Origin of the sequence: Ferrimonas sediminicola, assembly GCF_005116715.1 — a bacterium.
In the GTDB taxonomy this organism is placed as follows: Bacteria; Pseudomonadota; Gammaproteobacteria; order Enterobacterales; family Shewanellaceae; genus Ferrimonas; species Ferrimonas sediminicola.
Genome location: NZ_SWCI01000019.1, coordinates 1 through 47,605 on the forward strand (window position 1 = coordinate 1; position 47,605 = coordinate 47,605).

At 56.5% G+C, this 47,605-nt stretch carries 57 protein-coding genes, 4 tRNA genes and 2 rRNA genes; 56 read left to right on the forward strand and 7 right to left on the reverse strand.

The genetic code is table 11. The features are described from left to right. Positions 1 to 144: 144 nt before the first annotated feature. The 4 genes from rrf (FCL40_RS17355) (at position 145) to birA (ending at position 2,711) form a co-directional block, all read left to right on the forward strand. Positions 145 to 259, forward strand: a 5S ribosomal RNA gene (gene rrf, locus FCL40_RS17355). Between the two features lie 55 nt (positions 260 to 314). Then, positions 315 to 429: ribosomal RNA gene (gene rrf / locus FCL40_RS17360) — 5S ribosomal RNA — on the forward strand. A gap of 289 nt (positions 430 to 718) precedes the next feature. Then, on the forward strand, positions 719 to 1,762 hold the full coding sequence (gene murB, locus FCL40_RS17365) for a UDP-N-acetylmuramate dehydrogenase (protein ID WP_229360370.1): 1,044 nt from the start codon (positions 719 to 721) through the stop codon (positions 1,760 to 1,762). Further along, positions 1,749 to 2,711 carry a bifunctional biotin--[acetyl-CoA-carboxylase] ligase/biotin operon repressor BirA gene (gene birA / locus FCL40_RS17370; RefSeq protein WP_136854554.1) on the forward strand — a complete coding sequence of 321 codons (963 nt, stop codon included), beginning with the start codon at positions 1,749 to 1,751 and terminating at the stop codon, positions 2,709 to 2,711. Before murB ends, birA begins: the two co-directional genes overlap by 14 nt. Here the strand turns inward: birA and coaA are convergent. Further along, complete coding sequence (gene coaA, locus FCL40_RS17375; protein ID WP_136854555.1) at positions 2,708 to 3,658, reverse strand: type I pantothenate kinase; 951 nt, start codon at positions 3,656 to 3,658, stop codon at positions 2,708 to 2,710. The genes birA and coaA overlap by 4 nt on opposite strands. 200 nt (positions 3,659 to 3,858) lie before the next feature. Between coaA and FCL40_RS17380 the strand changes: the two genes are divergently transcribed. From FCL40_RS17380 to FCL40_RS17610, 47 genes are all read left to right on the forward strand, one after another. After that, a tRNA-Thr gene (locus FCL40_RS17380) sits at positions 3,859 to 3,934 on the forward strand. 11 nt (positions 3,935 to 3,945) lie between these two features. Beyond that, positions 3,946 to 4,030 (forward strand) — tRNA-Tyr (locus FCL40_RS17385). Between the two features lie 36 nt (positions 4,031 to 4,066). Beyond that, positions 4,067 to 4,141 (forward strand) — tRNA-Gly (locus FCL40_RS17390). Positions 4,142 to 4,149: 8 nt separating this feature from the next. Next, a tRNA-Thr gene (locus tag FCL40_RS17395) sits at positions 4,150 to 4,225 on the forward strand. Positions 4,226 to 4,329: 104 nt separating this feature from the next. Next, the gene (gene tuf / locus FCL40_RS17400) at positions 4,330 to 5,514 is read left to right on the forward strand and encodes an elongation factor Tu (RefSeq protein WP_136854556.1); all 1,185 of its coding nucleotides are present in this window, start codon (positions 4,330 to 4,332) and stop codon (positions 5,512 to 5,514) included. Positions 5,515 to 5,743: 229 nt separating this feature from the next. Next, positions 5,744 to 6,115 carry a preprotein translocase subunit SecE gene (gene secE / locus FCL40_RS17405; protein ID WP_136854557.1) on the forward strand — a complete coding sequence of 124 codons (372 nt, stop codon included), beginning with the start codon at positions 5,744 to 5,746 and terminating at the stop codon, positions 6,113 to 6,115. Between the two features lie 3 nt (positions 6,116 to 6,118). Continuing rightward, complete coding sequence (nusG, locus tag FCL40_RS17410) at positions 6,119 to 6,664, forward strand: transcription termination/antitermination protein NusG (RefSeq protein WP_136854558.1); 546 nt, start codon at positions 6,119 to 6,121, stop codon at positions 6,662 to 6,664. A gap of 117 nt (positions 6,665 to 6,781) precedes the next feature. Beyond that, the gene (gene rplK / locus FCL40_RS17415; protein WP_136854559.1) at positions 6,782 to 7,210 is read left to right on the forward strand and encodes a 50S ribosomal protein L11; all 429 of its coding nucleotides are present in this window, start codon (positions 6,782 to 6,784) and stop codon (positions 7,208 to 7,210) included. A 4-nt stretch (positions 7,211 to 7,214) separates the two neighbouring features. Beyond that, positions 7,215 to 7,919 carry a 50S ribosomal protein L1 gene (rplA, locus tag FCL40_RS17420; RefSeq protein ID WP_136854560.1) on the forward strand — a complete coding sequence of 235 codons (705 nt, stop codon included), beginning with the start codon at positions 7,215 to 7,217 and terminating at the stop codon, positions 7,917 to 7,919. A 238-nt stretch (positions 7,920 to 8,157) separates the two neighbouring features. Then, on the forward strand, positions 8,158 to 8,661 hold the full coding sequence (gene rplJ, locus FCL40_RS17425; protein WP_136854561.1) for a 50S ribosomal protein L10: 504 nt from the start codon (positions 8,158 to 8,160) through the stop codon (positions 8,659 to 8,661). 47 nt (positions 8,662 to 8,708) lie between these two features. Next, entirely contained in the window at positions 8,709 to 9,077 is a 369-nt protein-coding gene (rplL, locus tag FCL40_RS17430) for a 50S ribosomal protein L7/L12 (RefSeq protein WP_136854562.1), read from the forward strand. Between the two features lie 228 nt (positions 9,078 to 9,305). Further along, positions 9,306 to 13,334, forward strand: a complete 4,029-nt coding sequence (gene rpoB / locus FCL40_RS17435) for a DNA-directed RNA polymerase subunit beta (protein ID WP_136854563.1) — start codon at positions 9,306 to 9,308, stop codon at positions 13,332 to 13,334. Positions 13,335 to 13,414: 80 nt separating this feature from the next. Next, on the forward strand, positions 13,415 to 17,614 hold the full coding sequence (gene rpoC, locus FCL40_RS17440) for a DNA-directed RNA polymerase subunit beta' (protein WP_136854564.1): 4,200 nt from the start codon (positions 13,415 to 13,417) through the stop codon (positions 17,612 to 17,614). Positions 17,615 to 17,846: 232 nt separating this feature from the next. Continuing rightward, the gene (gene rpsL, locus FCL40_RS17445) at positions 17,847 to 18,221 is read left to right on the forward strand and encodes a 30S ribosomal protein S12 (RefSeq protein ID WP_136854565.1); all 375 of its coding nucleotides are present in this window, start codon (positions 17,847 to 17,849) and stop codon (positions 18,219 to 18,221) included. A gap of 84 nt (positions 18,222 to 18,305) precedes the next feature. Beyond that, positions 18,306 to 18,776 (forward strand): 30S ribosomal protein S7, encoded by a 471-nt coding sequence (rpsG, locus tag FCL40_RS17450; protein ID WP_136854566.1) that lies wholly within the window; start codon positions 18,306 to 18,308, stop codon positions 18,774 to 18,776. An 80-nt stretch (positions 18,777 to 18,856) separates the two neighbouring features. Then, the gene (gene fusA / locus FCL40_RS17455) at positions 18,857 to 20,956 is read left to right on the forward strand and encodes an elongation factor G (protein WP_136854567.1); all 2,100 of its coding nucleotides are present in this window, start codon (positions 18,857 to 18,859) and stop codon (positions 20,954 to 20,956) included. 57 nt (positions 20,957 to 21,013) lie between these two features. Further along, positions 21,014 to 22,198 (forward strand): elongation factor Tu, encoded by a 1,185-nt coding sequence (tuf, locus tag FCL40_RS17460; protein WP_136854568.1) that lies wholly within the window; start codon positions 21,014 to 21,016, stop codon positions 22,196 to 22,198. 298 nt (positions 22,199 to 22,496) lie between these two features. Continuing rightward, positions 22,497 to 22,808, forward strand: coding sequence for a 30S ribosomal protein S10 (gene rpsJ, locus FCL40_RS17465; RefSeq protein ID WP_028110655.1), 312 nt, complete (start codon positions 22,497 to 22,499; stop codon positions 22,806 to 22,808). Positions 22,809 to 22,836: 28 nt separating this feature from the next. Next, complete coding sequence (gene rplC, locus FCL40_RS17470; protein WP_136854569.1) at positions 22,837 to 23,475, forward strand: 50S ribosomal protein L3; 639 nt, start codon at positions 22,837 to 22,839, stop codon at positions 23,473 to 23,475. Between the two features lie 17 nt (positions 23,476 to 23,492). Further along, positions 23,493 to 24,098 carry a 50S ribosomal protein L4 gene (gene rplD / locus FCL40_RS17475; RefSeq protein WP_136854570.1) on the forward strand — a complete coding sequence of 202 codons (606 nt, stop codon included), beginning with the start codon at positions 23,493 to 23,495 and terminating at the stop codon, positions 24,096 to 24,098. Then, positions 24,095 to 24,397: a 50S ribosomal protein L23 gene (gene rplW / locus FCL40_RS17480; RefSeq protein WP_028110658.1), complete on the forward strand. Its 303-nt coding sequence runs from the start codon at positions 24,095 to 24,097 to the stop codon at positions 24,395 to 24,397. Before rplD ends, rplW begins: the two co-directional genes overlap by 4 nt. A gap of 18 nt (positions 24,398 to 24,415) precedes the next feature. Then, positions 24,416 to 25,240, forward strand: coding sequence for a 50S ribosomal protein L2 (gene rplB, locus FCL40_RS17485; protein WP_136854571.1), 825 nt, complete (start codon positions 24,416 to 24,418; stop codon positions 25,238 to 25,240). A gap of 18 nt (positions 25,241 to 25,258) precedes the next feature. After that, positions 25,259 to 25,540, forward strand: coding sequence for a 30S ribosomal protein S19 (gene rpsS / locus FCL40_RS17490; RefSeq protein WP_028110660.1), 282 nt, complete (start codon positions 25,259 to 25,261; stop codon positions 25,538 to 25,540). Positions 25,541 to 25,550: 10 nt separating this feature from the next. Continuing rightward, entirely contained in the window at positions 25,551 to 25,883 is a 333-nt protein-coding gene (gene rplV, locus FCL40_RS17495; RefSeq protein ID WP_136854598.1) for a 50S ribosomal protein L22, read from the forward strand. A 10-nt stretch (positions 25,884 to 25,893) separates the two neighbouring features. Next, positions 25,894 to 26,580 carry a 30S ribosomal protein S3 gene (gene rpsC, locus FCL40_RS17500; protein WP_028110662.1) on the forward strand — a complete coding sequence of 229 codons (687 nt, stop codon included), beginning with the start codon at positions 25,894 to 25,896 and terminating at the stop codon, positions 26,578 to 26,580. 11 nt (positions 26,581 to 26,591) lie between these two features. After that, a complete protein-coding gene (gene rplP, locus FCL40_RS17505) occupies positions 26,592 to 27,005 on the forward strand; it encodes a 50S ribosomal protein L16 (protein WP_136854572.1) in 414 nt (137 codons plus the stop codon). Further along, a complete protein-coding gene (rpmC, locus tag FCL40_RS17510) occupies positions 27,005 to 27,196 on the forward strand; it encodes a 50S ribosomal protein L29 (RefSeq protein ID WP_028110664.1) in 192 nt (63 codons plus the stop codon). Before rplP ends, rpmC begins: the two co-directional genes overlap by 1 nt. Further along, the gene (gene rpsQ / locus FCL40_RS17515) at positions 27,196 to 27,447 is read left to right on the forward strand and encodes a 30S ribosomal protein S17 (protein ID WP_136854573.1); all 252 of its coding nucleotides are present in this window, start codon (positions 27,196 to 27,198) and stop codon (positions 27,445 to 27,447) included. Before rpmC ends, rpsQ begins: the two co-directional genes overlap by 1 nt. Positions 27,448 to 27,609: 162 nt before the next feature. Further along, positions 27,610 to 27,978: a 50S ribosomal protein L14 gene (rplN, locus tag FCL40_RS17520; protein ID WP_028110666.1), complete on the forward strand. Its 369-nt coding sequence runs from the start codon at positions 27,610 to 27,612 to the stop codon at positions 27,976 to 27,978. A gap of 11 nt (positions 27,979 to 27,989) precedes the next feature. Beyond that, positions 27,990 to 28,301: a 50S ribosomal protein L24 gene (gene rplX, locus FCL40_RS17525; RefSeq protein ID WP_136854574.1), complete on the forward strand. Its 312-nt coding sequence runs from the start codon at positions 27,990 to 27,992 to the stop codon at positions 28,299 to 28,301. A 16-nt stretch (positions 28,302 to 28,317) separates the two neighbouring features. Continuing rightward, positions 28,318 to 28,857 (forward strand): 50S ribosomal protein L5, encoded by a 540-nt coding sequence (rplE, locus tag FCL40_RS17530; RefSeq protein ID WP_028110668.1) that lies wholly within the window; start codon positions 28,318 to 28,320, stop codon positions 28,855 to 28,857. A gap of 11 nt (positions 28,858 to 28,868) precedes the next feature. Continuing rightward, a complete protein-coding gene (gene rpsN / locus FCL40_RS17535; RefSeq protein WP_136854575.1) occupies positions 28,869 to 29,174 on the forward strand; it encodes a 30S ribosomal protein S14 in 306 nt (101 codons plus the stop codon). Between the two features lie 20 nt (positions 29,175 to 29,194). Beyond that, complete coding sequence (gene rpsH / locus FCL40_RS17540; RefSeq protein ID WP_136854576.1) at positions 29,195 to 29,587, forward strand: 30S ribosomal protein S8; 393 nt, start codon at positions 29,195 to 29,197, stop codon at positions 29,585 to 29,587. Between the two features lie 11 nt (positions 29,588 to 29,598). Continuing rightward, entirely contained in the window at positions 29,599 to 30,132 is a 534-nt protein-coding gene (rplF, locus tag FCL40_RS17545) for a 50S ribosomal protein L6 (protein WP_136854577.1), read from the forward strand. A 9-nt stretch (positions 30,133 to 30,141) separates the two neighbouring features. Next, positions 30,142 to 30,492: a 50S ribosomal protein L18 gene (rplR, locus tag FCL40_RS17550; RefSeq protein ID WP_136854578.1), complete on the forward strand. Its 351-nt coding sequence runs from the start codon at positions 30,142 to 30,144 to the stop codon at positions 30,490 to 30,492. A 15-nt stretch (positions 30,493 to 30,507) separates the two neighbouring features. Beyond that, positions 30,508 to 31,008 (forward strand): 30S ribosomal protein S5, encoded by a 501-nt coding sequence (gene rpsE / locus FCL40_RS17555; protein ID WP_136854579.1) that lies wholly within the window; start codon positions 30,508 to 30,510, stop codon positions 31,006 to 31,008. Positions 31,009 to 31,014: 6 nt separating this feature from the next. Beyond that, a complete protein-coding gene (gene rpmD / locus FCL40_RS17560; RefSeq protein WP_028110674.1) occupies positions 31,015 to 31,194 on the forward strand; it encodes a 50S ribosomal protein L30 in 180 nt (59 codons plus the stop codon). Position 31,195: 1 nt separating this feature from the next. Then, positions 31,196 to 31,630: a 50S ribosomal protein L15 gene (gene rplO / locus FCL40_RS17565; protein WP_028110675.1), complete on the forward strand. Its 435-nt coding sequence runs from the start codon at positions 31,196 to 31,198 to the stop codon at positions 31,628 to 31,630. Positions 31,631 to 31,644: 14 nt separating this feature from the next. Then, positions 31,645 to 32,967 (forward strand): preprotein translocase subunit SecY, encoded by a 1,323-nt coding sequence (secY, locus tag FCL40_RS17570; RefSeq protein WP_136854580.1) that lies wholly within the window; start codon positions 31,645 to 31,647, stop codon positions 32,965 to 32,967. Between the two features lie 23 nt (positions 32,968 to 32,990). Then, a complete protein-coding gene (rpmJ, locus tag FCL40_RS17575) occupies positions 32,991 to 33,104 on the forward strand; it encodes a 50S ribosomal protein L36 (protein ID WP_083938388.1) in 114 nt (37 codons plus the stop codon). A gap of 140 nt (positions 33,105 to 33,244) precedes the next feature. Beyond that, positions 33,245 to 33,601 carry a 30S ribosomal protein S13 gene (gene rpsM, locus FCL40_RS17580; protein ID WP_136854581.1) on the forward strand — a complete coding sequence of 119 codons (357 nt, stop codon included), beginning with the start codon at positions 33,245 to 33,247 and terminating at the stop codon, positions 33,599 to 33,601. 13 nt (positions 33,602 to 33,614) lie between these two features. Further along, on the forward strand, positions 33,615 to 34,004 hold the full coding sequence (rpsK, locus tag FCL40_RS17585) for a 30S ribosomal protein S11 (protein ID WP_028110678.1): 390 nt from the start codon (positions 33,615 to 33,617) through the stop codon (positions 34,002 to 34,004). 30 nt (positions 34,005 to 34,034) lie between these two features. After that, entirely contained in the window at positions 34,035 to 34,655 is a 621-nt protein-coding gene (gene rpsD, locus FCL40_RS17590) for a 30S ribosomal protein S4 (protein WP_136854582.1), read from the forward strand. 25 nt (positions 34,656 to 34,680) lie between these two features. Continuing rightward, on the forward strand, positions 34,681 to 35,673 hold the full coding sequence (locus FCL40_RS17595; RefSeq protein ID WP_136854583.1) for a DNA-directed RNA polymerase subunit alpha: 993 nt from the start codon (positions 34,681 to 34,683) through the stop codon (positions 35,671 to 35,673). A gap of 38 nt (positions 35,674 to 35,711) precedes the next feature. Further along, positions 35,712 to 36,110, forward strand: coding sequence for a 50S ribosomal protein L17 (gene rplQ, locus FCL40_RS17600; protein ID WP_136854584.1), 399 nt, complete (start codon positions 35,712 to 35,714; stop codon positions 36,108 to 36,110). A 102-nt stretch (positions 36,111 to 36,212) separates the two neighbouring features. Further along, positions 36,213 to 37,547, forward strand: a complete 1,335-nt coding sequence (locus tag FCL40_RS17605; RefSeq protein ID WP_136854585.1) for an NfeD family protein — start codon at positions 36,213 to 36,215, stop codon at positions 37,545 to 37,547. Then, on the forward strand, positions 37,537 to 38,310 hold the full coding sequence (locus FCL40_RS17610) for a slipin family protein (RefSeq protein WP_136854586.1): 774 nt from the start codon (positions 37,537 to 37,539) through the stop codon (positions 38,308 to 38,310). The genes FCL40_RS17605 and FCL40_RS17610 overlap by 11 nt, the downstream gene beginning before the upstream one ends. A 27-nt stretch (positions 38,311 to 38,337) precedes the next feature. On the opposite strand, the gene ccmE is transcribed toward FCL40_RS17610, so the two are convergent. From ccmE to ccmA, 5 genes are read right to left on the reverse strand one after another with little or no spacing between them, the layout of a single operon-like run. After that, positions 38,338 to 38,826, reverse strand: a complete 489-nt coding sequence (gene ccmE, locus FCL40_RS17615) for a cytochrome c maturation protein CcmE (RefSeq protein WP_136854587.1) — start codon at positions 38,824 to 38,826, stop codon at positions 38,338 to 38,340. After that, complete coding sequence (gene ccmD / locus FCL40_RS17620; protein WP_136854588.1) at positions 38,823 to 39,035, reverse strand: heme exporter protein CcmD; 213 nt, start codon at positions 39,033 to 39,035, stop codon at positions 38,823 to 38,825. The genes ccmE and ccmD overlap by 4 nt, the downstream gene beginning before the upstream one ends. Further along, the gene (locus FCL40_RS17625) at positions 39,035 to 39,781 is read right to left on the reverse strand and encodes a heme ABC transporter permease (RefSeq protein ID WP_136854589.1); all 747 of its coding nucleotides are present in this window, start codon (positions 39,779 to 39,781) and stop codon (positions 39,035 to 39,037) included. Before FCL40_RS17625 ends, ccmD begins: the two co-directional genes overlap by 1 nt. 1 nt (position 39,782) lies before the next feature. Further along, positions 39,783 to 40,469 (reverse strand): heme exporter protein CcmB, encoded by a 687-nt coding sequence (gene ccmB / locus FCL40_RS17630; protein ID WP_136854590.1) that lies wholly within the window; start codon positions 40,467 to 40,469, stop codon positions 39,783 to 39,785. A 10-nt stretch (positions 40,470 to 40,479) separates the two neighbouring features. Then, the gene (ccmA, locus tag FCL40_RS17635) at positions 40,480 to 41,121 is read right to left on the reverse strand and encodes a cytochrome c biogenesis heme-transporting ATPase CcmA (RefSeq protein WP_136854591.1); all 642 of its coding nucleotides are present in this window, start codon (positions 41,119 to 41,121) and stop codon (positions 40,480 to 40,482) included. A gap of 337 nt (positions 41,122 to 41,458) precedes the next feature. On the opposite strand from ccmA, the gene FCL40_RS17640 reads away from it, so the two are divergent. Beyond that, a complete protein-coding gene (locus tag FCL40_RS17640; RefSeq protein WP_136854592.1) occupies positions 41,459 to 41,758 on the forward strand; it encodes a c-type cytochrome in 300 nt (99 codons plus the stop codon). Between the two features lie 139 nt (positions 41,759 to 41,897). Here the strand turns inward: FCL40_RS17640 and ccmI are convergent, their stop codons facing one another. Continuing rightward, on the reverse strand, positions 41,898 to 43,145 hold the full coding sequence (gene ccmI / locus FCL40_RS17645; protein ID WP_136854593.1) for a c-type cytochrome biogenesis protein CcmI: 1,248 nt from the start codon (positions 43,143 to 43,145) through the stop codon (positions 41,898 to 41,900). A gap of 403 nt (positions 43,146 to 43,548) precedes the next feature. On the opposite strand from ccmI, the gene FCL40_RS17650 reads away from it, so the two are divergent. From FCL40_RS17650 to FCL40_RS17665, 4 genes are read left to right on the forward strand one after another with little or no spacing between them, the layout of a single operon-like run. Next, positions 43,549 to 45,513 (forward strand): heme lyase CcmF/NrfE family subunit, encoded by a 1,965-nt coding sequence (locus tag FCL40_RS17650; protein ID WP_136854594.1) that lies wholly within the window; start codon positions 43,549 to 43,551, stop codon positions 45,511 to 45,513. Between the two features lie 15 nt (positions 45,514 to 45,528). Then, positions 45,529 to 46,086, forward strand: a complete 558-nt coding sequence (locus tag FCL40_RS17655) for a DsbE family thiol:disulfide interchange protein (RefSeq protein ID WP_136854595.1) — start codon at positions 45,529 to 45,531, stop codon at positions 46,084 to 46,086. Beyond that, positions 46,086 to 46,571, forward strand: coding sequence for a heme lyase NrfEFG subunit NrfF (nrfF, locus tag FCL40_RS17660; protein ID WP_407644159.1), 486 nt, complete (start codon positions 46,086 to 46,088; stop codon positions 46,569 to 46,571). Before FCL40_RS17655 ends, nrfF begins: the two co-directional genes overlap by 1 nt. Beyond that, the gene (locus FCL40_RS17665) at positions 46,568 to 47,104 is read left to right on the forward strand and encodes a TlpA family protein disulfide reductase (protein ID WP_136854596.1); all 537 of its coding nucleotides are present in this window, start codon (positions 46,568 to 46,570) and stop codon (positions 47,102 to 47,104) included. Before nrfF ends, FCL40_RS17665 begins: the two co-directional genes overlap by 4 nt. Positions 47,105 to 47,605: the final 501 nt, after the last annotated feature.

The window sequence follows — 47,605 nt, forward strand, 5'->3', positions numbered from 1 at the left end:
AAGCGTTGTGAGGCGTTGAGCTAACCTGTACTAATGACCCGTGAGGCTTAACCATACAACACCCAATGGGTTTTGAAATCCCAGATAGAAAGCGCTTGCGAGAATGCAAACGAGAAACAGCTTGTGCGAATTGTAACGATTTTGCTTGGCGGCAATAGCGTTGTGGTCCCACCTGATCCCATGCCGAACTCAGCAGTGAAACACAGTAGCGCCGATGGTAGTGTGGGAGTTCCCATGTGAGAGTAGGTCACTGCCAAGCACCCATTTCCGATTATGGTTGGTCAACAGAGACTGACGGTAATCCACAAAATTCGTCTGACGACCATAGCGCTGTGGTCCCACCTGATCCCATGCCGAACTCAGCAGTGAAACACAGTAGCGCCGATGGTAGTGTGGGAGTTCCCATGTGAGAGTAGGTCATCGTCAGGCTCTTATTCAGAGAGAAGCCCAACCGAAAGGTTGGGCTTTTTTCGTTTGTGCGTTTGGCTAAGCCACCATATACCGCGAGTTCGCGGACAGGAGTTTGTCCGGAAACGCGGCCTAGGTCCCGGGTTGGGTGGTGGTCGATGCGGTCCTACTCCCCTCCTCTGCCATGACTGGATAGGGGCTTCGACTTCAGGTTGACCTCTGGTTGAAATCCCACCGCCGGCATCGATTTTTGCTTCATTCTGCTATATTATCGCCGCCTTGCACTGGCCCACTAAACTCCGGAGAGATCGTGTCGCTGAACATACGCACCGAGTGTTGTCTTATCCCCTATCATAGCTTCGGTCTGCCCAGTACCGCAGAGGCACTGGTTGAGGTCACCTCTGCGGAGGAGATGGCGGAGGCGTGGAACCTGGAGGCATATCGGGGCGGGCCTCGAATGGTATTGGGGGGGGGCAGCAACACGGTCTTCGTCGAGCGCTACCAGGGGCTGGTGATCGTCAATCGCATCAAGGGGCGTGAGGTCATTGATGAAGGGGGCAGCTGGCTGCTGCGCGTCGGGGCGGGGGAAGATTGGCATGACCTGGTGATGTGGAGCCTGTCGCAACGGATATATGGCCTGGAGAACCTGAGCCTGATCCCCGGCACCGCAGGCGCCGCGCCAGTTCAGAACATCGGTGCCTATGGAATGGAGTTCGCCTCGGTGTGTGCCCATGTGCAGGTGCTGGATCTGGAGACGGGACACTTGCGCCTGCTCACCGCCGAGCAGTGCCAGTTTGGCTATCGGGACTCCATCTTCAAGCGGGAGCTGAAGGACCGGGCCGTGATCCTTGGTGTGGGGATACGCCTGCCGAAACGCTGGTGTCCTCGTCTCAGCTATGGGCCGCTGCGTGAGCTGGACACCCCAACTGCGGAGATGATTGCCGACAAGGTGATGACGGTGCGCAGGCAGAAGCTGCCCGACCCGCGGAATCTGGGCAATGCCGGCAGCTTCTTCAAGAACCCCATTGTCCCCGACGCGGTGGGGCGTGACCTGTTGAGCCGCTATCCACAGATGCCTGCCTACCCTGCCGGTGAAGGTCAGATGAAACTCGCCGCCGGTTGGCTGATTGAGCAGAGCGGCCTCAAGGGGGTGACCCTGGAGGGAGTGGGGGTCCATGCCCAACAGGCACTGGTTTTGGTCAATCACGGCACGGGGACGGCGGCGCAGCTGCTTCGGTTGGCTCGCGAGGTGGTCGCCAGGGTTTCGGACCGCTTTGGGGTGGTGCTAGAACCGGAAGTTCGGCTGCTGGACAGTCGAGGGGAACAGCACTGGAGCCATTATGCCGAGCAATGAGAATCGGCAGCGGGTCCTGGAAGCCCTGCTGGACGGCGAGTTTCATTCTGGGGCGCACCTGGCGGGGCAGCTGGGCCTGAGTCGCACCGCGGTGAATAACCACATCCAGGCCCTGGAATCGCTGGGCCTGGATATCTACAGCGTCAAGGGCAAGGGGTACCGCCTGGCCTGCCCGATGACGCTGTTGAACAGAGAGGCGATCGCCTCTGGGCTCTCCTCTTCTGTGTACCTGTTTGATGAGGTGGAATCCACCAACAGCTTCCTGTTGCAGAATCTTGGCCAACTTGCGTCGGGTGACTGCTGCCTGGCCGAGCGCCAGAGCCAGGGCCGGGGCCGCAGAGGCAGGCAGTGGATCTCGCCCTATGCAGGTTCTCTCTACCTCTCTCTCTATTGGCGGCTGCCTGGGGGGGTTGCCCAGGCCGGCGGCCTCAGCCTGGTGGTTGGCGTGCTGTTGGTCGATGCGCTGGAGTCCCTCGGCATCACCGGGGTCAGCGTTAAGTGGCCCAATGATCTCTATTATGGTGAGGCGAAGCTGGCTGGCATCTTGGTGGAGATGCGCGGTCAGTATGGTGAGCCCGCCGATATGGTTATTGGCTGTGGCATCAACGTCAACCTGGGTGTTGACGCCGCGGCAGAGATCGATCGGGCCTGGACCGATCTGCGACTGGTCACCGGTGAGCCGGTGGACCGAAACCGGCTGGCAAACGCGGTGATCCGGCATCTTCAACAGGGGCTGACCCTGTTTGAGGCTCAGGGATTGGCGCCCTTTATCGAACGCTGGCGCAGGCACGATCGCTACCTGGGCAAGCCGGTGCGGATTCTGCTGGGAGAGTCAGAGGTGCTGGGGGTCGCTGCGGGCATCGACGCCAACGGTGCCCTGTTGCTGGAGACCGAGGACGGGATTCGGGCATTTAACAGTGGCGAAGTGAGCCTGAGGCCCCTGACTTAACGCCTCAGCCAGACACGATTGACCTTGTGGTCATCGCCCTTGCTGAGGATGAGGTTGGCACGGCTCCTGGTGGGCTGGATGTTGGCCTTCAGGTTCGGGCCGTTAATCTCATCCCAGATTTTACTCGCGGTTTTTCGGGCTTCCCCTTCGGTCAATTTCGAGTAGTGGTGGAAGTAGGAGTTGGGATCGGTGAAGGCACCCTGTCGGAACTTGTCGAAGCGGTCTATGTACCAGCGTTTGAGAAGGTCATATTTAGCGTCGACATAGATGGAGAAATCCACAAAATCGGATACGAACAGCCGGTTGCCGGCCTCGGGGTAGTCGTGGGCGGTCTGCAGTACGTTTAATCCTTCAAGAATCAGGATGTCCGGTTTACGGATAGCGTGGTGCCTGTCGGTCAGCCGGTCGTACTCCAGATGAGAGTAGATGGGGGCGTGGACTTCACTTTTTCCCGACTTCACGTCCTTGAGGAAGTCCAGCAGCATTTTTCCATCATAGCTCTGTGGAAACCCCTTTTTGCTCAGCAGTTGCTTCTCTTTCAATTCCTTCAAGGGATAGAGGAAGCCGTCTGTGGTGATCAACTCCACCTTGGGGTGCTCAGGCCAGCGCTGCAGCAGCGCCTGGAGCAGGCGGGCGGTGGTGCTTTTGCCGACGGCTACGGAGCCGGCCACGCTGATGATATAGGGGCCGTCTTCCGGTCTTTCGCCGAGAAACTCCTCCACCACCTGGCTGCGGCGCTGATTGGCATGCACATAGAGGTTGAGCAACCTCGATAGGGGCAGGTACACCGCCTCCACCTCGCTCAACGAGATATCCTCGTTGATGCCCCGCAGCCGTTCGAGTTCCCCTTGACTCAGTGGCAGCGGCACGGCGTCGCGCAGCACAGACCACTGCTCTCGGTTGAACTCCAGGTAGGCGTTACGGGATGTAGATGGGACTGGCGCCATATTAACTCCTTAGATGCGATGGCAAAACTACACCATCAACCCCTAAAGGTACAGCCTGCCGTGGCGGTTGCACCGATTTTGCCCCCAATTTCTGTATAAGACTAAAACTCAGTCAATTGAGGCGATTGACGGGATCTTTTTTGAAATTTGGCTTGCACTGGTTGGTTCAATTTCCTATTATGCGCTCCGCACAAAGCGAAGCCGACTTAGCTCAGTAGGTAGAGCAACTGACTTGTAATCAGTAGGTCGCCAGTTCGATTCCGGCAGTCGGCACCATTTGTAGCAGTGGAGGGGTTCCCGAGTGGCCAAAGGGATCAGACTGTAAATCTGACGGCTCCGCCTTCGAAGGTTCGAATCCTTCCCCCTCCACCATTTTTCTCGGTTCGAGGTAGCCTGAAGATTGTTTTTGCGGGCATCGTATAATGGCTATTACCTCAGCCTTCCAAGCTGATGATGCGGGTTCGATTCCCGCTGCCCGCTCCAAGAAATTTGCTGATATAGCTCAGTTGGTAGAGCGCACCCTTGGTAAGGGTGAGGTCCCCAGTTCAAATCTGGGTATCAGCACCATTTCTTCCCTTCTTCACGCTGCTTCAATCCTTGTTTATACTCATGCGAGTATTACTACGTCAAACGTGGAAAACCACCACCTTAGTTTGGATTGAGGCACTATCATGTCTAAAGAAAAATTTGAGCGTTCGAAGCCGCACGTAAACGTTGGTACCATTGGCCACGTTGACCACGGTAAAACCACTCTGACCGCTGCTATCACCAACGTACTGGCTAAAGTATACGGTGGTGAGGCCAAGGACTTCGCTTCCATCGACAACGCTCCTGAAGAGCGTGAGCGTGGTATCACCATCTCTACCTCTCACGTAGAGTACGATACTCCTACCCGTCACTACGCCCACGTAGACTGCCCCGGACACGCTGACTACGTTAAGAACATGATCACCGGTGCTGCCCAGATGGACGGCGCGATTCTGGTAGTAGCTGCCACCGACGGCCCAATGCCTCAGACCCGTGAGCACATCCTGCTGTCTCGTCAGGTAGGCGTACCTTTCATCATCGTATTCATGAACAAGTGCGACATGGTAGACGATGAAGAGCTGCTGGAACTGGTAGAGATGGAAGTTCGTGAACTGCTGTCCGAGTACGAATTCCCCGGTGACGACCTGCCTGTAATTCAGGGTTCCGCCCTGAAAGCCCTGGAAGGTGAAGAGGAGTGGGAGAAGAAGATCGTTGAGCTGGCTGAAGCCCTGGATACCTACATCCCTGAGCCTGAGCGTGCCATCGACGGTGACTTCATCCTGCCTATCGAAGACGTATTCTCCATCTCCGGCCGTGGTACCGTAGTAACCGGTCGTGTAGAGCGCGGTATCGTTAAAGTTGGTGACGAAGTAGAGATTGTTGGTATCAAAGAGACCACCAAGACTACCTGTACCGGCGTAGAGATGTTCCGCAAGCTGCTGGACGAAGGTCGTGCCGGTGAGAACTGTGGTGTTCTGCTGCGTGGTACCAAGCGTGACGAAGTTCAGCGTGGTCAAGTACTGGCTAAGCCTGGTTCCATCAACCCGCACACCAAGTTCGAGTCTGAAGTGTACGTTCTGTCCAAAGATGAAGGCGGCCGTCACACTCCATTCTTCAAAGGCTACCGTCCTCAGTTCTACTTCCGTACTACTGACGTAACCGGTACCATCGAGCTGCCAGAAGGCGTAGAGATGGTAATGCCTGGTGACAACATCAAGATGGTTGTTACCCTGATCTGCCCCATCGCGATGGACGAAGGCCTGCGCTTCGCTATCCGTGAAGGTGGCCGCACCGTAGGTGCTGGTGTTGTAGCTAAGATCATCGAGTAATCGACAGTCTCGCTATGATAAAAGGGCGCCTGAGGGCGCCCTTTTGCCATTTGTATGCCTGTGCGGCTTGTAAGCAGATACCAGAATGAATAGAATCTAGGGCTGCTTTTTTTACGGTGGTAGCCGGGGGGGGGCCTTCTCCCGGAGAGTCGGTGGATCCCGACCCTGGCATGGCTGTCATCGCAACAGCAGTGGGTGATTCTATCCACTGGTTAACAGGATTGTTGTAATGAGTACCAATATTGAAAATCAAGGTAGTGCGCTGGATACCCTGAAATGGGGCCTGGCTGTGCTGGTTCTGCTGGCTGCCGTCGTGGGCAACTACTATTTTGATACTGTATCTGTTCTGATTCGCGCCCTGGGCGTGGTGATCGCCATCGCTGCGGGTCTTGGCATTGCCGCCACCACAGTGAAGGGCAAAGAGGCTTGGGCGTTTGCCCAGGAAGCCCGTCTGGAAGTGCGTAAAGTTGTCTGGCCCACTCGCCAGGAAACCATGCAGACCACGCTGATCGTTTTTGCCGTGACTGCCATCCTAGCTTTTGTCCTGTGGTTGCTGGATATGGCTCTGGTTAACATCGTTAGCTTGATTACTGGGGTTTAATAGATGTCTGAAGAACAAAATATGCGCTGGTATGTGGTGCAGGCTTTTTCCGGTTTTGAGTCTCGTGTAGCCAAGACCCTGAAAGAGCATATTAAGATGCACGGTATGGAAGACCAGTTCGGTGAGGTTCTGGTGCCTACCGAAGAGGTCGTTGAGATGCGTGCCGGCCAGCGCCGTAAGAGCGAGCGCAAGTTCTTCCCCGGATACGTGCTGGTGCAGATGGTGATGAACGATGCCACCTGGCACCTGGTGCGTAACACCCCGCGCGTGATGGGCTTTATCGGAGGAACCTCCGATCGTCCAGCGCCCATCAGCGAGAAGGAGGCCAACGCCATCCTGAATCGCCTGCAGGAGTCCACCGAGTCTCCCAAGCCTCGCACCCTGTTCGAACCCGGCGAAGTGGTTCGGGTCAACGACGGTCCCTTTGCCGACTTCAACGGTACCGTGGAAGAGGTGGATTACGAAAAGAGCCGCCTGAAGGTCTCGGTACTGATCTTCGGTCGGTCCACTCCGGTGGAGCTGGATTTCTCCCAAGTAGAGAAGTCCTGATCATTAATTGGTCAAAAAAATTTGTTGAGGGGCAGAAGATTTGTATATAATCCGCTGCCCCTTTATTCACGGGGAGTCAGTAGCCCTGACGCTTGAACCCAAATGAGGTATTAAACAATGGCTAAGAAAGTCCAAGCATACATCAAGCTGCAAGTTGCAGCTGGTGCCGCTAACCCTTCACCACCAGTTGGTCCCGCTCTGGGTCAGCACGGTGTTAACATCATGGAATTCTGTAAGGCGTTCAACGCCCGTACCGACAAGATCGAAAAAGGTCTGCCGATTCCTGTAGTGATCACCGTATACGCCGACCGTTCCTTCACCTTCATCACCAAGACTCCTCCAGCGTCTGTACTGCTGAAGAAGGCTGCCGGCATCAAGTCCGGTTCCGGTCGTCCTAACACCGAGAAGGTTGGCACGGTAACCGACGCTCAGCTGCAAGAGATTGCTGAGACCAAGGCTGCCGACATGACTGGTGCTGACATTGAAGCGATGAAGCGCTCCATTGCCGGTACTGCTCGTTCCATGGGCCTGGTAGTTGAGGGATAAGACGATGGCTAAACTGTCTAAGCGCATGCGCGTTATCCGCGAGAAAGTTGACGCTACTCGCGAGTACGAAATCAATGAAGCCGTTGCTCTGCTGAAAGAACTGGCCACTGCCAAGTTCGTAGAGAGCGTTGACGTTGCCGTTAACCTGGGTGTTGATCCCCGTAAATCCGATCAGAACGTTCGCGGCGCCACCGTACTGCCTCACGGCACCGGTCGCGACGTACGCGTAGCGGTATTTACTCAGGGCGCCAACGCCGAAGCCGCCAAAGAAGCCGGTGCCGACCTGGTTGGTATGGAAGATCTGGCTGAACAGGTTAAGAAAGGCGAGATGAACTTCGACGTTGTGGTTGCCTCTCCCGATGCAATGCGCGTTGTAGGTCAGCTGGGTCAGATCCTGGGTCCCCGTGGCCTGATGCCTAACCCTAAGACCGGCACTGTAACTCCTAACGTTGCCGAAGCGGTTAAGAACGCCAAGGCCGGTCAGGTTCGTTACCGCACCGACAAGAACGGCATCATCCACAGCACCATCGGTAAGGTTTCTTTCGACGCTGCACAGCTGAAAGAGAACCTGGAGTCCCTGCTGATCGCCCTGAAGAAGGCCAAGCCTGCTTCTGCCAAGGGTCAGTACATCCAGAAGGTGGCCATCTCCACCACTATGGGTGCCGGTGTAGCCGTGGACCAGGCGACTCTGGAAACCCAGACCGCTTAAAGTTTACAGGGCGCTAAGTTATCGAGTATAATTTTGCGCCCTTAAGGTCGAGGCCAGTCCGCTGGCCCTCGTCCGAGACCGCAGGAGCCGCAAGGCTTAATTTCCTGCGTAGACGGTGAAACAGGACCTTGGAAGATTTCTGATCTTCTGGAACCTTACCACCGTGTCGTTCCCCAGAGATGGGGATTGTTAAGTTTCTAGGTGTTAAAACCTAGGTGGAATCCAGGAGTAAAAGCCAATGGCATTAAGACTCGAAGACAAGAAAGCAATTGTCGCTGAGGTCAACGAAGCTGCCAAAGGTGCTCTGTCTGCTGTAGTTGCCGATTCTCGCGGCGTTACTGTAGGCAGCATGACTGCTCTGCGTAAAAGCGCTCGTGAAGCTGGTGTTGTTATGCGCGTTGTGCGTAACACCCTGGCCAAGCGTGCCGTTGAAGGTACTCCTTACGAGTGCCTGACCGACGCATTCAGTGGTCCTACCCTGATCGCCTTCTCCAACGAGCACCCTGGTGCTGCGGCGCGTCTGTTCAAAGACTTCGCCAAGGAAGAAGCGGCGTTCGAGGTAAAAGCCCTTGCCTACGAAGGGGAACTGATCCCCGCCGAGCAGATTGACCGTCTGGCCAAGCTGCCAACCTACGACGAAGCGATCGCACAGCTGATGATGACCATGAAGGAAGCATCTGCTGGCAAGCTGGTTCGTACTCTGGCTGCTCTGCGCGACCAAAAAGAAGAGCAAGCTGCCTAAGGCTCGCTGCTTAAACTTTTTAAACTAATTTTTTAGGATTGTTAGTAATGTCTATCACTAAAGACCAAATCATCGAAGCCGTAGCTGAAATGTCCGTAATGGACGTTGTTGAGCTGATCGAAGCTATGGAAGAGAAGTTCGGCGTATCCGCCGCTGCCGCTGTTGTTGCTGGTGGCGCTGGCGCTGGCGAAGCTGCTGAAGAGCAGACCGAATTTGACGTAATGCTGACCGGCGCTGGTTCCAACAAGGTTGGTGCCATTAAGGCCGTTCGCGGCGCCACCGGTCTGGGTCTGAAGGAAGCTAAGGCTCTGGTAGAGTCTGCTCCTGCAGCCGTTAAAGAAGGTATCTCTAAAGAAGAAGCCGAAGCTCTGAAGAAAGATCTGGAAGAAGCTGGCTGTCAAGTTGAGATCAAGTAAGCTAACCTATAGCTTACGAGCCTAGGCTACGGCTTAGGTAAGGCTGGTGGTTATTTAACCACCGGCCTTTTTGCGCTGTATAGCGCTGACAAACTTCCCACCGTTTGTCGCCGATCATAGGATCGCGGACCTGGCAGAGATTATTGGTTGGGTTCTTGCACCCCGAGAATGGCGTGTTGCAAGTGCGTGGGCTCAGATGGGTCACCAAAGAGCGAGCAGAGGAACCAAATGGTTTACTCCGATTTTCAAAAAAAACGCATCCGTAAGGACTTTGGTAAGCGTCCAAAAGTTCTGGACATCCCTTACCTGCTGTCGATCCAGCTGGACTCGTTCCAAAACTTCCTGGAGCAGGACGTAGACGGCGAGCGTGGTCTGGAAGCTGCATTCCGCAGTGTATTCCCGATCAAGAGCTTCTCCGGTTACGCCGAGCTGCAGTATGTGAGTTACAAGCTGGGCGAGCCCGTATTTGACGTAAAAGAGTGCCAGATCCGAGGCATTACCTATTCCGCTCCCCTGCGGGTGAAATTGCGCCTTGTCCTGATGGACAAGGAAGCCGGCGGTGCCGTTAAGGACATCAAAGAGCAGGAAGTGTACATGGGTGACATTCCTCTGATGACCGAGAATGGTACCTTCGTGATAAACGGCACCGAGCGTGTGATCGTTTCTCAGCTGCACCGTAGCCCAGGTGTGTTCTTCGACCACGACCGTGGTAAGACTCACTCCTCCGGTAAGGTGCTGTATAACGCCCGTGTTATTCCCTATCGTGGCTCCTGGCTGGACTTCGAGTTCGATCCCAAGGACAACCTGTTTGTCCGTATCGACCGTCGTCGTAAGCTGCCTGCCACCATCATGCTGCGCGCCCTGGGTTTCAGCACCGATGAGATGCTGGAGATGTTCTTCGACAAGTTGGAGTTCTCCATCAAGAAGGACAAGCTGGTCATGGCCCTGGTGCCTGAGCGCCTGCGTGGTGAAACCGCCGTCTTCGACATCAAAGATGCCGACGGTAATGTGCTGGTTGAAACCGGCCGCCGCGTGACCGCCCGTCACATCCGCGCCATGGAGAAAGCCGGCCAGACCGAACTGGAAGTGCCCGTAGAGTACCTGGTTGGCAAAGTGGCCGACAAAGACTACGTGGACGAAGCCACCGGTGAACTGCTGGTCGCCGCCAACCAGGAACTGAGCCTGGAGGACGTGGCCAAGCTGTCCCAGTCCGGTATCAAGGCGTTCAGCACCCTGTACACCAACGACCTGGACTCCGGCCCCTACATCTCCACCACGCTGGCCATCGACTCCTGTCAGGAGCGCATGGAAGCCCTGGTTGAGATCTACCGCATGATGCGCCCCGGCGAGCCGCCAACCCGCGAAGCGGCCGAAGCCCTGTTCGAGAACCTGTTCTTCTCCGAAGAGCGCTACGATCTGTCCACCGTTGGCCGGATGAAGTTCAACCGTCGCCTGGGCCGCAGTGAATCCACAGGTTCCGGTGTCCTGGACAAGGCCGATATCGTCGATGTCATGAAGAAGATCATCGAGATCCGCAACGGCAACGACGAGGTGGACGATATCGACCACCTGGGTAACCGTCGTATCCGCTCCGTCGGTGAGATGGCCGAGAACCAGTTCCGTGTAGGCCTGGTGCGTGTTGAGCGTGCCGTGCGTGAACGTCTGTCCCTGGGTGACCTGGACAGCCTGATGCCTCAGGACCTGATCAATGCCAAGCCCATCTCTGCGGCAGTGAAGGAGTTCTTCGGTTCTTCCCAGCTGTCCCAGTTTATGGATCAGAACAACCCGCTGTCCGAGGTGACTCACAAGCGTCGTATCTCGGCACTGGGTCCCGGCGGCCTGACCCGTGAGCGTGCCGGCTTCGAGGTTCGAGACGTACACCCGACCCACTATGGTCGACTGTGCCCCATCGAAACGCCCGAAGGTCCAAACATTGGTCTGATCAACTCCCTGGCGAGCTACTCTCGTACCAACGAGTACGGCTTCCTGGAGACCCCCTACCGTCGCGTTATCGATGGCGTGGTGACCGAAGAGATCGATTACCTCTCTGCCATCGAAGAGGGCAACTTCGTTATCGCCCAGGCCAACACCAACCTGGATGAGAACAACCGCCTGCCGGAAGATGAGCTGATCGCCAGCCGCCATAAGGGCGAGCCTGGCTTCATGACCGCGGATCAGATCCAGTACATGGACATCTCCCCGTCTCAGATCGTGTCTGTGGCGGCGTCCCTGATTCCGTTCCTGGAGCACGACGATGCCAACCGGGCCCTGATGGGTGCGAACATGCAGCGTCAGGCCGTACCTACCCTGAAGGCGGACAAGCCTCTGGTCGGTACCGGCATGGAGCGTAACGTTGCGGTTGACTCCGGTGTAACCGCCGTAGCCAAGCGTGGTGGTGTGATCGATTACGTCGATGCGTCCCGCATCGTCGTCAAGGTGAATGAAGATGAGCTGGTACCTGGCGAGGCCGGTATCGACATCTACAACCTGACCAAGTACACCCGTTCCAACCAGAACACCTGCATCAACCAGCGTCCCGTCTGTAACGTTGGTGAGCCGGTAACCCGTGGTGACGTACTGGCCGATGGTCCTTCCACCGACCTGGGTGAGCTGGCGCTGGGCCAGAACCTGCGCGTCGCCTTCATGACCTGGAACGGTTACAACTTTGAGGATTCCATCCTGCTGTCGGAGCGTGTGGTTCAGGAAGATCGCCTGACTACCATCCACATTCAGGAACTTTCCTGCATTGCGCGTGACACCAAGCTGGGCAGCGAAGAGATCACTGCTGACATCCCCAACGTGGGTGAGTCCGCCCTGTCCAAACTGGACGAGTCCGGCATCGTGTACGTTGGTGCCGAGATGAAGCCCGGTGACATCCTGGTGGGTAAGGTAACGCCTAAGGGTGAGACCCAGCTGACTCCCGAGGAGAAGCTGTTGCGTGCCATCTTCGGTGAGAAGGCGTCCGACGTGAAGGACTCCTCCCTGCGTGTGCCGAACTCCGTATACGGCACCGTGATCGATGTACAGGTCTTTACCCGCGATGGCGTGGAGAAGGACAAGCGTGCCATCGAGATCGAGGAGATGCAGCTGAAGGAAGCGAAGAAGGATCTGACCGAAGAGTTCAGCATCCTGGAGAACGGCGTCTACGACCGTGCCCGCTCCCTGCTGCTGGCTTCCGGCATGTCCGAAGCTCAGCTGGACAAGATGGATCGTGCCAAGTGGCTGGAACTGCCTCTGGATGACGAAGGCAAGCAGACCGAACTGGAACAGCTGGCCGAGCAGCACGAAGAGCTGCGCGCCGAGTTCGACAAGAAGTTCGAGATCAAGCGCCGCAAGATCATCCAGGGCGATGACCTGGCTCCCGGTGTACTGAAGATCGTCAAGGTGTACCTGGCCGTGAAGCGTCGCATTCAGCCTGGTGACAAGATGGCCGGTCGTCACGGTAACAAGGGTGTAATCTCCACCATCGTTCCTGTCGAGGATATGCCTTACGACGAGACCGGTACTCCGGTGGACATCGTACTGAACCCCCTGGGTGTACCGTCCCGTATGAACATCGGTCAGATCCTGGAGGTGCACCTGGGTGCTGCCGCCCGTGGCATCGGCACCAAGATCACCGCCATGCTGGAACAGCAGAAGGCGATCGCCGAACTGCGCGACTACATCCAGCAGGCGTACGATCTGGGTGAAGCCCAGCAGAAGGTAGAGCTGAACACCTTCACCGACGAGGAGGTGATTCGCCTGGCGAAGAACCTGCAAGGCGGTATGCCTGTGGCTACCCCGGTATTCGACGGTGCCCGTGAAGCCGAGGTGAAGGAGCTGCTGACCCTGGCGGGTCTGCCTACCTCAGGTCAGATCACCCTGTATGACGGTCGTACCGGTGACGCCTTCGAACGTCCTGTAACCGTGGGTTACATGTACATGCTGAAGCTGAACCACCTGGTTGATGACAAGATGCACGCCCGTTCCACCGGTTCCTACAGCCTGGTTACCCAGCAGCCGCTGGGTGGTAAGGCACAGTTCGGTGGACAGCGCTTCGGTGAGATGGAGGTGTGGGCACTCGAGGCGTATGGCGCCGCCTACACCCTGCAGGAGATGCTGACCGTGAAGTCTGATGATGTGAACGGTCGTACCCAGATGTACAAGAACATCGTCGACGGTAACCACTCCATGCAGCCTGGTATGCCTGAGTCCTTCAACGTACTGTTGAAGGAGATCAAGTCCCTCGGTATCAACATCGAGCTGGACCAGGAATAAGCCACCCGCTGAGCGGTATATGACGCGGTGTCCCGCCCTGAGGCGGGACACCGAGGTTAAACCTCCACTAGGAGATGAACGTGAAAGACTTACTCCAGTTTCTGAAGAAGCAGAACAAGTCTGAAGAGTTTAACGGTATCAAGATCGGTCTGGCCTCCCCAGACATGATCCGCTCTTGGTCTTTCGGTGAAGTTAAGAAGCCGGAAACCATCAACTACCGTACCTTCAAGCCAGAGCGTGACGGCCTGTTTTGTGCGCGTATCTTTGGTCCGGTAAAAGACTACGAGTGCCTGTGCGGCAAATACAAGCGCCTGAAGCATCGCGGTGTTATCTGCGAAAAGTGCGGCGTTGAAGTTACCCAGACCAAGGTGCGCCGTGAGCGCATGGGTCACATCGAGCTGGCCAGCCCGGTTGCCCACATCTGGTTCCTGAAGTCCCTGCCATCCCGCATCGGTCTGCTGCTGGACATGACCCTGCGTGACATTGAGCGTGTGCTGTATTTCGAAAGCTATGTGGTGATCGAAACCGGCATGACCTCTCTGGAGAAGGGCCAGATGCTCACCGAAGAGGAGTACCTGGACGCCCTGGAGGAGCACGGTGACGAGTTCGACGCCCGCATGGGTGCCGAGGCGATCCTGGAGCTGCTGAAAGCCATCGATCTCGAGAGCGAGATCAACGAGATGCGCGAAGAGCTGCCCCAGACCAACTCCGAGACCCGCCGCAAGAAGCTGACCAAACGCCTGAAGCTGATGGAAGCCTTCTACCAGTCCGGTAACAAGCCAGAGTGGATGATCATGGCGGTACTGCCGGTGCTGCCACCGGACCTGCGTCCCCTGGTACCCCTGGATGGCGGCCGGTTCGCGACCTCTGATCTGAACGATCTCTACCGTCGCGTGATCAACCGCAACAACCGTCTGAAGCGCCTGCTGGACCTGGCGGCCCCTGACATTATCGTACGCAACGAAAAGCGTATGCTGCAGGAGTCCGTGGATGCCCTGCTGGACAACGGCCGCCGCGGTCGTGCCATCACCGGTTCCAACAAGCGTCCTCTGAAGTCCCTGGCTGACATGATCAAGGGTAAACAGGGCCGCTTCCGTCAGAACCTGCTGGGTAAGCGGGTGGACTACTCCGGTCGTTCGGTCATTACCGTGGGTCCGACCCTGCGTCTGCACCAGTGCGGTCTGCCCAAGAAGATGGCGCTGGAACTGTTCAAGCCCTTCATCTACGGCAAGCTGGAAGGTCGTGGCCTGGCCACCACCATCAAGGCTGCCAAGAAGATGGTGGAGCGCGAGGTCCCCGAGGTTTGGGACGTACTGGACGAAGTGATTCGTGAGCACCCGGTGCTGCTTAACCGTGCACCGACTCTGCACCGTCTGGGTATCCAGGCGTTTGAGCCGGTGCTGATCGAAGGTAAAGCGATTCAGCTGCATCCCCTGGTGTGTGCGGCCTACAACGCCGACTTCGACGGTGACCAGATGGCGGTACACGTCCCCCTGACCCTGGAAGCCCAGCTGGAAGCCCGTGCGCTGATGATGTCCACCAACAACATCCTGTCGCCCGCATCCGGTGATCCCATCATCGTTCCTTCGCAGGACGTGGTGCTGGGTCTGTACTACATGACCCGTGAGAAGGTGAACGACCTGGGTGAAGGCATGGTGTTTACCTCCGTGGCCGAAGCCGAGAAGGCCTACCGCACCAAGACCGCCAACCTGCACGCTCGCGTCAAGGTTCGCATCACCGACACCTTCCTGGGTGAAGATGGTGAGGTGCAGGAGGAGCGTAAGATCGTCGACACCACCGTGGGTCGTGCCATCCTGTCGATGATCCTGCCCAAGGGCATGTCCTTCGACCACATCAACCGGGATATGGGCAAGAAGGCGATCTCCGGGGTACTGAACAGCTGCTACCGGATCCTGGGCCTCAAGCACACGGTGATCTTCGCTGACCAGCTGATGTACACCGGCTTCCACTACGCCACCCGCTCCGGCACCTCCGTAGGTATCGACGACATGGTGGTGCCCGAGGCCAAGAAGACCATCATCGATGCCGCCGAAGAGGAGGTCACCGAGATTCAGGAGCAGTTCCAGGCCGGTCTGGTGACCGCCGGTGAGCGCTACAACAAGGTGATCGACATCTGGGCCAGCGCCAACGAGAAGGTCTCCAAGGCGATGATGGAGAACCTGAAGACCGAAACCGTCATCAACCGTGATGGCGAAGAGGAAGAGCAGGGCTCCTTCAACAGCATCTACATGATGGCCGACTCCGGTGCTCGTGGTAGTGCTGCCCAGATTCGTCAGCTGGCCGGTATGCGTGGCCTGATGGCCAAGCCAGACGGCTCCATTATCGAAACCCCCATTAAGGTGAACTTTAAAGAGGGTCTGTCGGTAGCGGATTACTTTATCTCCTCTCACGGTGCTCGTAAGGGTCTGGCGGATACCGCACTGAAGACCGCGAACTCCGGTTACCTGACTCGTCGTCTGGTGGATGTGGCCCAGGATCTGGTGATCATCGAGAACGACTGTGGCACCGAAGAGGGTCTGTCCGTGAAACCGCTGATCGAAGGCGGTGACGTGGTTGAGCCGCTGCGTGAGCGCGTACTGGGCCGTGTGGTGGCCAAGGACGTGATCAAGCCCGGTACCGAAGACGAGGTGCTGCTGCCCCGCAACACCCTGCTGGACGAGAAGATGTGTGACATCCTCGAAGAGCACTCGGTGGACGAGGTACTGGTTCGCTCGGTGATTACCTGTCACACCGACTTCGGTGTGTGTGCCCACTGCTACGGCCGTGACCTGGCCCGTGGCCACATCGTCGGTAAGGGTGAGGCCATTGGTGTGGTTGCCGCCCAGTCCATCGGTGAGCCCGGCACCCAGCTGACCATGCGTACCTTCCACATCGGTGGTGCGGCATCCCGTGCGTCGGCCGAGTCCAACGTACAGGTGAAGAACGCCGGTAGCCTGAAGCTGCACAACGCCAAGTTCGTCACCAACTCCGACAACAAGATCGTGATCACCTCTCGCTCTACCGAGCTGGCGATCATCGATGATCTGGGTCGTGAGAAGGAGCGCTACAAGCTGCCCTACGGTGCGGTGCTGGAGAAGGCCGAGGAAGATGCGGTTGTCGCCGGCGACATCGTAGCCAACTGGGACCCGCACACTCACCCAATCATCACCGAAGTAGAGGGTGTGATTAAGTTCGTTGACATGATCGACGGCGTCACCATGAAGCGTGAAACCGACGAGCTGACCGGTCTGTCCAGCATCGTGGTTCTGGATCCCAACCAGCGCACCAGCGCCGGTAAAGAGATGCGTCCTGCGGTGAAACTGGTGGATGCGTCCGGTAACGAACTGATGATCCCCGGCACCGAAGTGCCTGCCCAGTACTTCCTGTCCGGTAACGCCATTGTCAGCATCGACGACGGCGCCACCGTGAACGTGGGTGATGCACTGGCCCGTATTCCTCAGGAATCCGGCGGTACCAAGGATATTACCGGTGGTCTGCCCCGAGTGGCCGACCTGTTCGAAGCCCGCAAGCCGAAAGAGCCTGCGATCCTGGCTGAAATCACCGGCACCATCTCCTTCGGTAAGGAGACCAAGGGTAAGCGTCGTCTGGTGATCACTCCTCACGATGGCGGCAAGCCGTACGAAGAGATGATTCCCAAGTGGCGTAACCTGAACGTGTTCGAGGGTGAGAAGGTTGAGCGTGGCGAAGTGATCGCCGACGGTCCAGAGGCCCCGCATGACATCCTGCGTCTGCGTGGCATCCACGCCGTGGCCAACTACATCGTCAACGAGGTTCAGGAAGTGTACCGTCTGCAGGGTGTGAAGATTAACGATAAGCACATCGAGGTGATCATTCGCCAGATGCTGCGTAAGTGCATCATCACCAGCGCCGGCGATTCCGATCTGCTGGAGGGTGAACAGGCTGAAGTGGCACGGGTGAACATCATCAACCGTAACCTCATCGCCGAGGGCAAGCAGCCCGCCACCTACGAGCTGGAGCTGCTGGGTATCACCAAGGCGTCCCTGGCCACCGAATCCTTCATCTCCGCGGCCTCCTTCCAGGAGACCACCCGCGTGCTGACCGAAGCGGCAGTGAGCGGCAAGCAGGACGACCTGCGCGGCCTGAAGGAGAACGTGATCGTGGGTCGACTGATCCCTGCCGGTACCGGCTACGCTTACCACGAGCAGCGTAACGCCAAGGAGGAGTCGGTGACTCCCGTGGTCAGCGCCTCGGAAGCGGAGCAGAACCTGGCGGATCTGCTGAACGCCGCCGACGACTAAGCCTCTGGCATCGGCAACATGAAAAAGGGGCGCCTAGGCGCCCCTTTCTAGTTTGGACCCGGAATGTGGAATCCCGGTGGGGCAGGTGGCAAGGAATCTTGCCTACAGCGCCTGATCCCGCTGGCTATTTCTTGACACCCGGTCTGCGGGTGCTTAAAATTCCGCGTCCCCCTTTTTGGGGGTCGATTTTTCGCACCTGAAAATGAGTAGTAAACATCAATTGGAGTAATCAATGGCTACTGTAAACCAGTTGGTACGTAAGCCTCGCCAATCGAAGGTCATCAAGACTAACGTTCCGGCTCTGGAAGCGTGCCCTCAAAAGCGTGGCGTGTGCACCCGTGTATACACCACCACCCCTAAGAAGCCGAACTCTGCACTGCGTAAAGTGTGCCGTGTTCGTCTGACCAACGGTTTTGAAGTGACCTCCTACATCGGTGGTGAGGGTCACAACCTGCAGGAGCACTCCGTGGTCCTGATCCGTGGCGGTCGTGTGAAGGACTTGCCTGGTGTGCGTTACCACACCGTTCGTGGTGCCCTGGATACTGCCGGCGTGAGCGATCGTCGCCAAGGCCGTTCCAAGTACGGTGCCAAGCGTCCTAAGTCTTAATGGTTCTCCGTTAAGTAAGGCCAAGCAACTTTAAATTTTTGTACATCCTGTTTTGGATATACCTGAAGAAATCGGAGAGATCCCATGCCAAGACGTCGCGTCGTAGGTCAACGTAAAATTCTGCCGGATCCTAAGTTCGGATCTGAGCTTCTGGCCAAGTTTGTAAACGTGGTTATGCTGGACGGTAAGAAGTCCACTGCCGAGCGCATCGTATACGGTGCCCTGGAAGCCGCCGCTTCCAAGTCCGGTAAAGACCACCTGGAAATTTTTGAAACTGCTCTGGAGAACATCCGTCCTGCCGTCGAGGTTAAATCTCGTCGTGTAGGTGGTTCAACCTATCAGGTGCCGGTTGAAGTTCGCCCAGTTCGTCGTAACACCCTGGCCATGCGCTGGTTGGTGGAAGCTGCTCGTAAGCGTGGCGAAAAATCGATGGCTCTGCGTATGGCAGGTGAGCTGCTGGACGCTGCCGACAACAAAGGTTCTGCGGTTAAGAAGCGTGAAGACGTTCACCGTATGGCCGAAGCCAACAAGGCGTTTGCCCACTACCGTTGGTAAGCGCGACGGCGCAGCACGCTCCGTGCTGCGCCTGTTTTGCATGATCTCCCGGGCAATTACCGGGATAAGAGGAAGAAATCGTGGCTCGTACTACTCCACTAGAGCGCTACCGCAATATCGGTATCTGTGCTCACGTTGACGCCGGTAAAACTACCACCACTGAGCGGGTGCTGTTCTACACCGGTTTGTCACACAAGATCGGTGAAGTGCACGATGGCGCCGCAACTATGGATTGGATGGAGCAGGAGCAGGAGCGTGGTATCACCATTACCTCTGCTGCGACCACCACCTTCTGGCGTGGTATGGAGGGTCAGTACCCCGAGCACCGCATCAACATCATCGACACCCCCGGACACGTGGACTTTACCATCGAGGTAGAGCGTTCCCTGCGTGTGCTGGATGGCGCTGTGGTGGTGTTCTGTGGTTCCTCTGGTGTTGAGCCTCAGTCTGAAACCGTATGGCGTCAGGCTGACAAGTACCAGGTTCCGCGCATGGTGTTCGTCAACAAGATGGACCGCGCTGGCGCTGACTTCGAACGCGTTATCGAGCAGATCCGTGATCGTCTGGGGGCCAACTGTGTGCCGATCCAGCTGAACATCGGTGCCGAGGATGAGTTCAAGGGCGTCATCGACCTGCTGAAGATGAAGGCGATCAACTGGAACGAAGCGGACCAGGGGATGACCTTCAGCTACGATGAGATCCCTGCCGAGCTGGCCGATACGGCCACCGAATGGCGGGAGTTCATGGTAGAGTCAGCCGCCGAAGCATCCGAAGAGCTGATGGACAAGTACCTGGAAGAGGGTGACCTGTCCGAAGCAGAGATTCGCCAGGGGCTGCGTACCCGCACCCTGAACAACGAGATCGTTCTGGCTACCTGTGGCTCCGCCTTTAAGAATAAGGGCGTACAGGCGGTTTTGGACGCGGTTGTCGAATACCTGCCGGCTCCGATTGACGTGCCTGCCATTAAAGGTGTGGATGAGCGCGAGAACGAAGTTGAGCGTCACTCCGACGACAACGAGCCCTTCTCTGCGCTGGCGTTCAAGATCGCCACCGACCCCTTTGTTGGCACCCTGACTTTCTTCCGGGTTTACTCTGGTGTAGTGAGCACCGGCGACACCGTCTACAACTCCGTCAAGGAGAAGCGTGAGCGCTTTGGTCGGATCGTGCAGATGCACTCCAACGACCGTAAAGAGCTCAAAGAGGTGCGTGCCGGCGACATCGCTGCTGCCATCGGTCTGAAAGACGTCACCACAGGCGACACCCTGTGCGACATGAACCACAAGGTGGTTCTCGAGCGCATGGAGTTCCCTGAGCCGGTGATTCAGATCGCGGTAGAGCCTCGTACCAAGGCCGACCAGGAGAAGATGGGCATTGCCCTGGGCAAGTTGGCGGCGGAGGATCCCTCCTTCCGCGTGGAGACCGATGAGGAATCCGGCCAGACCCTGATCTCCGGCATGGGCGAGCTGCACCTGGATATTATCGTTGACCGAATGAAGCGTGAGTTCAGCGTTGACTGCAACGTTGGTAAACCTCAGGTGGCTTACCGTGAGACCATCCGCTCCAAGGTGGAAGTTGAAGGTAAGTTCGTTCGTCAGTCCGGCGGTCGTGGCCAGTATGGTCACGTATGGCTCAAGATGGAGCCCAAAGAGGCTGGCGAAGGTTTCGAATTCGTCAACGACATCGTAGGTGGTGTGGTTCCCAAGGAATACATTCCTGCGGTAGAAAAAGGCTGTAAAGAGCAGATGGACATGGGCGTACTGGCTGGCTTCCCTATGCTGGATGTCAAAGTCACCCTGTTCGACGGTTCCTTCCACGATGTTGACTCCAATGAAATGGCGTTTAAGATCGCGGGTTCCATGGGCTTTAAGAAAGGCGCCATGGAAGCGGATCCGGTCCTGCTTGAGCCGATGATGAAGGTTGAGGTCACCACTCCGGAAGACTGGATGGGTGACGTCGTTGGCGACATCAACCGTCGCCGCGGAATGATCGACGGTATGGATGATGGCCCTGCCGGGCTGAAAATTATCCGCGCTAAGGTGCCATTAGCCGAAATGTTTGGTTATGCTACCGATCTGCGCTCTGCTACCCAAGGTCGCGCTTCCTACTCCATGGAGTTCCTGGAGTACAACGAAGCACCGCAAAACGTAGCTCAAGCTGTAATCGATGGCCGATTTGGCTAAATCCCTTTAATACCCGGGTCGCGCCCGGGTACTTATGTAAATTGAAAGGAACACGACGTGTCTAAAGAAAAATTTGAACGTTCAAAACCGCACGTTAACGTTGGTACTATCGGCCACGTTGACCACGGTAAAACCACTCTGACCGCTGCTATCACCAACGTACTGGCTAAAGTATACGGTGGTGAGGCCAAGGACTTCGCTTCCATCGACAACGCTCCTGAAGAGCGTGAGCGTGGTATCACCATCTCTACCTCTCACGTAGAGTACGATACTCCTACCCGTCACTACGCCCACGTAGACTGCCCCGGACACGCTGACTACGTTAAGAACATGATCACCGGTGCTGCCCAGATGGACGGCGCGATCCTGGTAGTAGCTGCCACCGACGGCCCAATGCCTCAGACCCGTGAGCACATCCTGCTGTCTCGTCAGGTAGGCGTACCTTTCATCATCGTATTCATGAACAAGTGCGACATGGTAGACGATGAAGAGCTGCTGGAACTGGTAGAGATGGAAGTTCGTGAACTGCTGTCCGAGTACGAATTCCCCGGTGACGACCTGCCTGTAATTCAGGGTTCCGCCCTGAAAGCCCTGGAAGGTGAAGAGGAGTGGGAGAAGAAGATCGTTGAGCTGGCTGAAGCCCTGGATACCTACATCCCTGAGCCTGAGCGTGCCATCGACGGTGACTTCATCCTGCCTATCGAAGACGTATTCTCCATCTCCGGCCGTGGTACCGTAGTAACCGGTCGTGTAGAGCGCGGTATCGTTAAAGTTGGTGACGAAGTAGAGATTGTTGGTATCAAAGAGACCACCAAGACTACCTGTACCGGCGTAGAGATGTTCCGCAAGCTGCTGGACGAAGGTCGTGCCGGTGAGAACTGTGGTGTTCTGTTGCGTGGTACCAAGCGTGACGAAGTTCAGCGTGGTCAGGTACTGGCTAAGCCTGGTTCCATCAACCCGCACACCAAGTTCGAGTCTGAAGTGTACGTTCTGTCCAAAGATGAAGGCGGCCGTCACACTCCATTCTTCAAAGGCTACCGTCCTCAGTTCTACTTCCGTACTACTGACGTAACCGGTACCATCGAGCTGCCAGAAGGCGTAGAGATGGTAATGCCTGGTGACAACATCAAGATGGTTGTTACCCTGATCTGCCCCATCGCGATGGACGAAGGCCTGCGCTTCGCTATCCGTGAAGGTGGCCGCACCGTAGGTGCTGGTGTTGTAGCTAAGATCGTCGAGTAATCGACAGTCTCGCTATGGAAAGAGGGCGCCACCGGCGCCCTTTTTTTGTGCCTCTGTGGCAGGCTTGGGGAAGATCTCGGAAAAGCTTGCATTACCGCCAAAGCCGAGTATAATTTCCCCGGTTCGCTATTAGGGCGAACGCGTAAAATACGCGGTGGTGCAATAGGCATCACCTTTAACAGCGACTCCGATCTGGAGTCGAATGGTTGCGATAATCGCCATCTTTGACCCAATTTTAAGTTAAGGGGTTCAAGGGTGGACGTTTTTTTGCGTAATTATTGGTTGGAGCTCTGGTCAAATGCAGAACCAAAGAATCCGTATCCGCCTGAAGGCTTTCGATCACCGCCTGATCGATCAGTCTACCGCGGAAATCGTTGAGACTGCGAAGCGTACAGGGGCTCAAGTACGGGGTCCAATCCCTCTGCCCACCCGCAAAGAGCGCTACACAGTGCTGATTTCTCCTCACGTGAACAAAGATGCACGTGACCAGTATGAAATCCGTACTCACAAGCGCATGGTGGACATCGTTGAGCCTACCGATAAGACTGTTGACGCGCTGATGCGTCTGGATCTGGCTGCCGGCGTAGACGTGCAGATCAGTCTGGGCTAATCCCAGTTTCGGAATAGAGGTTAGATAGATGGCAATCGGTCTTGTAGGTCGTAAAGTTGGAATGACCCGCATCTTCGCTGAAGATGGCGCGTCAATCCCAGTTACCGTTATCGAAGTAGAACCGAACCGCGTAACTCAGATTAAGACTCTGGAAAGCGATGGCTACGCAGCCCTGCAGGTCACTGTAGGCGCTAAGAAAGCCAACCGCGTTACCAAGCCTGAAGCAGGTCACTTTGCTAAAGCCGGTGTAGAAGCTGGTCGTGGTCTGTTTGAGTTCCGTCTGGGTGAAGGCGAAGGCGAAGGCATCGAGCTGGGTGCTGAGCTGAAGGTTGATACTTTCGAAAACGGCCAAATCGTAGACGTTACTGGTCGCTCCAAGGGTAAGGGTTTCCAAGGCGCTGTTAAGCGTTGGAACTTCCGCACTCAGGACATGACTCACGGTAACTCCCTGAGCCACCGTGCTCCTGGTTCTATCGGTCAGAACCAGAGCCCCGGTAAGGTATTCAAGGGCAAGAAGATGGCTGGTCACATGGGTGACGAGCGCGTAACTACCCAGAACCTGGAAGTAGTTCGCGTTGATGCCGAGCGCAACCTGCTCCTGATCAAGGGTGCAGTACCTGGCGCCAACGGCGGTAACGTTATCGTTAAACCCGCCGTTAAAGCGTAACGTCTGAGGAGATAGTAATGGAATTGGTAATGAAAGACGCCCAGAGCGCTCTTGAAGTTTCCGAAACTACCTTCGGACGTGAGTTCAATGAAGCTCTGGTACACCAGGTGGTGACTGCTTACGCAGCCAACGCCCGTCAAGGTACCGTGTCTCAGAAGACCCGCGCTGAAGTAGCTGGCACCGGCAAAAAGCCATGGCGCCAGAAAGGTACTGGCCGTGCTCGTGCCGGTACTGTTAAGAGCCCCATCTGGCGCTCCGGTGGCGTAGCGTTTGCCGCTAAGCCCCAAGATCACTCTCAGAAAGTGAACAAGAAGATGTACCGCGCCGCTCTGCAGAGCATTCTGTCTGAGCTGGTACGTCAGGACCGTCTGATTGTGGTTGAGAAGTTTGGCGTTGAAGCTCCTAAGACTAAGGAGCTGGTCGCCAAGCTGAAAGAGCTGTCCGTAGATGACGTGCTGATCGTAACTGGCGAAGTAGACGAGAACCTGTTCCTGGCTTCTCGCAACCTGTACAAGGTTGACGCCCGTGACGTTGCTGCCATCGACCCGGTTAGCCTGATCGCATTCGACAAGGTGCTGATGACTGCTGACGCAGTTAAGCAGATTGAGGAGATGCTGGCATGATCCGTGAAGAACGTTTGCTGAAAGTGCTGCGTGCTCCGCACATCTCTGAAAAGAGCACCATGGCTGCTGAACTGAACAACACTATCGTGTTCAAGGTTGCCACCGACGCCACCAAGGCGGAAGTGAAAGCGGCTGTTGAAAAGCTGTTCGAAGTTGAAGTCACCGGCGTTCGCACTGTGAACGTTAAAGGCAAGACTAAGCGTACCGGCGCCCGTTTCGGCCGTCGTTCCGACTGGAAAAAAGCGTACGTTACTCTGGCCGAAGGTTCTGACATCGACTTCGTCGGCGGCGCAGAATAAGGACGAGGAGTTAAATAGATGGCTATTGTAAAATGTAAGCCTACCTCCGCGGGCCGTCGCCACGTCGTTAAGGTGGTTAACAAGGATCTGCACAAGGGTAAGCCCTTTGCAGCCCTGTTGGACAAGAAGTCCAAGTCCGGTGGTCGTAACAACGCTGGTCGTATTACTACCCGTCACATCGGTGGTGGTCACAAGCAGCACTACCGTATCGTAGACTTCAAGCGCAACAAAGATGGCATCCCTGCCACCGTTGAGCGCCTGGAATACGATCCGAACCGCAGCGCCAACATCGCTCTGGTTCTGTACGCAGACGGTGAGCGTCGCTACATCCTGGCTCCTAAGGGCCTGAAGGCTGGCGACAAGATCATGTCCGGTCTGGAAGCTGACATCAAAGTGGGTAACACGCTGCCTATGCGTAACATCCCCGTCGGTTCCACCGTACACAACGTAGAGATGAAGCCTGGTAAAGGCGGTCAGATCGCCCGCTCCGCCGGCGCCTACGTTCAGATCGTTGCTCGCGACGGTGCCTACGTAACCGTTCGTCTGCGTTCCGGCGAAATGCGTAAGCTGCCTGTCGATGGCCGCGCTACCCTGGGTGAAGTTGGCAATGCCGAGCATATGCTGCGCTCTCTGGGTAAAGCTGGCGCCAGCCGTTGGCGTGGTGTTCGTCCTACCGTTCGTGGTGTTGCCATGAACCCGGTTGATCACCCACACGGTGGTGGTGAAGGTCGTACCTCTGGTGGCCGTCACCCCGTTACTCCATGGGGTGTTCCGACCAAAGGTAAGAAGACCCGCAGCAACAAGCGTACCGACAAGTACATCGTACGTCGTCGTACCAAGTAACTTTATTGAGGATTCACCATGCCACGTTCTCTCAAGAAAGGTCCATTTATTGACCTGCACTTGCTGAAGAAGGTAGAGAAAGCGGTGGAAAGCGGGGATAAAAAGCCAGTTAAGACCTGGTCCCGTCGTTCTATGATCATTCCAGATATGATTGGTCTGACCATCGCTGTCCATAATGGTCGTCAGCACGTTCCAGTTTTCGTAACCGAAGATATGATCGGTCACAAGCTGGGTGAGTTCGCGCCTACTCGTACTTATCGCGGTCACATCGCTGATAAGAAAGCGAAGAAGAAGCGTTAAGGGGTAGATGATGGAAGTTTTAGCTAAACACCGCTTCGCCCGCACTTCTCCTCAGAAGGCGCGCCTGGTAGCTGATCAAATCCGTGGTCTTCCGGTTGATCGCGCTCTGGAAATTCTGACCTACAGCCCCAAGAAAGCGGCTGCTCTGGTTAAGAAAGTCCTGGAGTCTGCCATTGCCAACGCGGAGCACAACGAAGGTCTGGACATCGACGACCTGAAAGTTGCCAAAGTCTTCGTTGACGAAGGCCCGACCATGAAGCGCATCATGCCTCGCGCCAAGGGTCGTGCTGACCGCATCCTGAAACGTTCCAGCCACATCTCTGTGGTTGTGGCTGACAAGTAAGGGGACTGCAATGGGACAGAAAGTACATCCTAATGGTATCCGCCTGGGTATTACCAAGCCTTGGAATTCTACCTGGTACGCGGATAAGAAAGAATTTGCCGGTAACCTGCTGGGCGATCACGAAGTGCGTGAGTTCCTGAAAAAGGAACTGAAGAGCGCTTCCGTGTCCAAGATTACCATCGAGCGTCCTGCCAAGAGCATCCGTGTGACCATTCACACCGCTCGTCCAGGCGTTGTAATCGGCAAAAAAGGTGAAGATGTTGAGAAGCTGCGCAAGAAGGTGGCCAAGCTGGCTGGCGTTCCTGCTCAGATCAACATCTCTGAAGTTCGTAAGCCAGAACTGGATGCTCAACTGGTAGGCGACTCCGTTGCCTCTCAGCTGGAGCGTCGCGTAATGTTCCGTCGCGCTATGAAGCGTGCCGTACAGAACGCCATGCGTCTGGGTGCCAAGGGCATCAAGATCGAGGTTTCTGGTCGTCTGGGTGGCGCTGAGATCGCACGTACCGAATGGTACCGTGAAGGTCGTGTGCCTCTGCATACTTTGCGTGCTGACATCGACTACGCTACTTCCTCTGCTCACACCACTTACGGTGTAATCGGTATCAAAGTTTGGATCTTCAAAGGTGAAGTTCTGGGCGGTATGCCGGTAGAGCAGGAGCAGCCTAAGCCGGCTAAGCGCAAAGGTCGTGGTAAGTAAGGGGAACCGAGATGCTGCAACCGAAACGTACCAAGTTCCGTAAGGTTCACAAAGGTCGTAACCGTGGTGTCGCCACCACTGGTGATAAGGTTAGCTTCGGTTCCTACGGACTGAAAGCTACCACTCGTGGCCGTATCACTGCTCGCCAGATCGAAGCGGCCCGTCGTGCCATGACCCGTCACATCAAGCGTCAGGGTAAAATCTGGATCCGTGTGTTCCCAGACAAGCCCATCACTGAAAAGCCGCTTGAAGTGCGTATGGGTAAAGGTAAGGGTAACGTTGAATACTGGGTCGCCCAGATTCAGCCTGGCCGTGTACTGTACGAAATGGAAGGCGTCGCCGAGGAGCTGGCCCGTGAAGCCTTTGCTCTGGCTGCTGCTAAGCTGCCCGTACAGACCACCTTTGTAACTCGGACGGTGATGTAATGAAAGCTACTGAACTGCGTGAAAAGAGCGTTGAAGAGCTGAACGCGGAGCTGCTGAGCCTGCTGCGTGAGCAGTTCAACCTGCGTATGCAGAACGCGACTGGTCAGCTGAAGCAGACCCACGAGCTGAAGAAGGTACGCCGCAACATCGCGCGCGTTAAGACCATTCTGACTCAGAAGGCAGGTGCGTAATGAGCGAGACTATCCGTACTCTTCAAGGTCGTGTGATCAGCGACAAGATGGATAAGTCCATCACCGTAGCCATCGAGCGCAAAGTTAAGCACCCGATCTACGGTAAGTATGTGAAGCGTACCACCAAGGTACACGCTCACGATGAGAACAACCAGTGTGGTATCGGCGACGTGGTAGAGATCCGCGAATGTCGTCCCCTGTCCAAGACTAAGTCTTGGACTCTGGTCAACATCGTAGAGAAAGCTCTGTAAAACAGAGTCTTACATACCAGACAAATGGCCGGACCAGGTTTTTTCCTGGACCGGCTATTTTTTATCTACCTTTAGGTGTCGAGTGGTGTTATAATTTCGCGCCTTTTAAAGGTAGCCAGTGCCCCATTTCGGGGCGATTGTTGTAAAACATCGGAGCACAAAATGATCCAAATGCAATCTGTGCTGGACGTTGCCGATAACTCCGGCGCTCGCAGCGTGCAGTGTATTAAGGTCTTGGGTGGCTCTCACCGTCGTTACGCCGGTATCGGCGACATCATCAAGGTTTCTGTTAAGGAAGCCATTCCTCGCGGCAAAGCGAAGAAGGGTGATGTATTCAACGCGGTGGTAGTACGTACCAAGAAGGGCGTTCGTCGTCCTGACGGTTCTGTTATTCGCTTTGACCGCAATGCGGCTGTACTGCTGAACGCCAGCAACCAGCCGATTGGTACTCGTATCTTCGGCCCTGTGACCCGTGAACTGCGTACTGAGCAGTTCATGAAAATCGTGTCTCTGGCCCCAGAAGTACTGTAAGGAGCTAAGAGATGGCAGCAAAAATCCGTCGTAATGACGAAGTTGTTGTACTGGCCGGTAAGGACAAGGGTAAGCGCGGTAAGGTTACCCAGGTACTGTCCAGCGGCAAAGTAATCGTAGAAGGCGTTAACCTGGTGAAGAAGCACCAGAAGCCTAACCCTCACCTGGGTATGGCTGGTGGCATCATTGAAAAAGAAGCCGCCATTGACGCATCTAACATCGCGATCTTCAACCCTGCTACCAGCAAGGCTGATCGCGTAGGCTTTAGACTGGAAGACGGCAAGAAGGTCCGTTTCTTCAAGTCTAATGGTGAACTTGTTTAAGTAATTGGAGTAAACGATGGCGAAACTGCATGATTACTACAAAGATACTGTAGTAGCAGAACTGACCAAACAGTTCGATTACAAAAGTATCATGCAAGTCCCTCGGGTCGAAAAGATCACCCTGAACATGGGTGTTGGTGAAGCCGTGGCTGACAAGAAGGTACTGGAAGCAGCAGTTGCAGATATGACTGCTATCTCCGGCCAGAAGCCGCTGGTAACCAAAGCTCGCAAGTCTGTTGCTGGCTTCAAGATTCGTGAGGGCTATCCGATCGGCTGTAAAGTAACCCTGCGCGGCGAGCGTATGTGGGAGTTCCTGGAGCGCCTGATTTCTATCGCTGTTCCACGTGTACGTGACTTCCGTGGCTTGAACCCCAAGTCTTTCGACGGTCGCGGTAACTACAGCATGGGCGTTCGTGAGCAAATCATCTTCCCTGAGATCGACTACGACAAAGTAGACAAGATTCGTGGTATGGACATCACCATCACCACCTCTGCGAACTCTGATGAAGAAGGTCGTGCTCTGCTGGCTGCCTTTAACTTCCCATTCCGCAAGTAAGGTGTAGGGTTATGGCTAAAGTATCGATGAAGCAGCGCGAAATTAAGCGCGCTAAGCTGGTTGCTAAGTACGCCGAGAAGCGTGCTGCTCTTAAAGCAATCATCAATGACGTCAACTCAACCGATGAACAGCGTTGGGAAGCCGTACTGAAACTGCAACAACTTCCTCGTGACTCCAGTGCAAGTCGTCAGCGTAACCGCTGTAACATCACTGGTCGTCCGCACGGTGTACTGCGCAAGTTCGGCCTGAGCCGTATCAAACTGCGTGAAGCCGCCATGCGTGGTGAAGTTCCTGGCCTTAAAAAGGCCTCTTGGTAAGCCAACGGGAGTAAGCCAATATGAGCATGCAAGATCCGATCGCGGATATGCTGACGCGCATCCGTAACGGCCAGGCTGCCAACAAAGTTGCAGTTAAAATGCCGTCCTCAAAGCTGAAAGTAGCTATCGCCGATGTCCTGAAGAAAGAAGGTTACATCGCCGATTACGCTGTTTCCAGCGACGTCAAGTCTGAACTGGAAGTTACCCTGAAGTATTTCGAAGGTAAGCCAGTTGTAGAAAAAATCGAGCGAATCAGCCGTCCTGGCCTGCGCATCTACAAAAAGAAAGATGAGCTTCCAAAGGTTATGGGTGGTCTGGGTGTCGCTATCGTGTCCACTTCTCAAGGCGTGATGACCGACCGTGCTGCCCGTAAACTGGGCATGGGCGGCGAGATCGTCTGCTACGTGGCATAAGGAGAGTAACAATGTCTCGAGTAGCTAAGGCTCCCGTTACTATCCCTGCGGGCGTAGAGGTGACTCTGAACGGTCAAGAGATCGTTGTTAAAGGTGGCAAGGGTACTCTGACTCGCGTTCTGAACGAAGCCGTTGAGATCGTGAAAGAGGAGAACGAGGTTAAGTTCGCTCCTCGCGAAGGCTTTGCGAAAGCCAACGCGCAGGCTGGTACTGCCCGTGCTCTGGTCAACAACATGGTTATCGGCGTTAGCCAAGGCTTCACCAAGAAGCTGCAGCTGAACGGCGTAGGTTACCGTGCTGCCATCAAGGGCAACGCAGTAGCTCTGACCCTGGGCTTTTCTCACCCCGTAGAGCACGCTCTGCCTGAAGGTGTGAAGGCCGAATGCCCAAGCCAAACTGAAATCGTTCTTACTGGCGCAGATAAGCAGGCCGTTGGTCAAGTGGCCGCTGACATCCGTGCATACCGTGCTCCCGAGCCTTACAAGGGCAAGGGTGTGCGTTACGCGGATGAGAACGTGCGTCGTAAAGAAGCCAAGAAGAAGTAAGGTAACACGATGGACAAGAAAGCAGCTCGTCTTCGTCGCGCGACTCGCGCACGCAAGCAAATGCAAGAACTGGGCGCGACTCGTCTGGTTGTGCACCGTACTCCACGTCACATTTACGCTCAGGTTATCAACGCCGAATCTCAGGTACTGGCTGCTGCCTCTACCACCGAGAAAGCCGTTGCTGCTGATCTGAAGGGCACCGGTAACATCGACGCCGCCAAGCTGGTTGGCAAGGTGATCGCCGAGCGTGCTCAGGAGAAGGGCGTTAAGAATGTGTCTTTCGACCGCAGCGGATTCAAGTATCACGGCCGTGTTGCTGCACTGGCTGATGCTGCCCGTGAAGCTGGTCTCCAGTTCTAAGGTTGGGAGTGGAAAATGGCTAATATTGAAAAGCAAGCCGGTGACCTGCAAGAGAAATTGATTGCAGTAAACCGTGTTTCTAAAGTAGTTAAGGGTGGTCGCATCTTCAGCTTCACCGCCCTGACTGTAGTTGGTGACGGCAACGGCCGCGTTGGCTTTGGTTACGGTAAGGCCCGTGAAGTGCCTGCCGCCATCCAGAAGGCAATGGAAAAGGCTCGCCGCAACCTGGTTACCGTTCGTCTGCACAACGGCACCCTGCAGCACCCTGTTAAGGGCCGTCACTCCGGCTCCAAGGTGTACATGCAGCCCGCTTCCGAAGGTACCGGTATTATCGCCGGCGGTGCAATGCGCGCCGTTCTGGAAGTTGTAGGTGTACATAACGTACTGTCTAAGGCATACGGCTCTACCAACCCGATCAACATCGTTCGTGCAACTATCGACGCTTTGACCTCGATGCACGCGCCTGATCAGGTAGCAGCTAAGCGTGGCCTGAGCGTCGACGAGATCCTGGGGTAAGCTGACATGGCTAAAACTATCAAGGTTACTCAGACCAAGAGCTCTATCGGTCGTCTGCCTAAGCACAAGGCGACTCTGGTAGGCCTGGGTCTGCGCAAAATCGGTCACACCGTTGAGCTGGAAGATACTCCTTCCGTTCGCGGCATGATCAACAAGGTTTCCTACATGGTTAAGGTGGAGGGCTAAGATGCGTCTGAATACTTTGTCTCCAGCCGCTGGTGCTAAGACTTCCGCCAAGCGTGTAGGCCGTGGTATCGGTTCCGGTCTGGGTAAGACCGGTGGCCGTGGTCACAAGGGTCAAAAGTCCCGTTCCGGCGGTGGCGTACGTCCAGGTTTCGAAGGCGGTCAGATGCCTATGAAGCAACGCCTGCCGAAGTTCGGCTTTACCTCCCGCAAGGCGATGGTAACTGCCGAAGTTCGTCTGAGCGAGCTGACTAAGGTTGAAGGCGACCTGGTGACTCTGGAAACCCTGAAAGATGCGAACGTTGTTTCTGGCAACATTAAGTTTGCGAAAGTTGTTCTTTCAGGTAAAATCGAGCGCCCTGTGACCATCAAAGGTCTGAAAGCGACCAAAGGTGCACGCGAAGCCATCGAGGCTGCGGGCGGCAAGATCGAAGAATAACGGGATAGTACAATATGGCTAAGCCAGGTGTTGAGTTAAATAGTGCGAAAGGTGGCCTTTCGGAGCTGAAAGCGCGTCTGCTGTTTGTGCTGGGCGCAATCATCGTTTTCCGAGCAGGTTCTTTCGTACCAATCCCTGGTATTGACGCCGCTGTACTGGCCGAGCTGTTCGAACAGCAACAGGGCACCATCGTGAGCATGTTCAACATGTTCTCTGGTGGCGCCCTGGAACGCGCCTCCATCCTTGCACTGGGGATCATGCCGTACATTTCGGCGTCGATCATCATGCAGCTCCTGACCGTGGTTCACCCAGCGATGGCTGAACTGAAAAAGGAGGGGGAGGCGGGTCGCCGGAAGATCAGCCAATACACCCGTTACGGGACTCTGGTATTGGCGACCTTCCAGTCGTTCGGTATCGCAACTGGCTTGCCCAACATGATCTCCGGACTGGTGGTCAACCCGGGACCTGCGTTTTACTTTACCGCAGTGGTCTCCCTGGTGACCGGCACCATGTTCCTGATGTGGCTGGGTGAGCAGATCACCGAGCGAGGCATTGGTAACGGCATCTCCATCATTATCTTCACAGGTATTGTTGCCGGCCTGCCTTCGGCGATTGGCCAGACTGCAGAACAAGCGCGTCAAGGTGAATTGCACGTGCTGCTGCTGCTTGTACTAGCAGTAATCATCTTTGCCGTGACCTACTTCGTGGTATTCATGGAGCGCGGACAGCGCCGTATCGTGGTAAACTATGCCAAGCGTCAGCAAGGCCGCCGCGTATTCGCTGCCCAGAGCACCCATTTGCCTCTGAAGGTCAACATGGCTGGTGTGATTCCGCCAATCTTCGCGTCCAGTATCATTCTGTTCCCCGGTACCCTGGCTCAGTGGTTCGGTAACAATGAAGGGCTGCGTTGGTTGTCTGACATCTCTGTAGTGCTGTCCCCCGGTCAGCCTCTGTATGTGATGATCTATGCGGTAGCTATTATTTTCTTCTGTTTCTTCTACACCGCGTTGGTGTTCAACCCTCGCGAGACGGCAGACAACCTGAAGAAATCCGGTGCATTCATCCCTGGTATTCGTCCAGGTGAACAGACCGCCCGTTATATCGATAAAGTGATGACCCGCCTGACTCTGGCTGGTGCCGCTTACATCACCTTTATCTGTCTGATTCCGGAATTTATGATGATCGGCCTGAACGTTCAGTTCTACTTCGGCGGTACCTCACTGCTGATTATGGTCGTGGTCATCATGGATTTCATAGCTCAGGTTCAGACTCATATGATGTCTCATCAGTATGATTCTGTTCTGAAAAAAGCGAACCTTAAGGGCTATAGCCGTTAAGTCGCTCTCGACGGAGTAGCAAAATGAAAGTTCGTGCGTCCGTAAAAAAGATGTGTCGTAACTGCAAAGTTATCAAGCGTCACGGCGTTGTACGTGTTATCTGCTCTGAGCCGAAGCACAAGCAGCGTCAAGGTTAATCAGAGTTCTCTCTGAGAAAACCAAAAAAACGTAGCGCTAGGCTGACCACGGTCAGCCTATGCGTTGTTGCAAACTAGTCGGTTGTCGAGTATCCTACCGGGCTTTTCACAATCGATCATTGGAATTGAGGAGTGCTATAGTGGCCCGTATCGCTGGCATTAACATTCCTGAGCATAAGCATGCGGTTGTTGCTCTGACCGCCATCTTCGGCATCGGTCGTACCCGCGCACAGCAAATCTGTGCTGAGGCCGGCATCGCTGAAGATGTGAAGATCAAAGATCTGGACGAATCCACTATTGATAAGGTTCGTGACGTTGTAGGTCAGTTCACCGTTGAAGGTGACCTGCGTCGTGAGATCTCTATGAACATCAAGCGTCTGATGGACCTGGGTTGCTACCGCGGCCTGCGTCATCGTCGCAGTCTGCCACTTCGTGGTCAACGTACTAAGACTAACGCTCGTACCCGTAAGGGTCCGCGTAAGCCGATCAAGAAGTAAGGGGAACTAAGCAATGGCTAAAACTCCTTCTCGTACCCGTAAAAAGGTACGTAAGCAGGTTGCAGACGGTGTGGCCCACGTGCACGCCTCTTTCAACAACACAATCGTGACCATCACCGACCGTCAAGGTAACGCTCTGGCTTGGGCGACCGCAGGCGGCTCCGGCTTCCGTGGTTCTCGTAAGTCCACTCCGTTTGCGGCTCAGGTAGCTGCAGAGCGCTGCGCCGAAATGGCCAAAGAGTATGGTCTGAAGAACCTGGAAGTTGAAGTTAAGGGTCCGGGTCCGGGTCGTGAGTCCTCTATTCGTGCGTTGAATGCTGCGGGTTTCCGCATCACCAACATCACCGATGTGACTCCAATTCCGCACAACGGTTGTCGTCCGCCTAAGAAACGTCGCGTATAACGCCCGTTTCAGGATAGTTGGAGAAAGAACATGGCAAGATATTTGGGTCCTAAGCTCAAGCTAAGCCGTCGTGAAGGTACAGATCTGTTCCTGAAAAGCGGCGTACGAGCAATCGATTCTAAATGTAAGATCGACAATGCACCTGGTCAACACGGCCTTCGTAAGGCTCGTCTGTCTGACTACGGTCTGCAGCTGCGCGAAAAGCAGAAGGTTCGTCGTATCTACGGCGTACTGGAAAAGCAATTCCGCAACTACTACAAAACTGCTGCTAGCAAGAAAGGCAATACTGGTGAAAACCTGTTGCAGCTGCTAGAAAGTCGTTTGGATAACGTGGTTTACCGCATGGGCTTCGGTGCTACCCGCAACGAAGCACGCCAGCTGGTGAGCCACAAGGCAATCATGGTTAATGGCCGTGTTGTTAACATTCCATCTTTCGCTGTTTCTGCTGACGACGTGGTAAGCGTACGTGAGAAGGCTCAGAAGCAAGCCCGTATTAAGGGTGCGCTGGAGCTGGCAGATCAACGTGAGAAGCCGACTTGGATGGAAGTAGACAGCTCTAAGATGGAAGGCACCTTCAAGCGCCTGCCTGAGCGTAGCGATCTGTCTGCCGACATCAATGAACAGCTGATCGTCGAGCTTTACTCCAAGTAAGGCTTAACCGTTAAGAGAGGACACAATGCAGGGTTCCGTTACCGATTTTCTTAAGCCACGTCTTGTCGATGTCGTGCAAGTCAACCCCACTCGGGCTAAAGTGACTCTTGAGCCCCTCGAGCGTGGTTTCGGCCACACCTTGGGTAATGCGCTTCGTCGCATTCTGCTCTCCTCCATGCCTGGCTGTGCAGTAACCGAAGTCGAGATCGACGGCGTGTTGCACGAGTACAGCAGCAAAGAGGGTGTGCAGGAAGACGTACTTGAGATCCTGTTGAACCTGAAAGGTTTGGCAGTGAAAATCGAAGGTAAGGATGAAGTCACGCTGACTTTGAACAAGTCTGGTGCAGGCCCTGTTACTGCAGGTGACATCACCCACGGTGGTGATGTCGAGATCATGAATCCTGAACACCTCATCTGTACTCTGACCGGTGATGATGCTGAAATCAGCATGCGCATCAAGGTTGAGTGGGGGCGCGGCTACGTGCCTGCGTCAGCCCGTGCTCAGTCCGACGAAGACGAGCGTCCTATCGGTCGTCTTCTGGTTGATGCCTCCTTCAGTCCCGTTGTTCGCATCGCCTACAATGTTGAGGCGGCGCGTGTAGAACAGCGCACTGACCTGGATAAGCTGATTATCGACATGCACACCAACGGCACCCTGGATCCTGAAGAAGCGATCCGCCGCTCCGCCACTATCCTGGCAGAGCAACTGGATGCCTTCGTTGAACTGCGTGACGTCAGCGAGCCGGAAGAGAAAGAAGAGAAGCCAGAATTCGATCCAATTCTGCTGCGTCCTGTCGATGATCTGGAACTGACTGTTCGTTCGGCGAACTGCCTGAAAGCAGAAGCCATTCATTATATCGGTGATCTGGTTCAGCGCACTGAGGTTGAGCTGCTTAAGACCCCCAACCTGGGTAAGAAGTCGCTTACTGAAATCAAGGACGTGCTCGCTTCCCGCGGTCTGTCCCTGGGTATGCGGCTCGAAAACTGGCCGCCAGCCTCTCTCGCCGACAACATGTAACCAGGTCTGGTAAAGATTTAGGTTAAAAGGATAAGGTCATGCGCCATCGTAAGAGTGGTCGTCAACTGAACCGCAACAGCAGCCACCGCCAAGCCATGTTCCGTAACATGGCCGGTTCTCTGGTACGTCATGAGATCATCAAGACTACCGTGCCAAAGGCCAAGGAGCTGCGTCGCGTCGTTGAGCCCCTGATTACACTTGCTAAAACTGACAGCGTTGCCAACCGTCGTCTGGCTTTCGCCCGTACTCGCGACAACGATGTAGTAAGCAAGCTGTTTAATGAGCTGGGTCCTCGCTACCAGGAGCGTGCCGGTGGTTACACCCGCATCCTGAAGTGTGGATTCCGTGCCGGTGACAACGCCCCCATGGCGTACATCGAGCTGGTAGACCGCCCCGAGGCGGAAGCTACCGAAGAAGCTGCAGCTTCTGAAGAGTAATAGAAAGGCCGGTCACTGACCGGCCTTTTTCTTTCCCCTCCTGAAAATTCCATTCTACTCCGTTGACTACACTTAAGTAGGTTTCTCACTGCAGAGGTGCCTATGAAGTTGGGTCGTCTGTTGGCACTGTTAATCCCCATCGCCCTGCTGTTGCTGGCACAACCCCGATCGTCACCGGGGGCCCAGGTGTGGGTGCTGCCCATCCAGGGGGTGATAGGGCCGGCCACCTCTGAGCTGTTGCTCAATACCCTGGAAGACGCCAGCCGTGCCCAGGTGGCGCTGTTGGTGCTGGCCGTCGATACCCCGGGAGGGCTGGATACCGCCATGCGTGAGATGATCCAGGGGATCCTGGCGAGCCCGGTGCCGGTGGCAGGCTATGTATCGCCGCCAGGCGCCAGGGCGGCCAGTGCCGGCACCTACCTGCTGTACGCCTGTCACATTGCCGCCATGGCACCGGCCACCAACCTCGGGGCGGCCACGCCAGTGGCCTTGAGCCCTACCTCCAGTCCGGCGCCCCCCGGGGGCCCGAAGGAGCAGCAGGCGCCCTCAAATGAGCAGAGCATGCGTAACAAGGTAGTCAACGACGCGGTCGCCTACATTAGGGGCCTGGCCGAGCTCCGGGGGCGAAACCTGGAATGGGCCGAAAAGGCGGTGCGGGAGGGGGCCAGTCTGCCTGCGGCCGAGGCCGCCAAACTGGGAGTCATAGACCTGGTGGCGGAGGACCTGACCCGTCTGCTGAGCGCACTTGAAGGGCGGCGCATCGGTGAGCATTCGCTCACGCTGAAGGGCTTGGAGGTCGTGATTATTGAGCCGGGATGGCGGCACAGGCTGCTGCAGGTCCTGACCAATCCTAACGTGGCTCTGCTGCTGCTGATGCTTGGGTTCTACGGCCTGGTTCTGGAGTTCTACAGCCCAGGTGTCGGGTTGCCGGCCATCGTCGGCGGCATCAGCCTGTTGCTGGGCCTTTATGCACTGAATCTGCTCCCCATCAACCTGGCCGGGGCCGCCCTGATGCTGCTGGGGCTGGCGCTGATGATCACCGAAGCCTTCCTGCCCAGCTTCGGCCTGTTCGGCATCGGTGGGGTGGTGGCGTTTCTCGCCGGTGCCCTGCTGCTGATGGATACCGACGTGCCAGAGCTGCAGCTGGCGTTGCCCCTGGTCAGTGCGGTGGCGGTGGCCTCGGCCCTGTTTACGGTGCTGGTGCTGCGGATGGCCCTCAAGAGCCGCCGCCAGAGCGTGGTGACCGGGATCCAGACCCTGATCGGCAAGAGCGTGACGGTGGATGACCGGCTGGCGTCTCAGGGGATGGTGGAGTTGGGCGGCGAGCTGTGGCAGGCACGCAGTGACGGTAAGCTTCATGGCACTCAGGCGATCGTCGTGGCCGTGGAGGGACTGACCCTGGTACTGGCCGATAAGGAGACCAACCATGATGGCTGAGAACTTCACCTCGTACTTCAGTGTGACCCTGTCGTTCTTGATCCTGGCGTTGCTGATCAGTACGTTTCGCATCCTGCGGGAGTATGAACGTGGGGTGATCTTCCTGCTGGGGCGGTTCTACCGGGTTAAGGGTCCAGGGCTGATCATTGTCGTGCCGGTGGTGCAGCAGATCGTCCGGGTAGACCTGCGTACCCTGGTGATGGATGTGCCCACCCAGGATGTGATCTCCCGGGACAATGTGTCGGTGAAGGTCAACGCCGTAGTCTACTACCGGGTGGTGGATCCTGAAAAGGCGATCAACCAGGTAGAGGAGTACCACGAGGCCACCAGTCAACTCTCCCAAACCACCCTGAGGTCGGTGCTGGGTCAGCACGAGCTGGACGAGATGCTGTCACAGCGCGAGGTGCTTAACGCCGATATCCAGCGGATCCTGGATAAGCAGACCGATGTGTGGGGCATCAAGGTCTCCAACGTGGAGATTAAACACGTGGATCTGGATGAGAGCATGATCCGTGCCATCGCCCGGCAGGCGGAAGCGGAGCGGGTCAGGCGGGCCAAGGTGATCCACGCGACCGGTGAGCATGAAGCGGCAGGCAAGTTGGCCGAGGCAGCCAAGGTTCTGGCCAGGGAGCCGGGCGCACTTCAGCTGCGTTACCTGCAGACCCTGACCGAGATCGCCGGCGACAAGTCCAGTACCATAGTGTTCCCACTACCCACTGAGCTGACCGAGTGGTTTCAGGGCAATAAAAAGGCCGGTCAGTGACCGGCCTTGGGAGGGGGTGAGTGCCCCTTAGTAGCTGCCGCCCTGGACCTGGGGCTCGTCGTAGGTCAGCTTCTCATGCTTTTTGCCCATGGCTTCGGCCACCTCTGGAGGCATGTAGTTCTCGTCGTGCTTGGCCAGCACTTCGGTGGCGTCGATCACCGCAAACTCGGTCATCGGCCCCTGAGCTACGATCCCCTGACCTTCGCGAAATAGGTCGGGCAGCATACCGTCATAGCGGATGGTCACCGCCGGGCCGGTGTCGGCGATCTGGAACTCTACCTTGAGGCTGTCGGGGTCGCGTTTTACCGAACCGGGTACCACCATGCCACCGATACGGATGCGTTGGCCAATCTCGGGCTTGATGCCGGTGCCCTCTTTCCCAAGATGGATCTCGGAGGCGGTGTAGAACAGGTCCAGGTTGCTGTTGAGTGCGTACAGCAGCAGGGACGCAATGGCCGCAACACCGCCAATCAAGGCTGAGGCGAACAGCAGGCGTTTTTTACGACGTGGATTCATACCGCTTTGCTCCTGTGTTGGCGCAGACGCTCTTCTCGGGCCTGCTTTTGGCTAATCTGTTTGATAACGCGTTGGCGCTGGGAGAGGCAACTTACCACTAACAGTCCCAGAGCGGCGAATGCGACGCCGTAGGCCAGCCAGACGAAGAAGGCGTAGCCGCCCATATTCAGAAACTCAGACAGGCCGGAAAATTGGAAGTTCCAGTTCATTAGCGATTCTCCTCATCGGCAACGATGTCACGAACCCAGGGACGCATGGCGTTGCGGGCCAGCACCTCGGCGCGGAAGCGCAAGATGGTCAGGGCGCCGATCATCATGGCGAAGCCAAAGATGTTCAGCAGCAGGGGAATCAGCATCTCCGGTGGCATCGCATTGCTCTTGCCGACGGTGATGGCGTTAGGCTGATGCAGGGTGTTCCACCATTCTACGGAGTACTTGATGATCGGCAGGTTGATGGACCCGACGATGGCCAGGATGCCGGCTGCCTTGGCCGCCAGGACCTTATCCTCGAAGGAGGCATACAGGGCGATGACGCCGAGGTAGAGGAACAGCAGCACCAGCTCGGAAGTCAGCCGGGCGTCCCACACCCACCAGGTCCCCCACATCGGCTTGCCCCAGGTGGCACCGGTAAACAGGGCGATAAAGGTGATCACCGCACCGATGGGGGCGATGGCGGCGGCGGCGATGTCCGCCAGCTTGATCTGCCATACCAGTCCGATAAAGGCGGCGATGGCCATGGCGAAGTAGGCAGACATCGACATGGACGCCGCAGGCACGTGAATGAAGATGATGCGGTAGGAGTTACCCTGTTGGTAATCCACCGGGGCGAAACCCAGGCCCAGCACGGTGCCGGTTCCGATCAGCAGTACCGCCAGGATGGCAAACCAGGGCAGCATCTTGCCGGCCAGTTGATACGCCTTCTCGGGGTTGGCGTAGGGGTGAAGCCATTTCCACATATCAGTTTGTACTCACTCTCAAAGAGGCTCCGATTGCCACGGGAGCCAGGACCAGGGCGCCCACCAGCATGGCTGCCAGCAAAGACAGGTGGCCGGTGTAGGGCAGGTTCATGCCGGCGGCGTCGATGCCGCTGGTGGCAAAAATCAGTACTGGGATATAGAGGGGCAGGATCAGCAGGCTGATCAGTACCCCCCCTTTGCGTAAGCCTACCGTCAAAGCGGCGCCAATGGCACCCAGCAGGCTTAGGATCGGGGTCCCCAGGGTCAAGGTGGCCATCAGGGCGCCGTAACTGTTGCTTTCCAGATGCAGCAGGGTGGCCAGCAGCGGGGAGGCGATGATCAGCGGCACCCCGGTAACGATCCAATGGGCCAGCACCTTGGCCAGCACCATCAGCGACAGCGGCTGAGGGCTGAGCATCATCTGCTCCAGGGAGCCGTCGGCATAATCGGTTTTGAATAGCCGCTCCAGTGACAACATGGCAGAAAGCAGTGCGGCCACCCAGATGATCCCCGGTGCGATGCGGGCCAGTACCTGGGGTTCGGGACCGATTCCCAGAGGGAACAGGCTCACCACGATAAAGAAGAACATCAGCGGGTTGAAGATGTCGTTGCGATGGCGGAAGGCCACCTGCAGATCCCGTTTGAGGACTGTGTTGAAGGCCCGGCTGTAGCTTACATCTCGGCTCATGATTGGACCCCTAGTCGAATTGGTATTCCAGACGCAGCTTCTTCAGCCGGTCCGGCCCCACCAGTTGCAGGTCCTGGTGGGTGGTGAGGATGACGCAACCGCCGCGATCGGCGTGGTCGAGGAACAGTTGTTCCAACTCGGCCACGCCGCGCTTGTCGATGGCGGTCAGGGGTTCATCGAGGATCCAGATGCGTGCCTCGCTGTGCCACAGCCTGGCCAGGGCGATGCGACGATGCTGCCCGGCGGACAGGTGTCCCGCCGGGTGCTCTTCAAAACCGGTCAAGTTGACCTTGGCCAGGGTGGCGCGGATGTCGACGTCGTTGTAGCCGGCGATGCTGAGGTTGAATGCCAGGTTCTCCTCGGCCGTCAGTTCGCTCTTCACCCCGGGAAGGTGGCCCAGGTAGAGAAGATCTTCGTGGAAATCGTCGCGGACGTCGCTGGTGGGACTGCCCTGGTAGTGCACGTCGCCGGCATAGGGGCGGGAGAGGCCGGCAAGGATGCGCAACAGGCTGGTCTTGCCTGCGCCGTTGGGCCCCTCAATCTGGATGATGTCGCCACCACGCACGTCGAAGCTGAGGCCGTCGAACAGGATCCGCTCTTCGCGGATACAGGTAAGTTCCTCGGCGCTGAGTAGTATTTTGCTGTCCTGCATGCTCTCGTATTCACACCTGAACTGGTTGAAGGCGATTCTACCATAGTGGGTGCAAGTTAACTTGGGCTTGCTCCCATTCTTAACAACTGCTAGGGCGCGCTGGATCACAGGGCGTGGCAGAGGGGCAGAATATGACCTGTTTTAGGCTAATTAACAAATGATTAGCTTCTATGACTCCCAGTAAGGTGGATTAGTTGCATCCGCTGACCAGGAATGGTGATTTATATCAAAAAAAGATGAACGGCTGTGAGGTATGTGATATTTTAATACCGAGCTTGGCTGTGACCGAAAATCAATCAAGTTAAAGATAAATGTCAACAATTTGGAACGAAGTAGCATGAAAAAGATTATCGCTTTTGCTGCAGTAGCTATGCTGGCTTCTGCTCCCGGTGTGATGGCTCAGGAAGGTGAAGCTGTCTACAACAAGGCCTGCCAGACCTGTCACGCCATGGGCATTGCCGGTGCACCTAAGCTGAACGACGCGGCCGCTTGGGAGCCTCGCCTGGCGAAGGGTATGGATAATCTGGTCCAGAGTGTGAAGAACGGCCTGAACGCCATGCCCCCAGGTGGTATGTGCATGGATTGCAGCGACGAAGACTACAAGGCTGCCATCGAGTTCATGTCTACCAAGAAGTAATCTTGACCAGGTTGTTTAAAGGGGCCCGCTGAATGCGGGCCTTTTTATTGCCCACACTGCGGCAGCCAGCCAACAAAAAGGGCCCCATAGGAGCCCTTGTCGGTTCAAGGCACAGCTTTACCTGCGCCTGGATTCGGTTTTACTGAATCACGGTGTCGATCACCACCTGGACGTCGCTGCCCAGGGCGGCGCTGTCCAGTCGGCCCACCAGGTCGCCGGGAGTGGCGCCCGGGTTGGCGTCGTGGTTCACCACCACTTCGATGGAAACCGCTTGCTGGCTGCTCAGCAGCATCTCCGGGGTCATGGCATCGCTGTCTTTCAGCACCACCAGGGTGGGCAGATCAGACAGCTTCAGTCGTTTCACCGCCACGGGCATCATGCCACCGCTGATGGGGCGGGCCATCACCAGGACACTGGCATCGGGCTGGGCCTGGGCGGCGACTGCGTCATCCAGGGAGACGGACACATGGATGCTCTTGGCCTTGGCTTCGACATCCTTGTTCAGCTCAGGGTTATCGACACTGTCTGTACCCAGGAAGCTCTTGGCCTGCATGATCGCAGCCTGAATGGCGGAGCGGTCGAAGTCGTCACGGGGGCTGGTGAGCAGGATCTCCCAGTGACGGATGGCGTCTTCGTAGTTGGCGCTGAAGAAGGCATCCATACCCAATAGCAGTCGGGTGGAGGGATCCTTGAAGTCGCTCTCCAGGGCTTCCTTGATCACGGCGTCGATCTCGGCAGTCATCTTCTCACCGGCCAGGTAGTACATGGCGGTGGCGCGGGGACCCAGGAGTTCGGCGTGGCGACCGACCATCTCCATGACGGTATCGAAGGCGGCGATGGCCTTCTCATACTGACCGCCGGAGATGTAGGCGTGCCCCAGGGAGAACCAGGCCTGGCTGTTGTCAGGCTCATTCATCACTGTGCTTTCCAGCTGGGCGATGCGCATCTGCTGCATCTGCTCCGGAGTCATCCCCTGGTGAGGGTTGGACTGCTGTGCACTCTCGGGTCGGGCATTCTGCCACTCATCGAAACGGCCCAGTTCCAGGTAGCTGTATCCGGAGAGACTCAGCACGGCGACACTGATCAATACCGGCCACAGGGGGCCACGTCTGTTCTCGGTAATGGCCGAGCTGGCGCCGTCGTCCACATCCTGAAGCAGGTTCATCTCCTGCTCCTGCTTGAGGGCTTCAAACTCCGCCTCGGTCAGGCGACCCTCCTGCTTCTCTACCTCCAGTTCGGCAATACGCTCGTTAAACAGTTTTACGTTGGTTTGCGTGCGTAGCTCAGTCTGCTGGGCCCCTTTCGCGGTGCGTCTGAAAAAGGGCAGCCAAACCAAGAGCAGAGCCAGTGCGGTCAGTGCCGCGATTGCGATCCAAAAAGTCGTCATAGCTGCTTCTGTAGTCTGTGATGTGCGTAAGTCATGGAGTGTTTCGCAGTCAGGGGCGCGTCACACCAACATAAAAAATTTGCAGATGGATTATACGGCAACCACGTTCAAGCGCCATAGCTGGGGAAATCTGACCTTGGCGAACCACCGCAATTGAGGTAGGGGTCACATAATGTAAATCTAATACAACAATCGCGGAAACTTTTTGTAAGCTGCCCCGTCAAACGCCACAGCACCGTCAGGGCATGCGCATGGCGCGTGGGTGTGAGCTACATCGTTTTAAGCGTGATTAAAGGCAGACAAGCAACGCAACTCTGCCTAAAATGGCGTCAATGAGCACCGTTCGGCTGGGCGAGTTGGGCGCACAGCCGTATAAGGATATCTTCCCTCGCAGAGGTAATTCATGGTTCCGGAACTAGGACATTACGCACTCATTATCGGCATGGCGTTTGCCGCCATCATGTCGATCGTCCCCCTGGTGGGCGTGGCAAGGCGCGACGCCTTCCTGGTGAGTTACAGCCGGCCGTTGGCATACGGCACCTTTCTCTTCATGGCTATTTCGGTGGTGGCCCTTGGCTATGCCTTCGTCACCGACGACTTCTCCGTGGCCTATGTGGCTCACAACTCCAATAGCCACCTGCCGACACCGTTCAAGATCGCTGCCATCTGGGGTGGCCACGAAGGCTCGTTGCTATTCTGGGTCTTCTCCATGGCGGTGTGGAGTGCCGCGGTGGCGGCGTTCAGCCGCAACCTGGATGATGCCTTTGTGGCCCGGGTCCTGGCGGTCATGGGGATGGTAACCCTGGGCTTCTGTCTGTTTATGCTGCTGACCTCCAGCCCCTTCGAGCGCTTCTTGCCGGTGGTGCCCATGGAGGGTCGAGACCTGAACCCCATGCTTCAGGACGTGGGCCTGATTTTCCATCCGCCCATGCTGTACCTGGGGTACGTTGGTTTCTCCGTTGCCTTCGCCTTTGCCATCGCCGCCCTGCTGAGCGGTCGGCTGGACTCCGCCTGGGCGCGCTGGTCCCGCCCCTGGACTCTGGCCGCCTGGATCTTCCTGACCGGCGGTATCGCCCTGGGTTCCTGGTGGGCTTACTATGAGCTGGGTTGGGGCGGCTGGTGGTTCTGGGATCCCGTCGAGAACGCCTCATTTATGCCCTGGCTGGTGGGTACCGCCCTGGTGCATTCTCTGATTGTCACCGAGAAGCGAGGCACCTTCCGTAACTGGACCATCCTGCTGGCGATCTTCACCTTCTCCCTCAGCTTGCTGGGCACCTTCCTGGTGCGTTCCGGCGTGCTGACCTCGGTGCACTCCTTCGCCGCCGACCCCACCCGGGGCATGGCGATTCTGGGGCTGTTGGGGTTGACCATCGGCGGCTCACTGACCCTGTTTGCCGTGCGTGCCACCGAGTTTGCCAGCCCGGCCAAGTTTGAACTGTTCTCCAAGGAGACCATGATGCTGGGCTGCAACATTTTGCTGGTGGTGGCCACCGGCTCGGTGTTGCTGGGTACCCTCTACCCGCTGCTGGGGGATGCCCTGGGGCTGGGTAAGATCTCCGTGGGTCCCCCGTACTTCAACACGGTGTTTAACCCCATTGTGCTGGTGCTGTTTGTTTTGATGGGCATCGGGCCGGTGATTCGTTGGAAGAAGGCGAAGGAGACCGAGACCCGTCAGCTGATGGTGCCGGCCGCCGTGGCCCTGGTTTCCGGACTGGCCCTGCCGTTCATCATTGACGGCAAGATGAACCTGTGGGTAAGCGCCGGCGTGGCCACCGCGGTGTGGATCTTGCTGACCCTGATGCTGGACCTGTACAACAAAACCAAAGAGGCCGATGGCGGCTTCACTGCCAAGCGCCTGAGCCGCAGCTTCTGGGGTATGCAGTTTGCTCACATGGGCATCGCCATGGCCATCATCGGTGCCGCCATGGTCTCCCACTACGCCGAAGAGAAATCCGTGCGTATGGGCCCGGGCAAGAGTCACGAGCTGGCCGGGTACACCTTTACCTATGAAGAGACCCGCATGGTTCAAGGCCCCAACTACACCGCCGAGCAGGGCCGCATCACCGTCATGAAGGACGGTGAGCCGGTCACCACCCTGTACCCGGATCGTCGTAAGTACAATGTTCGCACCATGGATATGACCGAGGCCGGCATCGACTGGGGCTTCTTCCGGGATCTGTACGTCACCATGGGCGACCCTCTGGACTCCACCGATTATGCCGTGCGCCTGAACTACAAGCCCATGGTGCGTTGGATCTGGTTTGGCAGTATCCTGATGATGATCGGCGGTACCCTGGCAGCGACCGATAAGCGGGCCCGCAGCCGGAAGAGTGCCACCGTCAATGAAGCACAAGTGGCGACTGCCTGAGGTTAGAGTAGAGCTATGAAACGCGCGTTACTGTTTATTCCCCTGCTGATCTTCATCGGCATGGCGGCATTCCTCTACAAGGGGTTGTTCCTCAACCCCAAGGAGCTGGACTCCGCCCTGGAGGGCAAGCCGGTGCCCACCTTTACCCTGGAGTCCCTCGAGGACGCCCAGGTCACCATCTCCAACACCGATCTGGAGGGGGAGGTGTACCTGCTCAACGTATGGGCCACCTGGTGTCCCTCCTGTAAGTATGAGCACCCCTTCCTGAACAAGTTGTCCCGTAACGGGAGCATCCCCATCTACGGCATCAACTACCGGGATGAGCGTGGCCTGGCGCTGCGCTACTTGGCCGGCAATGGCGATCCCTACACCAGAAACCTGTACGATCCCGACGGTCAACTGGGGCTGGATCTGGGGGTCTATGGGGCGCCCGAGACCTTCGTGGTGGATCACAAAGGGGTGGTTCGCTACCGCTTTGCCGGGGTCCTGGGACCGCAAAACTGGGCCGAGACCTTTATGCCGATGATTGCCGAGCTGCGTCGTGAGGCCGCTGCCGCCAAGGGAGGAGCCTGATGAAAGCGCTGATGAAGTGGTTTGGCCGGGCGGCCTGCCTGATGCTGATCGCCGGGGCGGTGCATGCCACCCCCATCGACACCTATGAGTTCAAGAGCCAGGAGAACAAGGAGCGGGGCCTGCAACTGGCCAACGAGTTGCGTTGTCCCCAGTGTCAGAACCAAAACCTGATCGACTCCAACTCTCCGGTGGCGCGCGATCTTCGCCTGAAGGTGTATGCCATGGTGGACGAAGGCAAGAGCAACGACGAGATCGTCACCTACATGACCGATCGTTATGGTGACTTCGTTCGCTATCGTCCCGCTTTCGACAACCGTACCCTGGTACTGTGGTTGGGGCCGGTCGCTTTCGCCGTCATCGGTCTCGGCGTCGGCTTGCTGTTTGTCCGCTCCCAGCGTCAGAAGGGCGCCAAGGTCGCGGCAAACATCAGTGATGCGGACCGTGAACGCCTGGCCAAGGTGCTGAAAGAGAAGCAGGGTCAATGAGAGGCCTAATCCTGGTGTTGGCGCTGCTGACCGGCGGCGCCCAGGCGTTCCCCGGAATGAACCAGGCCGGCGAGGATCCTGCGCTGCAGCGCTTCGTCCAGCTGACCTTCCCTCAGGAGTTGGACAATATCGAGGTGAAGGACCTGGAGGGGCAGCCGATACCTCTCTCCCGCTACAAGGGCAAGGTGGTGGTGCTGAATCTGTGGGCCACCTGGTGCCCTCCTTGCGTGCGGGAGCTGCCCTCTCTGGCGCGGTTCCGCAGCAAGCTGGAGCAACAGGGGGCAGTGGTTGTGCCGGTGGCGATCGATCATGACCCTGCCGTGGTAGCCCCTTTCCTTAAGGAGCTTGGCCTGGAATCATTCTCCACCATGTATGACACCACCAATGCCGTAGGCCAGGTGCTGCCGACGGATCTGGTGCCCGCCACCTTTATCCTCAATGAGCAGGGGCAACTGGTGGCGTTCGTCCGCAGCTTCGTCGATTGGGATAACCCCAAGGTACAGCAGCTGATCGAGAAATACCTGACTCAATAAATCGGCATGGCCGGCTCACAAAAGCACCCGCCAGGGTGCTTTTGTCTATTATCTGCCCGGTCGATCGCAAATGCTCCCCTTGGCACTTGCCAAGCTGAAATCCCCCCCTATAATGCGCTCCTCGTTGGCCGGGCAAATGCCGGCGTCGCCGATGTGACGTGGTTAACATGGCGTCAGCCACTAAGAAAAACTTCGCCCCAACGGGTTGAAAGATTAACTTAAGTGGGTAAAATGGCGCCCTGCTTTCAATGTTGGCTCGAAGCCTTCGTAAGTGAAGCAAATCGCCTTGACCGGCAGCTTGGAAAAGTTTGCATTTAGGGGTTGACGGCGGCGGAGAGTCGCGTAGAATGCGCCTCCTGTCTCGATGAGAGACGCGCTCTTTAACAATTAGTCAGACAATCTGTGTGGGCACTCGCGCAGGATTGATATCTCATATATCAATGTTGCACTGAGTGACTATAACAAGTTAATTCAGTAATTCATTGAGTCGGAATTTTCGGA

What these genes read in the sequence shown, in the direction of transcription:
- birA (WP_136854554.1), top strand. Translation starts at nt 1,749, where the DNA reads ATGCCGAGCAATGAGAATCGGCAGCGGGTCCTGGAAGCCCTGCTGGAC.
- coaA (WP_136854555.1), bottom strand. Translation starts at nt 3,658, where the DNA reads ATGGCGCCAGTCCCATCTACATCCCGTAACGCCTACCTGGAGTTCAAC.
- tuf (WP_136854556.1), top strand. Translation starts at nt 4,330, where the DNA reads ATGTCTAAAGAAAAATTTGAGCGTTCGAAGCCGCACGTAAACGTTGGT.
- secE (WP_136854557.1), top strand. Translation starts at nt 5,744, where the DNA reads ATGAGTACCAATATTGAAAATCAAGGTAGTGCGCTGGATACCCTGAAA.
- nusG (WP_136854558.1), top strand. Translation starts at nt 6,119, where the DNA reads ATGTCTGAAGAACAAAATATGCGCTGGTATGTGGTGCAGGCTTTTTCC.
- rplK (WP_136854559.1), top strand. Translation starts at nt 6,782, where the DNA reads ATGGCTAAGAAAGTCCAAGCATACATCAAGCTGCAAGTTGCAGCTGGT.
- rplA (WP_136854560.1), top strand. Translation starts at nt 7,215, where the DNA reads ATGGCTAAACTGTCTAAGCGCATGCGCGTTATCCGCGAGAAAGTTGAC.
- rplJ (WP_136854561.1), top strand. Translation starts at nt 8,158, where the DNA reads ATGGCATTAAGACTCGAAGACAAGAAAGCAATTGTCGCTGAGGTCAAC.
- rplL (WP_136854562.1), top strand. Translation starts at nt 8,709, where the DNA reads ATGTCTATCACTAAAGACCAAATCATCGAAGCCGTAGCTGAAATGTCC.
- rpoB (WP_136854563.1), top strand. Translation starts at nt 9,306, where the DNA reads ATGGTTTACTCCGATTTTCAAAAAAAACGCATCCGTAAGGACTTTGGT.
- rpsL (WP_136854565.1), top strand. Translation starts at nt 17,847, where the DNA reads ATGGCTACTGTAAACCAGTTGGTACGTAAGCCTCGCCAATCGAAGGTC.
- rpsG (WP_136854566.1), top strand. Translation starts at nt 18,306, where the DNA reads ATGCCAAGACGTCGCGTCGTAGGTCAACGTAAAATTCTGCCGGATCCT.
- rpsJ (WP_028110655.1), top strand. Translation starts at nt 22,497, where the DNA reads ATGCAGAACCAAAGAATCCGTATCCGCCTGAAGGCTTTCGATCACCGC.
- rplC (WP_136854569.1), top strand. Translation starts at nt 22,837, where the DNA reads ATGGCAATCGGTCTTGTAGGTCGTAAAGTTGGAATGACCCGCATCTTC.
- rplD (WP_136854570.1), top strand. Translation starts at nt 23,493, where the DNA reads ATGGAATTGGTAATGAAAGACGCCCAGAGCGCTCTTGAAGTTTCCGAA.
- rplW (WP_028110658.1), top strand. Translation starts at nt 24,095, where the DNA reads ATGATCCGTGAAGAACGTTTGCTGAAAGTGCTGCGTGCTCCGCACATC.
- rplB (WP_136854571.1), top strand. Translation starts at nt 24,416, where the DNA reads ATGGCTATTGTAAAATGTAAGCCTACCTCCGCGGGCCGTCGCCACGTC.
- rpsS (WP_028110660.1), top strand. Translation starts at nt 25,259, where the DNA reads ATGCCACGTTCTCTCAAGAAAGGTCCATTTATTGACCTGCACTTGCTG.
- rplV (WP_136854598.1), top strand. Translation starts at nt 25,551, where the DNA reads ATGGAAGTTTTAGCTAAACACCGCTTCGCCCGCACTTCTCCTCAGAAG.
- rpsC (WP_028110662.1), top strand. Translation starts at nt 25,894, where the DNA reads ATGGGACAGAAAGTACATCCTAATGGTATCCGCCTGGGTATTACCAAG.
- rplP (WP_136854572.1), top strand. Translation starts at nt 26,592, where the DNA reads ATGCTGCAACCGAAACGTACCAAGTTCCGTAAGGTTCACAAAGGTCGT.
- rpmC (WP_028110664.1), top strand. Translation starts at nt 27,005, where the DNA reads ATGAAAGCTACTGAACTGCGTGAAAAGAGCGTTGAAGAGCTGAACGCG.
- rpsQ (WP_136854573.1), top strand. Translation starts at nt 27,196, where the DNA reads ATGAGCGAGACTATCCGTACTCTTCAAGGTCGTGTGATCAGCGACAAG.
- rplN (WP_028110666.1), top strand. Translation starts at nt 27,610, where the DNA reads ATGATCCAAATGCAATCTGTGCTGGACGTTGCCGATAACTCCGGCGCT.
- rplX (WP_136854574.1), top strand. Translation starts at nt 27,990, where the DNA reads ATGGCAGCAAAAATCCGTCGTAATGACGAAGTTGTTGTACTGGCCGGT.
- rplE (WP_028110668.1), top strand. Translation starts at nt 28,318, where the DNA reads ATGGCGAAACTGCATGATTACTACAAAGATACTGTAGTAGCAGAACTG.
- rpsN (WP_136854575.1), top strand. Translation starts at nt 28,869, where the DNA reads ATGGCTAAAGTATCGATGAAGCAGCGCGAAATTAAGCGCGCTAAGCTG.
- rpsH (WP_136854576.1), top strand. Translation starts at nt 29,195, where the DNA reads ATGAGCATGCAAGATCCGATCGCGGATATGCTGACGCGCATCCGTAAC.
- rplF (WP_136854577.1), top strand. Translation starts at nt 29,599, where the DNA reads ATGTCTCGAGTAGCTAAGGCTCCCGTTACTATCCCTGCGGGCGTAGAG.
- rplR (WP_136854578.1), top strand. Translation starts at nt 30,142, where the DNA reads ATGGACAAGAAAGCAGCTCGTCTTCGTCGCGCGACTCGCGCACGCAAG.
- rpsE (WP_136854579.1), top strand. Translation starts at nt 30,508, where the DNA reads ATGGCTAATATTGAAAAGCAAGCCGGTGACCTGCAAGAGAAATTGATT.
- rpmD (WP_028110674.1), top strand. Translation starts at nt 31,015, where the DNA reads ATGGCTAAAACTATCAAGGTTACTCAGACCAAGAGCTCTATCGGTCGT.
- rplO (WP_028110675.1), top strand. Translation starts at nt 31,196, where the DNA reads ATGCGTCTGAATACTTTGTCTCCAGCCGCTGGTGCTAAGACTTCCGCC.
- secY (WP_136854580.1), top strand. Translation starts at nt 31,645, where the DNA reads ATGGCTAAGCCAGGTGTTGAGTTAAATAGTGCGAAAGGTGGCCTTTCG.
- rpmJ (WP_083938388.1), top strand. Translation starts at nt 32,991, where the DNA reads ATGAAAGTTCGTGCGTCCGTAAAAAAGATGTGTCGTAACTGCAAAGTT.
- rpsK (WP_028110678.1), top strand. Translation starts at nt 33,615, where the DNA reads ATGGCTAAAACTCCTTCTCGTACCCGTAAAAAGGTACGTAAGCAGGTT.
- rpsD (WP_136854582.1), top strand. Translation starts at nt 34,035, where the DNA reads ATGGCAAGATATTTGGGTCCTAAGCTCAAGCTAAGCCGTCGTGAAGGT.
- FCL40_RS17595 (WP_136854583.1), top strand. Translation starts at nt 34,681, where the DNA reads ATGCAGGGTTCCGTTACCGATTTTCTTAAGCCACGTCTTGTCGATGTC.
- rplQ (WP_136854584.1), top strand. Translation starts at nt 35,712, where the DNA reads ATGCGCCATCGTAAGAGTGGTCGTCAACTGAACCGCAACAGCAGCCAC.
- FCL40_RS17605 (WP_136854585.1), top strand. Translation starts at nt 36,213, where the DNA reads ATGAAGTTGGGTCGTCTGTTGGCACTGTTAATCCCCATCGCCCTGCTG.
- FCL40_RS17610 (WP_136854586.1), top strand. Translation starts at nt 37,537, where the DNA reads ATGATGGCTGAGAACTTCACCTCGTACTTCAGTGTGACCCTGTCGTTC.
- ccmE (WP_136854587.1), bottom strand. Translation starts at nt 38,826, where the DNA reads ATGAATCCACGTCGTAAAAAACGCCTGCTGTTCGCCTCAGCCTTGATT.
- ccmD (WP_136854588.1), bottom strand. Translation starts at nt 39,035, where the DNA reads ATGAACTGGAACTTCCAATTTTCCGGCCTGTCTGAGTTTCTGAATATG.
- FCL40_RS17625 (WP_136854589.1), bottom strand. Translation starts at nt 39,781, where the DNA reads ATGTGGAAATGGCTTCACCCCTACGCCAACCCCGAGAAGGCGTATCAA.
- ccmB (WP_136854590.1), bottom strand. Translation starts at nt 40,469, where the DNA reads ATGAGCCGAGATGTAAGCTACAGCCGGGCCTTCAACACAGTCCTCAAA.
- ccmA (WP_136854591.1), bottom strand. Translation starts at nt 41,121, where the DNA reads ATGCAGGACAGCAAAATACTACTCAGCGCCGAGGAACTTACCTGTATC.
- FCL40_RS17640 (WP_136854592.1), top strand. Translation starts at nt 41,459, where the DNA reads ATGAAAAAGATTATCGCTTTTGCTGCAGTAGCTATGCTGGCTTCTGCT.
- ccmI (WP_136854593.1), bottom strand. Translation starts at nt 43,145, where the DNA reads ATGACGACTTTTTGGATCGCAATCGCGGCACTGACCGCACTGGCTCTG.
- FCL40_RS17650 (WP_136854594.1), top strand. Translation starts at nt 43,549, where the DNA reads ATGGTTCCGGAACTAGGACATTACGCACTCATTATCGGCATGGCGTTT.
- FCL40_RS17655 (WP_136854595.1), top strand. Translation starts at nt 45,529, where the DNA reads ATGAAACGCGCGTTACTGTTTATTCCCCTGCTGATCTTCATCGGCATG.
- nrfF (WP_407644159.1), top strand. Translation starts at nt 46,086, where the DNA reads ATGAAAGCGCTGATGAAGTGGTTTGGCCGGGCGGCCTGCCTGATGCTG.
- FCL40_RS17665 (WP_136854596.1), top strand. Translation starts at nt 46,568, where the DNA reads ATGAGAGGCCTAATCCTGGTGTTGGCGCTGCTGACCGGCGGCGCCCAG.